Below are 57,671 nucleotides of genomic sequence, written 5' to 3' on the forward strand. Positions count from 1 at the left end.
AATGTAGCAGGATACCTGGTGCTTCTCTTACTCGTTTTGAGAAAGGCAGCGGCAATAAAACGGAGAGGCAACGATGCTTACATCACTTAAAAGTAAAATACCCTTATCGATCAAGCAAAAATTGCAAGGCGTGCTGTCTGCACGACGCATGCAGCTTCCCGACGCGCCACGCTGCTTCGTCTTTTTGGCAGCGGACTATGGAAACATAGGCGATCTTGCGATCACGGCTGCGCAACAAAACTATCTTTCGCGGCACCTGCCCAACCATCAACTCGTATCGGTGCCCATTAGCGATACACGGGCAGTGATTCGCTCGATACGCAAACAAGCGGTCAAGGAAGACGTCGTCACGATCATCGGTGGCGGCAACATGGGGTCTTTGTATCCTGATATCGAAGCGTTGCGACAGCTGGTCATTCGTTCCTTTCCACGCAATCGGGTGGTGTGTTTCCCCCAGACGCTTGATTGGGATGACTCCGAGCAGTCTCAGCGTGCGGTCGACAGAATCGTGCGGGTATATTCGAGGCATCAAAACCTTTATCTACACGCGCGCGAAGCCGTGAGCTTTGAAAAACTCAAAAAGCTGTTTGCCGACCATAAAAAGCCGGCAGTGCGTTTTGTTCCCGATATCGTTCTCAGCGCGACGGCCGTCGATTTCGGGGTCAATAATAGTGTCGAGCCACGTGGAGCGCTGCTTTGTTTGCGAGACGATCGTGAGCGTTCGTTAGGCGATCATCAGCATCAAACGCTTTTGAAAGCTCTCACCGATGCAGGACTGGTGACCGAGGTAACCGATACCCATGCAGGTGGCTCGCGCCTTTCTTCAGAACGCTGTGCCGAATTACTGCAGGGAAAACTCAGTCAGTTTCAAAGTGCGCAGCTTGTGGTAACCGACCGCCTTCATGGCATGATCCTGGCCGCACTGGCGGGAACTCCGTGCCTGGTTTTACCCAACTCCAACCATAAGATTCGTCAAACCTGGACAGACTGGTTGCGTGATGTTCCTCAAGTACGCTTTTTAGAGCTTGGCGAGCTTTCCAATATCGACGGGATCGTTCAAGACGTTCTCGCCATCCCGCGTCGCGAGCCTGCACACCCAGTGATAGAACCCGCACATTATAACGATCTCCGTATGGCGGTTGCTGATTCATGATTTCTGACACCTCTCCACTGGTATCCATTATTGTTCCCGTTTTCAACGTTGAGTTTTATCTCGACGAATGCCTGGATTCGGTTCGTCGCCAAACCTACGGCCGCCTTGAAATCATCGTGGTAGAGGACTGCTCGACCGATGGATCGCTGGCCAAGCTCGATGCCCACCTTGAAGACGACCGCGTACGCGTGATTCAACACGACACGAATTCGGGGTTGTCGGCGGCACGAAATACCGGTATCGAAGCCGCCCAGGGTGAGTTTGTGCTTTTCGTGGATTCGGATGATGCGATCGCACCGGAACTGGTCGAGACATGCCTTGCTCGAGCGATCGAAACTGAGGCTGATGTGGTGATGTTCGATTTTGCTGTTTTCCATGACGGCGAACCGCTGCCGGGGAGCGACGGGCGTATCGATATGCATCAAGCACGCTCGCTTACCGAGGTCGAATACTTCAAACTTCCGCATTTTGCCTGGCTGAAGTTCATTCGAGCTGAGCTTCTGGATGATCCACGGTTACGGTTCCCGGTAGGGCATTACTACGAGGATTGGCCGTTTCATTGGGAACTGGGATTCTTGACCCGAAAAATCGAACGCATTCCCAATCGCTTTTATCAGTACCGGCAGCGCTCGGGTTCGATCACCGCCGCCGGGGATCGCAAGCTTTTGCACATCTTCTCGGCACACCGGCTAATTCTCGACATCGTTGAGCGCCACTCTGCCTCGGTAGGCGTTCGGCAACTACTGGCGACTAAAATTTACCGTGGCATCTGGTTTGTGGTGATGACGATTCAACATGACTTTCTGAAAGAGGCCTTGCTAGCCGCGCGCAATCACCTTGCCAGCACTCGAAAAGCGCGACAAAGCGCATCACCTGCGCCCAGGGTTAAAGTGCTGTTGGCCGCCCTTCGACTGCCTAAGCCTTTCGCCTATAGCTCTATTCGCTCCCTTCGTGCGGCGTTGTCCAGGCTTTCATCTTATCGCCGCAATGCCACGTCGTCTGCCTAGTCACCGAACGGGATATCACTGCTTTATGGCTCAGTACGTATTTATAAAATTTCGAGACCCGGCTGCATCGGGGAGCGCGCTTTCTCGACTTGAGAGCATCTGTGAGATGTTGACGCCCCATTCGCTTCAGGGACGCTGTAACCACATCGTCGCCGAGTGGCCGGGTAGCTCGGGCGGCTATTACGCCATTCAAAATAGCGATAGCGTAACCGATCAAGCTGCCGGGCAACTGACCATCGGGTGGGTAGCCTCTGATGAGGATGAAGAAGCGTCAATAGAGCGTCACAGCGTGCAGGCAGACGGTTCTTACGCGGTTATTCAGGCGAATACTCAGGAAGTATCTTTTTTTACTGATCAGTTCGGCTCTCGCACGCTTTGGTACTACATGGATGACGAAATGCTCGTCGTCTCCACTTCGCAGCGAGCGATCGTTCGATTCAAGGGCGCATTCGCTCCCAATCAAGCGGCCACCGGCTGGTTTCTTTCCTCCGGTTGCCAAGGCCCCTTCGCGGCCTGGGATGAAAAAATCGTACAGGTGAAACCTGGTCTTGAGTATGTTCTGGATGTGAGTCAATGGCAGATCGACGCTCGTCCAAAACCGGGCATTGCGCTGCCACAATCGGGTAAAGAGTCGTCTCAAAACTACCTGGACCAGTTCGAATCCCAGGTGATCGATACGATCAAAAAGATCGTGGGCTCCCATGAATCTGGTGAGGTGTTGTTGCCTTTGTCCGGCGGTTTGGATAGCCGGCTGCTACTGGCGCTTTCACGAGAGGCCGGCGTGGCTTCCAACGTCGAGCTGGTTAACTGGGGCATCGAACAGCGAGACACGGTTTTCGATGACAAACGCGCAGCGCAGCGTATTGCCGATACCTACAGAAAACCGCTTTTGGATCGGTTTCTGCCTACGCAAGGCGGTGACTACGACGATGTGCTGGACAGATTTGTAGAAGCCTCGGAAGGCAGGATTGATCACTTTAATGCCTATACCGATGGCTTCTCCATGTGGGATGAGTTTTATCGCTCGGGTTTTCGTTGTGCGCTACGGGGAGACATTCCTTTTCCGACCGCCATCTATGCCGATCAGCTTTCTGCAAGGCAGCAACTGGGGTTTGCCACGTTCGAGGATTATGCGAACACACGGCATTTTTCAGCGCTCTTCGACCAACGCTCAGCGTCACTTGATGTCGCGTTGTTACCCGGAGAAACGCTGGTTCAATGGCGGGATCGCCTGTATGCCAGCTATCGCATCCCCATGGTGGTTTCGGCATTCACCGATCTAGTGAGTGGCCATGTTGAAAATTACTCTCCCATGATGAGCTGGTCGTTGTTCAAGGCGTACGTTGCGCTTCCCGACCATGCCAAGGGGGATAAAAAACACATTAGAAGGCTTTGGAGAAAGCACGATCATAGCGGCGTGCCGTCGCATGCCGAGGGGTCTCTAGCGTCTCCGGTTTCGTTTTTTCAAAACACAACCGGACGTCGATTCATGAATGACTACCTGACGACGCTTCGCCAGAGTCAGCGCTTTCCCACCCCGGTGCTGGATATGGCATCCGCACCCTCCGAAGAGAACGATCAACAGACCCCCACACGATCAGCTAAATTGTTGCGAACGGGGCGTAGCTGGGTCTCCAGACACTTGCCGCGAAGCCTCAAAGCTTATCTCAAGGCCAAGCGACCTTATAGGCTATCGCCACAAACATTGGCTTACCGTTTGGTTCTCGTGGATAAAATTTTAAACATGTATGAGGCCGACGCAAAACAGGGAGCTGTCCAGCGCCCGAACGCTCAGGAAACCGCTCATTTGGCTCAGGGAAAATCGTGATGGCGTTAGCACGTGTACTGCATGTCGTCGGCCGCATGGACCGTGCGGGGGCAGAAACCATGGTGATGAACCTGTACCGTGAAATCGACCGCAGCCGGTTTCAGTTCGATTTCGTCTACTTCACCGATGAGCGCTGCGATTACGATGACGAAATAGAAGAGCTGGGCGGACGTATTCATCGAATCAACGCGACTAACCCAGTCTCCCGCTTTTGGAAACTCTATCGTTTGCTATGCAGCGGTGTCTGGAAGACGGTCCATTCACATACGCTTTTCAGCAGTGGCCTGCACTTGATGGCTGCTCGTATGGCCGGTGTACCTTGCCGGGTCGCACACTCTCACAATACGCAAGATGCCAATAGCGCAAGCCGGGCTGGCCGGCTGTATCAGCGTGTAGCCAGACGCCTCATTGTCATGTCGGCCACACGTTTCGTCTCCTGTGGCAGGGCGGCCTCGAATTATTTGTTTCCCGGTAGAGAGGACGTGGTGGTTATCCCGAATGCCGTCGATATCGAGCGGTTTTCACAGGCATCCGGTATAGCGGTGCGCAACGAGCTCAAAATTAATAGCGGGGAGATAGTGATCGTGCAGGTGGGACGCTTCATGCCCGTTAAAAATCATGAGCGTTCGATTCTCATTGCGAAGGCACTAAGGCAAAAAGGAGTGGATTTTCAGTTGCTCCTGGTTGGCACTGGACCTGAACAGGACCGTATTCGGGATCTGATCCTTGAACATCGTCTTGAAAGCCACGTACAAGTGCTCGGTTTGCGAACCGATATCCCCGAATTGATGGCGGCTGCAGACGTAATGCTAATGCCATCGCTACACGAAGGCTTCCCAGTAGTATTGGTCGAGGCTCAGGCGGCGGGATTGCCAGCAGTGGTTTCCAATGCTGTCTCGCCAGAAGTGGAATTGGGCATGGACATGGTGCGTTTTGTCGAGCTTGAGGCGGGAGATGCCGATTGGGCGCAGACAATACTGTCCGCGGCGACCGCGGACCATCCTGAAAAGCATGTACGCCACAGGATTTTGGAACAGGCAGGGTTTTCATCCGCGGCGGGTGCGCGCCGGCTCGAACAGGTATATAACGCTGCATGATTGCGTATTTGCTGCTACTGATATTCGTCACTATTAACACCTGCGTATGGCGGCGCGCAGGAAGCTCCGGTGTGCGTCGGCTGGGCCTTTTTTTTACCGGCACCGCACTGGTGTTATTCGCGGGGCTGCGTAATAGGCGAGTCGGTACGGATACCGGTACTTACATACGTCATTTCCACGAAAGCGATAGCTTTGATATCGTTATTGAGCGACAGGATACCGGCTACTACCTGCTGTCCTGGATTGCCAGAACGCTCTCCGAGTCCTACTCGATGCTGCTGGTCCTGATCGCGCTCATCGTTGTCAGTTGTTATCTAACAACTATTACACGCCTGGTGAAGCGTTACGAAACCGGGGTCTACCTTTTCGTAACCTTGGGCACCTACACCTTTTTTTTCAACGGCGCGCGTCAAGGTATTGCCGCAGCGATCTGTTTTCTTGCTATTCCATTTTTACTTGAGCGGCGCCTGTGGCCCTACATAGCGTTGGTGGCATTCGCTGCGCTGTTTCATAGAACCGCTCTGATTGCGTTGCCCCTTTACTGGCTAGCTACGACACAGGTGCGCTGGCAGCGGCTGGCCATTCTCGGATTCACTACCGTGATAGCGGTCGCTTTTTTGAGCGTATTTGTTGGGTTGGCATCGGAGCTTCTTAGTGACCGATTTTCTACCTATGCAGAAGCGGGAGAGGGGGGAGGCGAAGTCACGGTGGCTTTCCTGTTCGGACAAGGTGTCATGCTCTATATCTTTAAGCGCTATGTTCCCGATCCTAACGGATGGTACGCACGGTTGCTCAATATCTACTTGATTGGTCTGGTCCCGACGCTGGCCTCGACCCTGTCGAGCGTTAATCCATCGGGAGTACTGCGACTGCATTTGTATTTTAGCTCTATGTCGATACTTTTATGGCCCATGGTGTTTCAGCAGCTTGGCACCACAACGACGCGCATTCTTTTGGCGATGGGGTTTTTGTGCGTCACCGCTATGTACTTCGTCCTAACGACGTCCACGTTTAGCAATCTTTCTCCTTACTCCTTCAATATGGATATCTTTGCATGGTAGATAAAGCGCTGCCTCCAGTATCGATAGGGCTTCCTTTTTACAATTCAGAGCAGTTTCTGCTCGATGCCATCAAGTCGGTCTTTGCACAGACTCACCAGGAGTGGGAGCTTATCCTCGTCGACGATGGTTCTACCGATAAGTCGCTCGATATCGCTCGTTCTATCGACGATCCGCGCGTTCGTGTCTACTCGGACGGAAAAAATAAAAGGCTGGCAACCAGGCTGAATGAAATCAATTCTTTAGCGAAATACGATATTGTCGCAAGAATGGATGCAGACGATCTCATGGATACGGATCGTATCCGAAAGCAGCTCGAATGTTTAATGGAACACCCTGAGCTTGATCTGGTGGGAACGGGCGTATGTTCATTGACCGATGACGGGGAGCCTGTCGGTATTCGCTGTGTTTCTCCAAACCACCATATAACAGAAAAGGCGCTTTTAGCGGGGCAGGCGGGTATCGTTCATGCATCGATTCTCGGGCGTAAAGAGTGGTTTATGCGAAACCGATATCGTGAAGATCTCCCCAAGTCGCAGGATACCAATCTATGGATACGCTCATTTTCGAAAGATGATTTAAACATCGCTATCATTCCCGAGCCTCTTTATTACTACCGGGAGGATGGCAATGTCACCGCCAATAAGTTATTGCTTGCCTATCAGGTAGGACGTATCTCAATACGTGAAGATGCCAAGGGGCGGTTTACGAACAGGGTGCGTACTAAAGGGCTACTGGCACTGTATGCCAAGTCAAGCGCTGTCACGTTGCTGAACTGGTTGGGAAAGATGGACGTCATTCGGCGCCGGCGAAATCAGCAGGGCATTGAAGCAGCGGAAAAAGCGAAAGTTCTGGGTGAAATTCAGACCGTTCAAGCGTTGCAACTTCCTGTCAGTCAAGCGCACATGGCCGAAAACTCATGAAGCGTCTCTGTTTGGTGGTGACGGACGCGATATCATTTAACGTACTGTATCGTGGACAGCTCGAACATTTGAAGGCAAAAGGCTTTCAGCTCACGCTTTTATGCGGCGGGTCCGCCGATGAAATCGAGCTGCTTCGGCGGCGTGACGTTGGGAAGGTCGTGCCTATCAAAATGGTGCGCCCTCCGCGGATAGGAGCAGATTTAGCCGCTCTGCTTCAACTGCTGTTTCATTTTTTACGCTTTCGTTACGACATGGTTCTCGTGGCCACTCCCAAAGCAATTCTGCTTGGCTCGATAACGGCTTGGTTGACGCGTCAATCTCGACGCGTGGTGTTTTTCAAGGGCCGGGTATATGAGAATTTTTCGGGTTTTTCCCGATCGCTGTATTTAACCTTCGACCGTATCGCCGTATTTTGCGCCCACGAGGTGCTTTTCGTATCGCGCTCCTTGATGGCCGAGTACCGCCATGCGGGTGACTTTTTCACCCGCAAGGGGCGCGTCTTGGGTGGCGGCTCCAGCAACGGTGTGAATGCTGATCATTTTGATCCAGAAAACGTTAGTAATGATAAATTGGAGGAACTAAAAAAATCGCTCGGCATTGAGCCAGATGCGTTCGTTGTACTCACGGTTGGCCGTATTTCGATGGAGAAAGGGCTGGCCGAAATGGAGGCGTTAACAAAACGCGCCGCGCAGTCGACCGAGAATATCCGCTTTGTGATGGTCGGGCCCATCGAGGCGGGCTGTGAGTCAGTGTTAACGCGTATCCAAACCATCGGTAATGTGAGCCATGTAGGATTCACAGACGATGTTTCTGCGTATTTTGCCATCGCGAACGTACATCTGTTTCTTACGCACCGAGAAGGGTTTGGCAATGTCGCTATCGAAGCGGCGGTCATGGGCGTCCCTACGATTGGTTTCGATGTGGTAGGCGTGCGCGATAGCGTTGCAGAGGGCGTAAGCGGAGTGCGTGTTCCTTTTGGTGACGTTGAAACTGTTTGGCAACACATTGAACGCATGCGGCGTAATCCAAAAGAGACCGAGCAAATTTACTCGAACGCACGTCAGTGGGCATTGGAAAACTTCGACCAGAATCACGTTTGGGAGTTGTTCGAACGCTACTGTGCGCGTTGATCCGAGGCCGTCGTTCGGCTGATCAGTGGCTGTGCAAGCGAAAAGGCGTATGGCATCAAATCACTATCTTTAAAGCCGTTTTAAGAGCCGTAACTTTGCTCGATTTCGTTCGGATCGTGTTACGCAGGGCGACGCTTGCAACGAATAGCCGCGTTGGCAAATTATCATCTTCATTTATATATACGTTGGATTTACCAATGAAACGACTATTTGATTTTCTAGTGTCTCTGCTCGCCCTGAGCTTGCTTTCTCCCGTGCTTTTGGTAGTGGCGTTGCTCGTTCGTAGCAAACTTGGTTCCCCCATCCTGTTTCGCCAGATTCGTCCGGGCCTCCATGGAAAACCGTTTGAGATGGTTAAATTCCGTACCATGAAGGATGCATATGATGCTCAAGGTCACCCGCTACCAGATGATCAGCGCCTCACCCGTTTTGGTAATTTTCTACGTGCCACTAGTCTGGACGAGCTGCCGGAGCTTTGGAATGTGCTTAAGGGCGATATGAGTCTGGTCGGTCCTCGGCCGCTTTTAATGGAGTATTTGCCGCTTTACAGCGCCGAGCAATACCGGCGTCATGAAGCGCGACCCGGCGTAACCGGTTGGGCACAGATTAACGGCCGTAACGCTATTTCCTGGGACGACAAGTTCAAGCTGGACGTATGGTATGTAGACAACCACTCTCTTTGGCTCGATTTGAAAATTCTGATGCTTACTGTGAAAAAGGTGCTGGTGAGAGATGGCATCAGCGCAGAAGGTGAAGCGACCATGACCAAATTCACGGGAAGTGGCAAATGAAGCGCTTGGCCGTTTTGGGCGCCAGCGGTCACGGTAAGGTCGTTGCGGAGACGGCGTCTCTATGCGGCTGGCAGCACATACTCTTCTTCGATGATGCCTGGCCGAGCTTGCAAAGTAACGGTCTTTGGCCCGTTATTGGCGATACCCGGGCATTATTGGAGCAGTTGCACGATTTCGATGGCGTCATCGTAGGTATCGGCAATAATCACGTGCGGTTGAAAAAAACGCGAGACCTCAAGGCCCTCGATGCTCCCTTGATAACGCTCGTCCACCCCTCGGCTTATGTCAGTAGCACTGTGGCATTGGGTGCAGGTAGCGTCATATTTGCAGGAGCCGTTATACAAATCGATAGTCGTGTGGGCGAGGCGTGCGTGGTTAACACGCGAGCCAGTATTGATCACGACTGCCTCCTGCACGACGGCTCACACGTGTGCCCTGGCGCTTCATTGGCCGGCGCTGTCACGGTTGGCGAAGCCAGCTGGATAGGCATTGGCGCAAGCGTGATACAGCTGTTGAATATTGGCCATAACGTTACCGTAGGAGCAGGGGCCGTCGTTGTCTCTGAAATTTCAAATGGTCAAACGGTAATTGGCGTGCCTGCGCGACCCGTGATTCGATGAGTCGCTCTGCTCCTTCATTCAATTATTTTAAAATCAGGTGATCGCATGCTAAGTGGCCCTTTTTCTCCATGGCCCTCCTTTTCCGAGGAAGAGTCTCAAGCGGTGCAGCGCGTCCTGCTCTCCAACCGTGTTAACTACTGGACAGGCCAGGAAGGTCGTCAGTTCGAACGTGAGTTCGCTCAGTTTGCCAACTGTGGATACGCGATTGCAGTTTCCAATGGCACGACAGCCCTGGATTTGGCATTAAAGGGATTAAGTATTGGTGAGGGAGAAGGGCGAGGTAAGGATGAGGTAATTACCACATCGCGTACTTTCCTGGCGACGGCTTCCAGTATCGTTACCGCGGGCGCGGTTCCGGTTTTTGCCGACGTGGACCATGATTCACAGAATGTTACCGCGATGTCCATCGCCGAAAAGATCACGCCCAATACACGCGCGATCATCGCCGTTCATTTGGCGGGCTGGCCCTGTGACATGGAGTCCATCATGGCCCTGGCTAACGAGCACGGTTTGCACGTTATCGAGGATTGCGCCCAGGCTCATGGCGCCACGTTCAAAGGCCAGAGCGTCGGTAGCTTTGGCCACGTCGGCTGCTGGTCGTTTTGTCAGGATAAAATCATGACGACCGGTGGTGAAGGCGGCATGGTCACCACCAACGACGAAGCGCTTTGGCGAAAAATGTGGGCCTATAAGGATCATGGGAAAAGTTGGGAAGCGGTTTACGAACGTGAGCACCCGCCCGGCTTTCGTTGGCTACATGAAAGCTTTGGAACCAACTGGCGGCTGCCGGAAATGCAGTCCGCTATCGGCCGTATCCAACTGACCTTCATGCCGGAGTGGAAAGCGGCTCGCCAAGCCAATGCCCAGCGGATCTGGCAAACCGCTAGTGAGTGTGATGGGCTACGCGTGCCTTTGGTGCCCGAGTACATCGAGCACGCCGCCTACAAGTGCTACGTATTCGTCGAACCCTCTCAACTCCAACAGGATTGGGACCGTGATCGCATCATGAATGAAATCGTGGATCGCGGTGTGCCATGTTTTTCCGGTTCCTGCTCTGAAGTCTATTTGGAAAAGGCGTTCGACGGTACAGGCTGGCGGCCTGAAGAACCGCTAACTGTCGCCAAGGAACTGGGGGAAAACAGCTTGATGTTTTTGTGCCACCCTACGTTGACGGAGAGGGAAATTCAAAAAATCTGTGACGCGATTAGCGAAGTAATGAGCCTTGCCACTCAAAAGGGAGCCAACCCATGACTATCCTTGTAACCGGTGGGGCGGGATATATTGGTTCACACACAGCGTTGGCTCTCCTCGAAGCCGGGTACTCTGTCGTCGTACTGGATAATCTTGCCAACGCTTCACGTGAGTCACTCGCTCGAGTAGAAGCGCTCGCCGAAAGGACGCTTACGTTTGTGGAGGGAGATATCCGCGATAGGGGGGTGTTGGATCGCCTCCTGAACGAGCACGAATTTAGCGCAGTCATCCATTTTGCCGGTCTAAAGGCCGTGGGCGAAAGCGTGAGTCAGCCGCTCGGCTATTACGAAAACAACGTTTCCGGAACCGTAACGCTTTGTCAGGCCATGCAGGCCGCGGGTGTTTTTAAGCTTGTATTCAGTTCGTCAGCGACGGTATACGGGGACGAGCATCCCATGCCGCTACATGAAGGGCTTCCTACCGGTAAGCCTACCAATCCGTATGGTCGATCAAAGCTCATGGTTGAAGAAGTCCTTCAGGACCTTGCACACTCTGATACGCGTTGGTCGGTCGCGCGCTTGCGTTATTTCAATCCGGTAGGCGCGCACGAAAGCGGTCAAATAGGCGAAGACCCTCAGGGGATTCCAAACAACTTATTGCCTTATGTTGCCCAGGTCGCGGTTGGGCGCCGCGACTGTTTAGCCGTTTACGGCAATGATTACGCTACTCCGGATGGGACCGGTGTACGCGATTATATTCATGTCATGGACTTGGCAGAGGGGCATCTGTGTGCACTGAACACGTTACTGAATAACAAGAATGATTGCTATACGTGGAACCTGGGGACAGGCCAGGGATATTCGGTGTTGGAAGTTATCGATGCTTTTGAACGCGCATCGGGGGTAACTATTCCTTATCGTATTGAATCCAGACGGCCCGGTGACGTTGCGACTTGCTGGTCGGATCCCACCTTGGCAGAGCGTGAATTGGTATGGAAAGCCAAACGTGATTTAACCACGATGATGGTCGATACCTGGCGCTGGCAGCAGAGAAATCCCCAAGGGTATCGTTAGTGCAGCGGGTTAATAAGCGTCAAGTCTGCGCTTATCATAAAGGAAGTGCCATGTGCTTTTTAATAAGTCAGTGAGTGTGGAAGCTTTTTTGCTTTTATTTTTTAGCACCATGGATCTGCCCGCCAAAAATTACATATCTAATAAGTCAAGGTAGGTCCTGATAACTAGAAGTTTGTTGTGGTAGGCGTGGGTTTTCTAGTATTTCACCACGCGCTCTTTTACTTATGCTTGCATGAGCTTGAATTAGTGTTTTGCCACACTTTTTGAAAAAAAGAGTGAAAGCGTTGGTGATGTGAAATCGAAAGCTCTAAAGAGCTGTAGTGCTCGTGTAGCTGGCGGTTTAGTATTGCCGTATTGGTGAGATATTACTATCTCATTACTCTCATGCTCATTGAAAGGAAGCGTCCGTGCCTAATATTGATAACGTCCATCTGGGGGTCATTGGTCTTGGTTATGTGGGCCTGCCATTGGCCGTCGAGTTTGGTAAAGTCTTACCCACAGTAGGGTTCGATATCAATAAGGGGCGCGTTACTGAGCTGCGCGATGGCATAGACCATACTCTGGAGGTCGAGCCCGCGCTGATGGCGAAAGCCAAACAGCTAAGCTTTGCCAGCGAGCTCGAAGCACTGCGCGCGTGTAACGTCTATATCGTGACCGTGCCCACGCCGATCGATGCCAGCCGTCAGCCCGACCTCACCCCGCTGATTAAAGCCAGCGAAACGATAGGTCAGGTGATTTCCAAAGGCGACGTGGTGATTTACGAAAGCACTGTGTATCCCGGGGCCACGGAAGAGAAGTGTATTCCTGTCGTCGAGCGGGTGTCCGGGTTGGTGTACAACCAGGATTTCTTTGCGGGCTATAGCCCGGAAAGGATCAATCCGGGTGACAAGGAGCACCGCGTTACCACCATTAAAAAAGTCACCTCGGGCTCTACGGCCGAAACCGGAGAGTTCGTCGATGCGCTTTATCGTAAGGTCATCGTGGCTGGAACGCATCTGGCCAGCAGTATTCGGGTCGCTGAGGCCGCCAAGGTGATCGAAAACACGCAGCGCGACATCAATATTGCCTTGATCAACGAGCTAGCGCTGATCTTTAATCGACTGGATATCGATACCGAAGAGGTCTTACAAGCGGCAGGTACGAAGTGGAATTTTCTTCCATTTCGTCCGGGGCTGGTGGGAGGACACTGTATTGGTGTGGATCCCTACTACCTCACGCACAAGGCCCAGCAAGTCGGCTATCATCCGGAAATGATTCTGGCAGGGCGCCGTTTGAACGATGCCATGGGCGCCTATGTAGCGGGTCAGTTGGTCAAGCAAATGATCAAGCGGCGTATTCACGTTGAAGGCTCGCGCGTTCTGGTACTGGGGTTGACCTTTAAAGAGAACTGCCCTGACCTTCGCAACACGCGTGTCGTCGATATTCTAGCCGAGCTGGCCGATTACGGCGTCTGCGTCGATGTGTATGATCCTCAGGTCAGTAAAGCGGAAGCCGAAGCTGAATACGGTATTACTCCCGTCGAGAGCCCCAAGGCGGGTGCTTATGATGCGATGATACTGGCCGTTGCGCACCGGGAGTTTTGTGAGCTGGGCGCGCAGGGTATTCGTGTCTGGGGTAAGCCTGAGCATGTACTTTACGATTTAAAATACGTGCTGCCGAAACATGACGCCGACCTGCGACTGTAAGTCGAGCGCTTCGATGTAAAACGATCTCACCACGTATCAAGGAATGCAATGAGTCGAATTGTATCGCTCCAGGCTGAGCTGAAGGCCACTCCTCGTACCTGGCTTGTGACCGGTTGTGCCGGTTTCATTGGCAGTAATCTAATCGAAGCGCTTTTGAAACTCGATCAACGCGTGGTGGGATTGGATAACTTCGCCACCGGTTTTCAGGCCAATCTGGATGAGGTGCGTTCTCTGGTAAGCGCCGAGCAGTGGGCACGCTTTAGCTTTATCGAAGGAGACATTCGCGATCCCGATACCTGCCGCGCGGCCATGCAGGTCGATGGGCAGTCGGTCGATCACGTATTGCATCAGGCCGCGCTTGGCTCCGTGCCGCGCTCGATTGAGGACCCGATCGCGACCAACGCTGCTAACATCACGGGCCATCTGAACATGCTGGTGGCGGCCAAGGACGCCGAAGTAAGAAGTTTTGTATATGCAGCCTCGAGCTCTACCTATGGCGATCATCCAGCGCTACCCAAGGTGGAAGAGTGCATAGGCAAGCCGCTATCGCCGTATGCTGTCACCAAGGTGGTGAACGAGATGTATGCTGATGTGTTCGCTCGCACCTACAATTTTAAAGCCACCGGTCTGCGCTACTTCAACGTTTTTGGAAAACGGCAAAATCCCAATGGAGCCTATGCAGCGGTCATTCCCAAGTGGGCCGGCGCCATGCTGCAGGATGAAACGCTTTTCATTAACGGCGATGGCGAAACCAGCCGAGATTTCTGCTATATCGCTAACGCCGTGCAGGCCAACCTGCTGGCGGCAACCGCGGAAGACGTAGCGCAGGGCGAGGTGTATAACGTAGCCGTGAGTGGTCGTACAACGCTAAACCAATTGTTCGAATACTTGCGCAACGGGCTGGCTGAGCAGGGTGTCAGTTATACACAAGACCCGACGTATCGGGATTTCCGAGCAGGTGACGTGCGCCATTCTCAAGCGGATATCACCAAGGCAGCTCGCTTGTTGGGCTATGCGCCCAGCCACACCATCGTCGACGGTATTGGCGAAGCCATGCCCTGGTATCTGAACTATTTTCGGCAGTAAAGTGCCATAGCGACTTAAATTGCTTCAAAGTATCGAAGACCATCTGTTTGAAGCTCGCAGCGGTGGGGCCCTTTGAATAGAAAGCGCCAATGAAGGCTGCCATGTACGATTTAATAAAAAGCCTTACGCCGCCGCTTTTAATGCCCTTGCCGATAAGCATGGCCTTGCTGTTCTTGGGGTTAGGGTTGGTTTGGCTAAAACGTTTGTACTCGGGGCGTGCGCTATCTGCTCTGGGGCTGACGGTTCTACTCTTGGCTAGCTGGGCACCGATTGCAGAGCGCTTGTTGGCGCCGATCGAAACGCGCTACCCGGCGCTTTTGGATGTCGCTGACGTAGAGGCGCCTGCTGCGATAGTGGTGCTGGGCGGAGGCTGGCAGCCGCAGGCGCTTGTTTCCAGCGTAGCCAAACTGAGTGAAAGCTCAGCGCTTCGCCTAATGGAAGGCATACGGTTATGGCGTGAATTACAGGATGTGCCGCTAGTCGTGTCAGGGGCCGCCCGTGATACTTCGATAGCGCCAGTAGCTCGGGGTTATCTCGAAGCCGCGCATGCATTGGGCGTGCCACGGCAATCCATACGCGTACTGGATTGGCCAACCGATACCGGCCAGGAAGCCCGAGCGGTTCGTGATTTAGTAGGGGAGGGCGCACCAGTCATACTGGTCACCTCTGCTTCCCATATGCCGCGTGCCATGCGCCACTTTCAAGCGGTAGGGCTTTTACCTGTCGCTGCCCCGACCCATTTTTTAACGCAGTTCGAGTCGCCTCATAGCGTTCGCTACTGGATTCCTTCGGCGAGCCAGCTACACAAAACCGAACGGGCGCTGTACGAGACGCTGGGGCTTTTAATGGTCGATGTTGAGCATTAGCCATCTCTTCCAACGCTAACAAGCTCCCATGTGTTTAAAACTGATGATGCTGCGAAACACTTCCCTGATTTTTTTCGGCACTAGCTTTTTAATCGCTGCGCCGCTGCTCCTACCCAATGGCGGATGGTTAGCGTTGGGCGCGCTAGCCGTTTTAGGTGGTTTTGAATTAGTCAGCGGGCGTTTTAAAAAAGCCACCAGGCTGGCTCGATACCTCGTCCTGTTACCCATTTTTTGTGCGGCAGCCACCCTGCTGGCTTGTGCTGTGCAAGGGTCGCAGACGTGGCAGGACGAATGGCCTCGGCTCCTTGTTTTACTGCTGAGCGTGTTAACGGTTTGTGCCTTGCCCAGGCTTTATGTAAGCGCCGCGAACGTTTTTGTGGCGTTCGCCGTGACCGGAGCCGCTGTGGGTGCGTGGGCATTATGGCAGTTCGCAGGTCAGGGCGTTGAGCGGGCAAGTGGACAGGCGCCTTTTCACGCTATTCTGTTTGGCAACTTTTCGCTCGCGGCGGGGGTTGTCTGTTTGGCTGGGTTGCCCTGGGCATGGCAGCAGCCTAAACGCTGGGGCTGGGTAATGCTAGTAGCAGCAGGAGCGTTGGGAGGGCTTGACGCTTCTCTGCTTTCCGGTACGCGGGGTGGCTGGCTGGCGCTGCCGTTGACAGTGTGGATGCTCTATCGCGCTTATGCCCGGCAGTGGCCCTTGCGCTTGCGCGGGGGGATCTCGGTCGTGATCGCCGTGCTGGTCATTGGGCTTTACGCGCTGCCCCAGACCGGTGTACAGCAGCGGGTGAACAGCGCGATGAGTGAAAGCCTTGATTACCTGAATGGCGAGGCGCACGGATCGATCGGCGTTCGTCTCGAGCTCTATCGAGTCACTCTGCAGTTGATTGCCGAGCGGCCGTGGTCGGGGTATCGCCTACAGGAGTATCGCGATGTCTTGAAAACGCTCAACGAGCAGGGTCGTGTAAGTAGTGGTGTCGCCGAGCACTGGCATGCCCACAACGATATTCTGAACGCCTGGTTACGCTATGGTGCGTTGGGGGGGCTGGCGACATTATTGCTGTACGTGGCGCCGCTTTGGTTTTTTGCGCGGCGGCTACACGGGGGATGCCCGGATCGGGATCCACTAGCGCTAGCAGGCTGTCTACTGGCGCTACTATTTTTTGATTTTGGCTTGAGCTATGCCTTCTTCGCCTATCCGATAGTACTGGCCGCCTATTGGGTTTGGTTGGTGGTGTGCGTGGCAGCCGTTGTAAACCGTCATGCACATTCTAAAGAGCCTTTCAAAACGTCTTTGAAAACAACTGCCGAATAATACGTCATTTTTTTAACCTGGATTGGTTTTGAAAAATAAAGTAATAAATTGCGATTAATGGCTGTTTTTGTGCTACTTAAAAGGCAATGGTTTGACTAGAAAAATCATACGATAATTTATAAAAAATAAAGGCTATAGAAATTATAATACTTGTCGCGTCGGCTTGAACGATCAAGCGCTCTTCGCTGGATGTAATGCTGTTGTCATACTGGGTCCGGTATAAAGAAATGCCCTCCTGATACTTATCTTATCAGCTCGCCTTAATGGGCACGAATAATGTCTACGCTGCATACTTTAATATGCAGGTAACTTGCTGAATTTAAGCCATCAACACATTTATCTGCGTGTGGACAGCATTGATTTTAAACTGCTCAATAGTACAAGGATGTAGGCAAAGGTATGATAAAACTAATCCGAAACAGTACGTAAAACTGCTCCAAACACCTTAGTAAACGGTGAATGCCGTATCGACAGCTCGTGAATTCGAGCGCTCGTTGAGCTGAATTGGAGTCGACTGCTATGTTATCGCGCTTATTGCACCCCTTATTTCGTCTGCCAAGACCTCAAAAACGCCTGATTCAGTTAGTGGTTGATGCCGGGCTGATAACGGTTAGCTTTCTGCTGGCCATGTTCTTGCGGCTAGATGGTTGGTCCTTTGTGTCCAACTCCAACGTCTGGCTGGTCTTACCTGCCATTATTCCTATTAGTCTTTTCATCTTTGCGCGACTGGGATTCTACCGAGCAATCATCCGCTTCATGGACATGCAGGCGGCGACGACCGTTCTAGCCGGCGTATTAGCATCCACGATGGTACTGATCGTGGTCAACTACGTCGCGCTTTTACCTATTCCTCGTTCGGTACCTTTCATTTACGCCATGCTCGCCATGTTGACCATCGGCGGCGTACGAGCGGTATTGAGATCACTCTACTCTCGCGGTCAGGTACGTTACAAAACGCGTGTATTGATTTATGGCGCGGGCAGCTCTGGGCGACAGCTGGTCGTGTCGTTTCGTAGTGGGAACGAATACGAGCCCGTATGCTTCGTGGATGATGACAGCGAAGTACAGCGCTCCACTATCCAAGGGCTCAAGGTTCATCATCCCCGCGCCGTTCAAGGCCTAATCGATGTTTATGGGGTTGAAAAAATTCTGCTGGCGCTGCCCAGCGCGAGCCACGCGCGCCGTCGGGAAATTCTCGAGTCACTGGAAGACGTGACGGTCCCGGTACAAACGGTTCCCGGCATGGCCGATGTGATTACTGGCAAGGCCAAGACCACAGAAATTCGCGATGTGGCCGTCGAGGACCTGCTGGGGCGCGACCCGGTACCGCCCAACCCTGACCTGATTGGTGCCAATATCTCCGACAAGGTGGTACTAGTCACCGGGGCGGGTGGATCGATCGGTAGCGAACTGTGTCGGCAAATTTTACGCCAGCATCCTACCAGGCTGCTGCTTTTGGAAGTGTCTGAATACAACCTGTACTGCGTCGAGCAGGACCTGCGTGGCCTTGCCCAGGAAGAAGGGCTGGAGCATGTAGAGGTACTGGCGTTATTGGGATCGGTGCAGCACACCGAGCGCCTTCAATCCGTCATGACCTACTACCAGGTGCAGACGGTTTACCACGCGGCGGCCTATAAGCACGTGCCCATGGTCGAGCACAACGTGGAAGAGGGGTTGGTCAACAATGCCATTGGCACGCTCAACTGCGCGCGGGCAGCCGTCGCCAGCGGTGTCAGCGACTTTGTGCTGATTTCTACAGACAAGGCCGTGCGGCCGACCAATGTGATGGGGGCGACCAAGCGGCTGGCAGAGCTTGTGTGTCAGGCCATGTCTAGCGCACAAAGTAACACCCGTTTTTGCATGGTACGTTTTGGCAACGTGCTGGGCTCCAGCGGCTCGGTTGTGCCCATGTTCCGTCGTCAAATTGCCGCGGGCGGGCCGGTCACCGTTACTCATCCTGAGATTACGCGTTATTTCATGACCATCCCCGAGGCTGCCCAATTGGTCATCCAGGCCGGAGCAATGGCCAAGGGTGGCGACGTATTCGTGCTGGATATGGGCGAACCCATCAAAATCACCGACCTTGCCACCAAAATGGTGCGTCTGTCCGGATTCGACCCCTACGTGACGGAGCCGAACCAGACGAAACACTCGCTCAATGGCGATATCGAGATTCGCTTTACCGGCTTGCGCCCGGGGGAGAAGCTCTACGAGGAGCTTCTCATTGGCGAGCGCGTGCGAAATACGGCCCACCCGCGCATCATGTCGGCTAACGAAGTATCGCTGTCCCTCGAGGAAACCGAGCGCTTGATGAGCGAACTGATGCGTGCATGCCGGAGCAGTGATTCTCGACGCCTTCAGCAGCTGTTGATCGATGCGCCCTTGGGCTATGCCCCCAACAGCGAGCTGGTGGATCACCTGTGGCAGTGTCCGGTACGCAAGGAGGCCGTTCTGACCGCCATGCACGGTGACTTCGACAGCGGCCCGGCTTTGCACAGCGTCGCTTAAATTTTAACGCGCGAAACGCCGATAGGCTTGAATAGCGCATCGATTTGACCGACAACACCTCAAGAGCCGTTCGTCCTACACGCTGATCTCTTTCAGCGGTAGAAGGCGAACGGCTCTTTTTTATGTTTAAGCGGGCCGGCCAGCGATGGCTGGCAGGGCCCCAAGGTAGCGGTGGGGCGTAGGGAGATAAGACCAGTGTCAGGCCACTGGTTTTATTCACGCGTCTCTCGCGAATATTCTCAATATTTAATCAAGTCTCACTGCCCGTAATACGACCGACTACTCCCAGGCCGGGAACGGATCCGGCAGCGCCTTCCAGGCATCGAACCCTTCCAGCAGCTCTTCTTCGTTCAAAAGACAGTCGTCCAAAGCGGCGCGCATACGAGCTTTATCCATGTGCTGGCCGATGAATACCAGCTCCTGACGCATGTCGCCGAAGGGTTCGACCCATTTTTCCTTGATGAAATCACGATACTCCGGGTCCGTGGGCCAGCGCGACTCGGGGATCGCTTTCCAGAACATGCCGGCGACGCCGTGATGGGCAATGCCGCCGGCCTGGCTCCACTGGCCGGCCCACTGGGGGCGGGTGGCCAGCCAGAAAAAGCCTTTCGAGCGCAGCAGCCCTTCGCCGAACCAGTCCGCGTGCAGCAGCTCAAAAAATTTGCCCGGGTGGAAGGGGCGTCGCGCGTGGTAGGCGAAACTCGAAATGCCGTACTCTTCGGTTTCCGGCACGTGCTCGCCGCGCATCTCCTTGAGCCATCCCGGCGCGCGCTGGGCGCGCTCGAAATCGAAGCGCTGGGTGTCGAGCACCTTGTTCAGCGCCACCTGGCCCTGGCGGATCGGGACGATCTCGGCGTCCGGGTTTAGTGAGGTCAGCACCGCTTTTAGCGATTCAAGCTCACGCTCGCTCATCAGATCAACCTTGCTGACCAGCAACACGTCGCAAAACTCGATCTGATCGACCAGCAGGTCCGCCACGTTACGCTCGTCCTCTTCCCCCAGGTGCTCGCCCGCCTCTTCGAGGCTTTGAGCCTGCTGGTACTGGGTAAGAAAGTTGGCGCCATCGACGACGGTGACCAGCGTATCCAGACGCGCGACGTGAGAGAGGCTCTGGCCCTCTTCGTCCTCGAAGGTGAACGTTTCGGCCACCGGCAGCGGCTCGGAAATACCGGTAGACTCGATTACCAGATAATCGAAGCGCCCCTCGCGGGCAAGCTTGCCTACCTCGACGAGCAGATCCTCGCGCAGCGTGCAGCAGATGCAGCCGTTGCTCATCTCGACGAGCCGCTCATTAGAGCGGTTCAGCGCCACTTCCTCTTCTGATGCCTCGGTAGGGCCGCCACGAACCAGGGCGGCGTCGATGTTGACCTCGCTCATGTCGTTGACGATCACCGCCACGCGGCGGCCTTCGCGATTGGCCAGAATATGGTTGAGTACGGTGGTCTTGCCGGCGCCGAGAAATCCCGAGAGCACGGTAACGGGGAGGGGGTGGAAGTCAGACACGGTCGATCTCTCTACTTTTAATGTTACGTTATAGTATATCAATTAAAAGGGAGTTGAAATATGTTCTGCTCAACGTGATCTGGTCATGGTGCAGTGGAATGCCCCCGCGGGGGCAGGGGGATTAGAAGCGTTTGTACTGGGTCGGACAGTAGCCGCGCTGAATGGCGGGCGAGCGAAGCGCGCGGTGTTTGGTTGCTCGAGCACTAACGCGTCGGCGCCAGAGTTTGAACGAGTCGGGTTTGAGCGCGTGGCGCATGACATCGACGACATCGTGCTCGCCCAAACCGTACAGGCCTTCAATGGCTTCAAACGGGGTACGATCCTCCCAGGCCATTTCGATGACGCGGGAGCGGTCTTCTTCGGGGAGTCGCTTGAAACGTTCGACGGACGCTTTGGCCATGGGGCATACCTTCCAGAATTACGGTGGTCAGGATCACAACTGGTTGTTTGGACATGTTTGTTTGGAACTGCTTGTTGTTTGGAGCTGCTTGCTTGGACACGATCCGCGGTGCTGCGTTCGCCTGGACGCCGGGGGTTACTTTTCGTTTGGCGCCTTTTGATGAAGGCGCGCCGCCAGACTTTCGGTGATATCGAGGATGAGCTTACGATCCTGCTGCTCGAGCGGCGCCAGCAGGTCTTTCATTCGGCTCGCCTGATCGTCGGTTTGAAGGCTCACTTCACCCAGCAACTCGGCGGTCTCGCAGTTGAAAATCGCGGATAGCTGTACCAGACGTATCACGTTGGGAATCACTCGCCCCCGCTCGATACGGGAGACGGCTTCGTTACCGATTCCCAGCCGCTCAGCCACTTCTTCCTGGGTCATCTGGCAGCCTACGCGCCGTTTGGCGATTGCACCGCCGATGTGACTGGCGATATGTTCCCGTTCTTTTTTCGTCACGTTGCCCTCCCAATGATAAAGAATGGTTAAGGACCCACCTGTTGACATGAAGGACTAAGCGAGTTGAGTATCAACTCAAGAGGTTGGTAGACGATAATTAAATTTGTCGAATCAAATCATTGGCGCTGGCTATGTGGGGCGTGCCGAGGCGTGGGCGGTCCTTGCACAAATGCTGCGGTAAAGTCGTCACGTTCAGGGTCAAGAACGGGCGCAAGAAGCCGATATAGCTTCCAATGATGCTGAGTGGGAATGATGTTGCGCGGGAATGTAGGGCGGGTGAGTCGTCAATGAGAACTTTCGTGCCAGCTGCACAGTTAAATTGTTATATTCGTATTAGCCATATGTTGTAAAAAGATAGCACCGCACTGAGGCTGACGGTCCTCACTGTGGGTGAAGAGGCATCGGTATCGACGCCGTTAATGGATCAACTTCAAGGCGTTCAACTTCATGCTCTCAGACTCTGCGCCCAGTATCCTGCAGCAGCTCTCCAGAAGCCTTCTTCGCAGCAGCCGTGAAGAGTTCTTCGAGCAGTTGACCCTCTCGTTGTCAGCGCTTCTGGGCGTCGATCACGTGCTGGTCGCGCGCATCGATGCGCATCAAAGCCTCGTTTCTCCGGTAACGCTCTACTCCAACGGGCAGTGGCTTCCTCAAGCGCCGTTCCCGATCAAGGGAACCGCCTGCAGCCAAGTGAGCCCGAGCAGTGAGTTCTTTGCCGAGGCAGGCATTTGTTCCCGCTTTCCCAATGATACGCAGCTGGCCGCGCTTGATGCCCAGGGGTATCTGGGGGTGCCCATGCTGGATGCCGATGGCAACTGGCTCGGGCTGATCGCGCTGATTCACTCCTCGCCATTGACGCTTCCCGATTTCGCCGTCGATACGCTGAGAATCGCGGCGTCACTTGCAAGTTTCGAACTCTCTCGCCGTTTGGCTGGCGCCAACGCCAATGTGCGTATCGCCGGCCAGCGCCGGGCGCTCAAGCTTTTAAGCGAAGGCGGCGAGGCGGTGTTCAATGCCCAGGATGAAACGGCGCTCATGCAGAGCTGCTGTGATGTGGCCGTCGACACTGGCGGCTACGCCGCTGCCTGGATCAGCCGCCCGGGTCCTCTGGGCCGCGCCGATTCGCTGAGTGTGAGGACGATGGCCGACCGGGACGGCCAGGAGATCGCCTGGTGCAGTCCGCGCCAGCTGATGATCAAGCGCTACAGCCGCGCCTTGACCCAGACCGCATTCGCGACCGGCAAGCCGGTCTTTATCACAAAGCCAGGCCAGACCGGTGGCGTCAACGAAACGGTCGCCTCCACCTTATGCTCTCTGGGGGTTAAAGCATTCATCGCGCTGCCGCTGATGTTTCGCGATACGCCTTTGGGCGTGCTCAGCTGCTACCACGCTCAGGAAACGTGCATTTCCAAAAAAGAGCGTAAGGTCCTGGGCGATCTGGCCAACGATATCGCCTTTGGACTGGACAGCATCGTGCGCCGACAAAACGAGCAGCGCATTCAGCACGCGGTGGCCCACGTGGCCACGGCGGTGTCGGCCAACCACGGCGAGGCGTTTTTGTCTCAGCTCACCGCCCACATGGCGACGGCGCTCGATGCCCAGGTGGGGTTCATCGCTCGGCTCGACGCAATGGAGCCGGGCGTGGCGTCGATGGCGTCGCTCAATATCAGAGGCGAAGAGCAGCCTGGCATTCGCTATCGAATAGCCGGCGTGCCCTGTGAAGACGTTGTCAATCACAAAGAGTGCGTGGTGCTCGAAAATGCCGCCATCCGTATGCCCGCCGAGTCCAACGGCGAGCTCGACTGGGTCAACGGCTATATCGGTCGCCGATTGGACGATGCCCAGGGGCAACCGATCGGCGTTGTCGGCGTCATGTTCGAACAGCCCCTGGAGGACACCCACATCGCTCGCACGGTGCTGCAGATTTTTGCCGCACGGGTCGCCTCGGAGCTTTCGCGTCAGCAGGACGAGAGCCGCATTCGCGAGTTGGCCTACCGCGACGAGGGCACGCGCCTGCCCAACCGGGCGGATTTCATGCAGCGACTGGTGCAGCACGTGGGACAGACACCACCGCGTTCGTTGGCGCTACTGCTGCTGGGCCTTAACCATTTCAAGGAAATCAACGATATCGCCGGCCATTATGTCGGCGATCTGGTGCTTAAAGAGGTCGCCAAGCGGTTCTCGACGGTGCTGAAAGAGCGCCACTATCTGGCAAGGCTGGGCGGCGACGAGTTCGTGGTGCTGTGTCTTGACGCCGGCCAGCATGAAGCGATCGAGATCGCCACCCGGCTTCAGGACTCGCTCGTGGCGCCCGTGGTCGTCGAGCAGCATACGGCGGACGTCAGCGCAAGCGTCGGCGTATCGGTGTGCCCCGACCAGGCGCGCACCGCCCAGGGGCTCCTTCGATACGCCGATATCGCCATGCATCAGGCCAAGCGAGCACCGTCGAGCGCGCGATTGTTCGAGCCGTGGATGGAGCAGGCCATGCGCGAAAAGCTCGACATGGCCAAGCGGCTTGCCATCGCCATCGCACACAAGACACTGACCCTGAACTTCCAGCCCCAGGTGAACCTGCACACCCGCGAGTTGATCGGCGCCGAGGCGCTTTGCCGCTGGCAGGACGAGGTGCTGGGCTTCGTCTCGCCGGGTGATTTCATCCCGCTGGCCGAGGAGCGCGGCATGATGGTCGCGCTCGGGCGCTGTGTCATCGAGAAGGCGTGCCAGCAGCTCGCCCAGTGGAAAGGCCAGGGGCTTTCGCTTTGCGGGCAGCTTGCGATCAACGTGGCGGCGGATCAGTTCGACGACAACGACCTGATCGACACGCTGTTCGAAAACTGCAGCCGCTATCATATTACCCCCTCGATGCTGAGTCTGGAGCTGACCGAAAGCGGCATTATGGTCAACCCGGAAGAGGCCGTGGCGATCACCCGCTACTGCAAGGAGCAGGGCATGGGCCTGGCCATCGACGACTTCGGCACGGGCTACTCCTCGCTTGCCTATCTCAAGCGCTTCGCCGTGGACAAGATCAAGATCGATATCTCCTTCATCCGCGACATGCTGGTCAGCGAAAACGACCGCATTATCGTCGCCACCATCATCGCCATGGCCCATACCCTGGGGCTCGAAACGATCGCCGAAGGGATCGAAAGCCAGGCGCAAATCGAGCCGCTGCTCGAGATGGGCTGCACGCAAGGGCAGGGCTATCTGTTCGACCGGCCGCTCACGGCGTCACAGTTCGCAACGCGCTGGCTTTGAACGCGTACCCAACGTTCGCCCCCTTTAACGCGTCAACTCTCTTTACTCACGTCGGATTTGCCGAAACTTGATAGGCGAAGCGCCTGGTTGGCGCTAAGGTGAACAGAAGAGAGACCACACACGGCGTCGGCGCCCGCCGGCGGGGTCAAGCGCACAGGGGGCAATCATGACCAGGGCTTACCATACCCAGGTAGGGAGTCGTCGCTACGGCTTTTCGAATCTGGCCGAGCTGATGGCCAGGGCCACGCCGGCCCGCTCCGGTGACCGGTTGGCCGGCGTCATGGCCGAAAGTGCCGAAGAGCGCGTGGTCGCCCAGATGGTGCTGGCCGAGCTTCCGCTTTCCACCTTTCTCAACGAAGCGCTGGTGCCCTACGAAGACGATGAGATCACTCGGCTGATCATCGACGACCACGACGCCGCCGCCTTCGCGCCGATCAGCCACCTGACGGTCGGCGATTTTCGCAACTGGCTGTTATCGGATCAGGCCACCCCCGAGGTGCTTGCGCGTGCGCGCGCTGGCATTACCCCGGAAATGGCCGCAGCGGTGAGCAAGCTGATGCGCAACCAGGATCTGATTCTGGTAGCGAAAAAATGCCGCGTCGTCACCGCCTTTCGCAACACCATCGGCTTGCCCAACCGGCTTTCCACTCGCCTGCAGCCCAACCACCCGACCGACGATGTCACCGGGATCGCCGCGAGCATTCTCGACGGGCTTTTGTACGGCAGTGGTGATGCGGTGATCGGCATCAACCCGGCCACCGACAACGTTGCCCAGAGCGTGAAGTTGATGCGCCTGATGGACGAGGTGATCCAGAAGTACGAGATCCCCACCCAGTCCTGCGTACTCACCCACGTGACCAACACGCTGGAGGCGATCGAGCAGGGCGCGCCGGTGGATCTCGTCTTTCAGTCGATCGGCGGCACCGAGGCCACGAACAAGAGCTTCGGCTTCGATCTGGCAACGCTTGCCGAGGCCGAAGCCGCGGCGCAGTCGCTTGACCGCGGCACGGTCGGGCGCAACGTCATGTATTTCGAGACCGGCCAGGGAAGCGCACTTTCCGCCGATGCCCATCATGGCCTCGACCAACAGACCTGCGAGGCGCGCGCCTACGCCGTGGCGCGCAAGTTCAACCCGCTTTTGGTCAATACCGTGGTCGGCTTCATCGGCCCGGAGTACCTGTTCGACGGCAAGGAGATCACTCGCGCCGGGCTCGAGGATCACTTCTGCGGCAAGCTTCTGGGCGTGCCCATGGGGTGCGACGTCTGCTACACCAACCACGCCCAGGCTGACCAGAACGACATGGACAACCTGCTCACGCTTCTGGGCGTGGCCGGCTGCAATTTCGTGATGGGCATTCCGGGCTCGGACGACATCATGCTCAACTACCAGACCACCTCGTTTCACGATGCGCTCTACGCGCGCCGGGCGCTGGGCCTCAAGGCCGCTCCCGAGTTCGAGCAGTGGCTTGCGCGCATGCAGATTTTTGAGGATGTCGATACCCACCGGCTAAATGACCACGTCCCGAAGGCGTTCGCGAAAAGCCTGCGCCGTCTACCCGGGGAGGCGAGCCATGAGCAGTGATCACACGCCAACGCCACGCTCCTTTACGGAGCAGGGCCTCGACGCCGGCGTGGTCGACAACCCCTGGGCGACGCTTCGCGCTTTCACCGATGCGCGCATCGGTCTCGGTCGCGCCGGGGTGAGTCTACCTACCCATAAACTGCTGGAGTTTCAGCTCGCCCACGCCCAGGCCCAGGACGCGGTGCACTGCCCGCTGGACATCGACGCGCTGAAGGCGTCGCTGAAAGAGGCGCTTGATCTCGACGCCGAGCCACTACTGCTGAAAAGCCGGGCGACGGACCGCGCCACCTACCTGCAGCGCCCGGACTACGGCCGCCGGTTGAGCGACGAGGATCGCGAGCGCCTCGAGGCGCAGACGGACAGCACCGAGCCCAGTGATCTTGCCATCGTCATCGTCGACGGCCTCTCGGCGCTGGCGGTACAGCAGAACGGTGCCCCGTTTCTGAAGGCGCTCGACCAGGCGTTGAAGCAGGATACTAACGACTGGCGCCTGGCGCCGGTGACCGTCGTCGAGCAGGGCCGCGTGGCCATCGGCGACGAGATTGGCGCGCTGTTGAACGCCCGCGCGGTGCTGGTGATGATCGGTGAGCGCCCCGGGCTCAGCTCGCCGGACAGCCTCGGGCTCTACATGACCTGGGCGCCGGAGGTGGGGCTTCGAGACGACCGGCGCAACTGTATCTCCAACGTGCGCCCGGCCGGGCTCGAGGCCGACCAGGCGGCGCGTAAACTCCTGCTGCTGCTCAAGGAGGCGCGCGAGCGACAGCTTTCCGGGGTCAAGCTCAAGGACCGAAGCGAGGACGACGTGGTCGAGGGCATAGGCTCGACCCGCAATTTCCTGGTCGCCGACTGAGGCGGCCAGGCGCTTTACACCGCGCGCGACACGGGCTACAACGGGACGTGATCTGACAAGGAGAGCGTCATGTTGACAGGCGAACCCGTGGGCGAGCGCCACCCAAACGCTGGCACGCCGCCGCACCTGGTAGTGTTCACTGGCTCCGGCATCAGCGTCGAAAGCGGTATCAAGACCTTTCGCGCCAGCGATGGCCTCTGGGAGGAGCACCCGGTCGAGCAGGTGGCGACCCCGGAAGGTTTTCGCGCCGACCCCGAACGCGTGCTCGCCTTCTACAACCAGCGCCGAGCGCAGATTCGCCGCGCCCAGCCCAACGCAGCACACAAGGCGCTGGCCACGCTCGAGCAGGACGGCTTTAACGTCTCGATCATCACCCAGAACATCGACGATCTGCACGAGCGGGCGGGCTCGCGCTACGTGCTGCACCTTCACGGCGAAATTTTGAAAGCGCGCTCCAGCGTTGACGCGAGCCTTCGCTACCCGGTGGCCGGCGATATGACCCTGGGCGATCTTTGCGACAAGGGCAGCCAGCTGCGCCCGGACGTGGTCTGGTTCGGTGAGTCGGTACCGCTTTTCGAGCAGGCCTGTGAGCTTGCAAGCCAGGCAGACTTCTTTCTGGTCGTGGGCACCTCACTTGCCGTGATGCCCGCCGCCTCGCTGTTGTCTTATATCGGTGTCGATGCGCCCTGCGCGCTGATCGACCCGGACGCCGATGCGCTGACCCCGCCGGGGGTGCTGGCGATCAACACCACCGCCGGGGAAGGGGTGCCGGCGCTAGTCGAGCGCTGGCGCCGGCAGCGAAGTCTAGCGCTTGACTGAGTTGGCCGGAAGCCGCGATAAAGCAGCACCGCTGTGACAGCGATCAGCTAAAGGTAACAAGGAACCACTACATGAGCGATGACACCACGGACCTCGAGGTGTTGGATCATCAAAACGCCGAGCGCGCGCGCTTTACCCTGGCGCCTTCCCTGACGACGCGCACACTGGCGCCGGCACAAATTCCCGTCATCGACCTGGGCCCGTTGCTCGATCAGAGCGACCCGATGAGCGTCGCCAACGCGATTGGTCAGGCGTGTGAACGCACCGGATTTTTCTATGTGCGCGGGCACGGAATCGACCCCGGGCTCGTCGAGCAGGCGTTTACGATGGCGGCCGGTTTCTTTGCGCGCCCCCTGGCGGAAAAGGAGGCGCTCAATATCGTCGGCTCGGGGCTCTCCTTGCGCGGCTACACGCCACTGTTTGGTGAAAACGTCGACCCAAACAAAAGTCGCGACTTGAAAGAGTGCTTCGATCTGGGGCTCGATGAGGCCGAGGTGTCGCCGTTTCGTGGCCCCAACCGGATGCCGGCCAAACCCGAGGCGTTCAAGGCGGTGTTCGAGCGCTACTACGCCGAGATGCTGACGCTGGGCCATCGCCTGGTGGGGGCCATCGCGCTGAGTCTTGGGCTTTGTGAGGATTACTTCGCGCCGCGCCAGAAACGGCCCATAGCGATTCAGCGACTGCTGCACTACCCAAGCCAGGCCGGCGCGATCGGTGAAGAGGAGATCGGTATCGGCGCCCACACCGACTACGGGCTTTTGACCATCCTCGCGCAGGACGCCGTAGGTGGTCTGCAGATTCGCCATTGCGACGGTACCTGGATCAGCGCGCCGCCCATCGACGGGGCTTTCGTGGTCAATATCGGCGACCTGGTGCAGACCCTCACCAATGACCGCTACGTGTCGACGCTGCACCGGGTGGTCAACACCAGCGGCCGACAGCGTTACTCGCTGCCGTTCTTCTTCGATCTCGATTTTGAGGCCATGGTCGAGGTACTACCAAGCTGTACGAGCGAAAGCGTCCCGCCGCGCTACGCCCCTTACGCCAGTGGCGCGCACAAGTTCGCCCGCTACGCCGCAAGCTACGCCCATCTGCGTGATACTTCCTGCGTGGAAGCCCTGGCCGAGTGAATTCGGCCAGAGCGCACCCGGCGTGCTGGCATCGGTTCAGCGCTGACCCCATGGGAAAACGGCGAGCCCGCTTGCGCTTGGTGCTCGCGGGTTCGTCACGCGAGCGGCGCTGCTTTATACTCTGCGCCCTTTGATCGTTTGGGTGCGCCGATGTCTGCCTCTGATACTCCCTCTGAATTGGCTTCGTCTGCCGAGCATTCGCGCCCGCCACGGCGCGAGTTCAAGGCGCGCGGCAGCTTCGTGATTCGCTGTGAAGGGTGCAACCTGCCCAAACTCAACTGCCTCTGCCCCTACAAGGTGAGTGTGGAGAGTTACGCCCAGGTGTGGCTTTTGACCCACTCGCTCGAGCACTTGAAACCCACCAACACCGGGCGGCTGATTGGGGACGTGCTAAATGAAACCCGCGTTTTCACCTGGGCGCGCACCGCGCTCGACCCTAAGCTTGAAGCGCTACTGAAGGATGCGCGCTACGCGCCGTTTCTGATCTTTCCCGACGACCAACCGGACTACGCCGACCGCGTGGTGGGAATGGACGCGGTGCACGCGGTAAAGGCCTGCGACCGGATACCGGTGTACGTGATTCTCGACGGTACCTGGCGTCAGGCGCGGCGCATGTTTCGTAAAAGCCCTTATCTCGATGGCCTGCCGATACTGCCGCTTCGCACCGAGCGTGAAACCCGCTACCGCCTTAGAAAGCCCGCCTCGAAAGCGCATCTATGCACCGCTGAAGTGGCCACCGAGCTTCTGCGCCAGGGCGGCGATATTGAAGCGGCAAACGTGCTCGACGACTACTTCGACGTGTTCAACGAAAGCTACGCGGCGAGCCGTTTCTATCGCAAAATCGACGAGCCGACGCCCGCCATGGAGCGGCTATTGGCCAAACGGGCGGATATTTAAAGGGTTGAACCGGTTTCAAGCGCTTGTTTGCGCCGGCAGCCAGCGGCGCAGCACCTTGCGTACCCAGTACCAGCGGTTGATCAGCAGCGCCAAAAAGATCAGCGCGCAGCCCGAAAGCTGTAGCGGGGTCATGGTTTCATTGAACCACCAGGCGGCAATCAGCGCGGTCCACACGGCTTCGAGCATCAGGATGACCGAGGCGTGGCTCGGCGTCGTCATGCCCTGGGCCTTGATCTGCAGGAAGTAGCGAAGCGAGCTTGCCAGCACCACGCTTGCCAAAAACCAGCCCAGCACCGGCGTACTCAGCGCCATGGGCTGGCGCTCGAAGATTAGCGAAACCAGCGTCAGCACCGCACCTACCGCCAGAAGCTGCAGCGTGGTCAGCGGAAGGGCCGCCACGTTGCGCACCACTCGCGTGTTGACGTTGATCAAAAGCGCAAAGCAGAGTGCGGCGCACACCATCAAAAGCTGGCTAAGCTCGACGCGAAAGCCTGCGTTGAGTGACAAAAGCCCAAAGCCTGCCAGCGCCACGGGCAGCGCGATCCAGGTCGTGCGCGGGGGCGTGTCGCCAAACAGTATGCCGAGCACCGGCACCATCAAAATCCCCAGGCTCGTGATAAAGGCACTTTCGCCCAGGTGCGAGGAGACGCTTAGCCCCATGATCCAGAAACCGGTCGCCAGGCTGAACAGCAGCCCAACGAACAGGCTTCGCCGCACCCGCCGGGCGGGCAGGCGCGAAAGCGAAGGCCAGGCAAAGCCCAGAAGGATCAGTCCGGCAAGCAGAAAGCGGCTGCCGATGAACAGAAGCGGCGGCATGCCGGCAAGCGCTTCTCTGGAAAAGATCCAGCCGCCGGCGGCCATGAGCGTCACCAGCAGCAGCAAGGCATCCGCCTGCCAGGGCGCACGCTCGATTCTATTCACGCCGCGCTTCCAAACAGCGCCCCGGCGATTCTAAAGCCCGCCACCCAGGTACCCACCGCCGAGCCGAGGGTGGCCAGAATGAACACCAGCAGCGTGCGCGAGACGCGGTTTTTCCACCACCCCTTGAGCGCGGTGACATCGTGTCTGAGCGAGGAGAAGTCGCGCACCTTGGGCTTGCGCATGTAAAGCTCGACCCCGGCGGCCACGAACCCGGCGCCGATGGTCGGGTTGAGCGAGGTCAGCGGGGCGGCGAAGAAGGTGGAGATGATCGTGACCGGGTGAGCCAGCGCCAGAATCGTCGCCCCACCGGAAAGAATACCGTTGATCAAGAACCACTCCAGCACCAGCTGCCAGCCAAGCTCGGTGTTGCGCGAAAAGCCGATCGCGAAGCCCGTAATGACCAGCGCGGTGATCAGCCAGGGCAGTGCCTTCCAGAGCTTCGACGGCGGCGGCGTATGCTCGAGCGCCTCACGCTCGGTGGTCGGGTTCTCCGGCAGCGGCGCCTCCAGGTGCTCGGCGGTGCCTTTCAGGTGCCCGGCGCCGAGTACTACCAGCACGTTCTTGTAGCGCCCGGGTGGGGCTTGCTCGGCAAGGCGTAGCGCCATGTAGCGGTCGCGTTCGCGAATGAGCGGCGTGTAGAGGTTCTCCGACTCATTGGCGAACTCGCTAAAGGTCGCCTCCAGCATGTCGCCCTCCTTGAGCTTCTCGATCTCCTCCTTCGAGACGTCCTGGCGCGACATGACGCTGCCGATCAGCCCGGTGAACAGCGACATGCGCTGCCACCAGGGCACGTTGCGATAGATCCGCTTGAGCGTCACGCCAACGTCGCGGTCGATCATCAAAAGCGGCAGCGCGTGGGTTTGGCTGGCCTCAACCGCGGCGCGCATCTCGGCGCCGGGCTGGATGCCGGACTGCTCGGCGATGCGCTGCTGAAACGCGCCCAGCGCCAGGCTTGCCGCCACCATGCCCGCCTTGCCCTGCTTGAAGACCTGAAAAAGGTCCTGCTCGCCCATGGCGTCCGGGTTGGTCATGCTGTGGTGGCGGGCGTCGCAAAGTTCGATCGCCACGGCGTCGAAGGCGCCGCTGTCGAGAAGCCGCGTCACGTCGTCGGCGCTTTGGGCCGACACGTGGGCGGTGCCCAGTAGCGTATAGCGGGTGCCTTCGATCTCGATGGCCTTCAGCGGGCCGCTGGTCGCGGGCAGCGTCTCGAACTCGCGGCCCATCGGGGGGGGAGCGTCGTGCGTCATGAGTATCTCGCTAACATAAGGTGGCCCCCGGGCGGCGCTAGCGGCGCCAGAATGCGGGAGTGAATAAAACCAGTACGGTAAAGATTTCCAGGCGGCCCAGCAGCATCGCCACGACCAGAATCCATTTGGCGAGGTTGGGCATGTCGCCGTAGTGTTCGCTGGCCTCGCCTAGAGCCGGGCCCAGATTGTTGAGCGCCGAGCCCACGGTGGACCAGGCGGTGATTTGATCCACCCCGGTGGCCATGACGCCGACCAGCATCAAAAAGAACAGCATCACGTAGGCGGAGAAAAAGCCCCACACGGCCTGGGCGATGCTGTCCGGCACGCTGACCTTACCGACCTTCACCGCGATCACCGCGTTGGGGTGGATCAGGCGCATGACCTCGCGCATGCCCTGTTTCAAAATCAGGATGATACGGATCACCTTCATACCGCCGGCCGTGGAGCCGGAGCAGCCGCCGATGAAGGCCGCCACGAACAGCATGAACGGCAGCGCCCCCGGCCAGGCGGAGAAATCCGCCACGGCGAAGCCCGCGGTGGTCGCCACCGATACCACCTCGAACAGCGCATGGCGCAGGCTGTGCAGCGTATCGTAGGTGTCGGTAAACCAGAGCGTGAAAGCGGCGATCAGCACCAGCCCCACCAGAAACAGCATTAAAAAACGCGCCTCCGGGTCCTCGAAGTAGTGCAGCAGGCGTTTTTCGCGCCAGGCGATGAAGTGCAGGCTGAAGCTGAACGCCGAGACCAGCATGAAGACCACGCAGATCAGCTCGATGGCGGGGCTATTGAAGTAGCCGATGCTGGCATCGTGGGTGGAGAAGCCGCCGATCGCCACGGTCGAAAAGCTGTGGCCGAGCGCGTCGAACCAGCTCATGCCCGCCAGCATGTAAGCCACCAGGCACGCCATGGTCAGCGTGGCGTAGATGTACCAGAGCGCCTTGGCGGTTTCGGTGATGCGCGGGGTGAGCTTGGAGTCCTTGAGCGGCCCGGGGATTTCGGTGCGGTAAAGTGCCATGCCGCCGACGCCGAGCGTCGGCAGGATCGCCACCGCCAGCACCACGATCCCCATGCCGCCGAGCCACTGCAGCTGCTGGCGATAGTAGCGAATCGATTCCGGTAGAAAATCGATGCCGGTGATCACCGTCGCCCCCGTGGTGGTGAGCCCGGAAAACGACTCGAACACCGCGTCGGTGAAGTGCAGCGCACTCGGACCGAAGAGCATCAGCGGAATCGAGCCGAAAAACGCCAGCACCGTCCAGAACATCGCTGCGATGATGAACCCGTCGCGAATACGCAGCTCCTTGCGCGCGCGCCGGTTGGGCAGGTACAACAGTAGGCCGGTGATCACGGTAATGGCGATGCCGCTGGCGAAGGCGTACCAGACACCGTCGCGAAACCAGAGCGATATCAGCATCGGGGGCAGCATGGTGAGGCTGAACAGCATCAAGAGCAGCCCTAGAATGCGTAAAATGACCCTCAAACTCATGGAATCCCGCAGCTCCTGGCCAATGTTTGTAATGACATGGGGCGCTTAAAAGAACGTCAAACCGACCTGGAATAGCCGCTCGACGTCGCGAATCCGGCGCTTGTCGATCACGAACAGAATCACGTGATCGCCGCTTTCCACCGTGGCGTCCCCGTGGGCGATGATGACCTCCTTGCCGCGCACCATCGCCCCGATGGTCGTGCCCTCGGGCAGGTCGATGTCGCGCACCGCCCGGCCCACCACTTTCGACGACTGCTTGTCGCCGTGGGCGATCGCCTCGATCGCTTCGGCAGCCCCGCGTCTGAGCGAATGCACGTTGACGATATCGCCCCGGCGCACGTGGGTTAAGAGGCTACCGATGGTCGCCTGCTGCGGTGAGATCGCGATATCGATCTCGCCGCCCTGCACCAGATCCACGTAGGCGGCGTTGTTGATCAGCGTGAGCACCTTCTTGGCCCCCAGCCGCTTGGCCAGCAGCGACGACATGATGTTGACCTCATCGTCGTTGGTCAGCGCGCAGAAGATATCGCAATCCTCGATGTTCTCCTCCTCGAGCAGGCGCTTGCTGGTGGCGCTGCCGTGGAGCACCACGGTACGGTCGAGCCGCTCGGAGAGCGTGGTGCAGCGCTCGAGACTGTGCTCGATGATCTTGACCTGATGGCTGTGCTCCAGATGCTCGGCCAGGCGCTCGCCGATATTGCCGCCCCCGGCGATCACCACCCGGCGAAAGCCGCGCTCGACGCGGCGGAGCTCGCTCATCACCGCGCGGATATCGCGCCGCGCGGCGAGAAAGAACACCTCGTCGTCGGCTTCGATCACCGTATCGCCGCGCGGGATGATCGGCCGGTTACGCCGGTAGATGGCCGCTACGCGGGTGTCGACGTTGGGCATGTGGCGACCCAGAAAGGCGAGGTCCTGGCCCACCAACGGGCCGCCGTAGAACGCCTTGACCGCCACGAGCTGGACGAGCCCACCGGCGAATTCCAGCACCTGCAGCGCCCCCGGGTGTTCGATCAAGCGGCGTACGTGATCGGTGACTACCTGCTCGGGGCTGATCAGCACGTCGATGGGAATCGCTTCGTGGGCAAACAGGCCCTTGCGGGTCAGATAGGGCGTAGCGCGCACCCGGGCGATCTTGGTCGGCGTGCGAAACAGCGTATGCGCCACCTGGCAGGCGATCATGTTGACTTCGTCGGAGTTGGTGACGGCGATCAGCATGTCGGCGTCCTCGCAGCCGGCCTGGCGCAGCACGATGGGGTAGGAGCCGGCGCCGGTGACGGTGCGGATATCGAGACGCGTGTGAAGCTCGCGGAGCTTGGCCGTGTTGGTGTCGACCACGGTGATATCGTTCTCTTCGCGCGCGAGGTGTTCGGCCAGCGTACCGCCGACCTGGCCGGCGCCAAGAATGATGATTTTCATGGTGAATCGAATCCGTTGAAAGCGCCGGCGGTATGGTCAAACAAGAAGGGCGCTGCAATAAAGACGGCGGCCAGTGTAAACCAGCCGCCGTCGAAAAGCAGTGGGGAATTACTCGAGGGTGAAGCCGACCTTGGCGGTCACCTGCCAGTGGGCGACCTGGCCATTTTCAAGATGGGCGCGTGTGTCGACCACTTCGAGCCAGCGCATGTTGTCGATGCTTTTGGACGCCTTGGCCAGCGCTTTTTGCACCGCGTCTTCAATGCTTTTTTCCGAAGAACCGGTAATCTCTACGTGCTTGTAAACATGATCGCTCATGGTCATCTCATCCTTGTCGATAGTTGGCGACGTGGCGCGACGCTCGCGTCACGCCGGTTGCTTTTCCAGCCTGGCATAAAAAAAGCCATCGTGACTGTTTTGTTGCGAAAAGAGCTGCCGACCGTGGCCGCTGGCCGTGCCCCAGGCGACGTCTGTCGGGGTCGTCACGCGGGCGTCCGGGGTGCGCGCCACGAACGCGTCGATCTGTTTCGCGTTCTCCTGAGGAAGCACCGAGCAGGTGGCGTACAACAGCGTGCCGCCCGGGCGTAAAAGCCCCCAGAGATTGTCCAGAATCGCTGCCTGAAGCCTGGCCAGTTGGCCGATATCGCTTTGCCGGCGCAGCTTCTTGATGTCCGGGTGACGGCGAATCACGCCGGTTCCCGAACACGGCGCATCGAGTAAAATAGCATCGAAGAGTGTGCCGCTCCACCAGTCGCGCTCGGCGGCGTCGGCATGAATCAGGTTGGCGCTCAGGTTGAGCCGGCCAAGCGTATCGTCGACCCGCGCCAGGCGCTGGTTGTCGCTATCCAGCGCCGTTAACGCGATGTCGAACTGCTCGAGCAGGTGGGCGGTCTTGCCGCCGGGAGCGGCGCAGGCGTCCAGCACCTGGGCGCCGGGGCGCGGGGCGATCGCCGGGCCCAATAGCGCGGCGCTGAGCTGGGCCGCCTCGTCCTGCACGCTGACATGGCCCTGCTCGAAGCCGGGGAGCTGCGAGACGTCACAGGGCGTTTCCAGCGTGATGGCGTCCGGCGCGTGAAGGCACAGATGCGCCTCGAGCCCCTGGTCCATGAGCCTGGCCAGATACGCTTCGCGGTCGTTGAAGCGCTGGTTCACCCGCAGCGTCATCGGCCCCGGCTCGTTGTTGGCGGCGACCACGTCGCGCCACTGCTCGGGCCAGGCGCTCTTGAGCGCGTTCAAAAGCCAGGCCGGGTGCTCGAGTGCTGCGCTCTCATCGCGGTCGACCTCGGCAACGAGCGTCTCGCTTTCGCGCTGCAGGCGGCGCAGGCAGCCGTTCAACACCCGCGTGGCCCACTCCTTTTTCAAAAGCCTGGCCGCCCCCGCGGTTTCTCCTACCGCCGCGTGGGCGGGAATACGCATGTATAAAAGCTGGTAGATGCCGATCAATAACAGCGCGTTGACGTCCTGGTCGCGCTTTTTGAACGGCTGTTTCAGGAGTTTGCCGGCGATCGCCTCGAGCCGCGGCAGGCGCCGGCAGCTACCATAGCAAAGCTCCTTGAGCAGGCCGCGGTCGCGGGCAATGACGCTGTGCTCGTCGAGCCCGGCAAGCGAGCCCTGCTCGCTGAGAACCGGGGCGAGGGCGCGAGCGGCGGCAGCGCGCACTTCCTGGCCGCTGCCTTCCTGGGGGCGTTTGGCGCTCATGAACTCTCTTCCTGTTGTATCAAGGGTGAGCCCAGGCGGCTGCCGGGCGCAAGCCGTGGGGGGTGGGCGTTGAGCAGCGCGCTGACCGGCAGCAGCTTGCCGCCGGGAAGCTGAACGTGGCTGACGCACAGCACCTCGCGCCCATCGTCGCCGCAGGCAATGCGCAGGTGATCACCGCCGTGGGCGAGCAGCGTGCCCGGCGCGACGCGATCCGCCTCGACGTGAACAGAGGGGCTTTCGCTTGCGCGCGCTTCGGCGCGGGCCATATAAAGGCGCAGGCGCTCGTCGCCAAGCGCGCACCAGGCGACCGGCCAGGGATTGAAGGCGCGAATCTTCTGCGCAAGCGTAGAGGCAGCCTGGCGAAAGTCGAGCTCGGCCTCGGCCTTGCTCAGCTTGGCGGCGTAGGTCACTCCTTCGACCGGCTGAGGCGTGGCGGTCAGCCCGTCTCCCGCCAGGGCGTCGAGGGTCTCGATCAGCGCTTTGGCGCCATCCTCGGCCAGCCGGTCGTGAAGCAGGCCGCCGGTGGTTTGCTCGGTGATCGGCGTTTTGAGCTCGAGCAGCATGTCGCCGGTATCGAGGCCGGCGTCCATCTGCATGATGGTGACGCCGGAGGCGGCGTCGCCGGCTTCGATTGCCCGCTGAATCGGGGCGGCGCCGCGCCAGCGCGGCAAGAGCGAGGCGTGAACGTTGATACAGCCCAGCCGCGGCGTGTCGAGCACCGCTTGCGGTAGCAAGAGTCCGTAGGCGACCACCACCATGATGTCGGCATCGAGTGCGGCCAGCTCGGCCTGGGCGGCGGGGTCCTTCAGGCTTTGCGGCTGGTACACGGGCAGCTCATGTTCGAGCGCCAGGCGTTTGACCGGACTCGGGGTGAGCTTTCGCCCGCGCCCGGCCGGGCGGTCGGGCTGAGTGTAAACGCCCACCACCTGGTGGTCGCTTTTTAGTAAAGCGGCGAGGTGGGATTCGGCGAACTCCGGAGTGCCTGCAAAGACGACGCGCAGTGAGGGCATGGATCTACCTGTTCGAAAGACGGTGGAGAGGGCGGCCGGATAAACGGGCGTGAAAAAGCCGCCTGCTGGCGGCTTTGACGGCGTCTAGGCGTCCTGCATCAGCTTGTGGCGCTTTTGCATTTTCTTCAGGATGCGGTCGCGTTTGAGTGCGGAGAGATAATCGACGAAGAGCACGCCTTCCAGGTGGTCGTACTCGTGCTGGATGCAGTGGGCGAGCAGCCCGTCCGCTTCGAGCTCGAACGCCTCGCCGTGACGATCCAGAGCGTTCAGCTTCACTTTCAAAAAGCGTGGCACGTCGGCGTAGTGCTCGGGAATCGACAGGCACCCTTCGGACATCGGCTCCTTCTCTTCGCCGATCGGCTCATAGCGCGGGTTGATCATGACCAGCGGCGAGTCGCCCGCCTCGGAGACGTCCATCACCACCACGCGGCGGTGAACGTCGATCTGGGTGGCGGCAAGGCCGATGCCGCGGGCGTCGTACATGGTCTCCAGCATGTCGTCGACCAGGCTTCGAACTTCATCGTCAACGGTCTCCACCGGCTTCGCCTTGGTTCTCAGGCGCTCATCGGGGAATTCGAGAATGGGACGTTTGGCCATGGCGTTACAATCACCGTTGTTGAATCTGCGGTTTGAAACGGGGAGTCCCGGCGCTTCAAACGCGGTAGGGTTGAAAAAGGAGCCAAAAAGTCGCGCTCGCGTTGCAATGGGCGAGGGCGACCCTGTGCTTTACTATAAGCCACTATATCACGCTGGCGGTACTTCTGGGCATGCACGCGGGCGTGTCGTTGGCCGCTGCCACTGCTTTAGGATCCGCCATGGTCGTGCACAAAACCTTTCGCCTGGGTGCCCTCGCCGCGCTGCTGCTGAGTGTCGCCGCGTTCGCCAACGCCGCCGAGGGCTGGGAGCGTATTCGAAGCGACGCCCCCGAGCGCTACGTAGTGGTCAAAGGCGACACGCTTTGGGGCATCGCCGCGCGCTTTTTGCAAAACCCCTGGCAGTGGCCGTCGCTTTGGGAAGCCAATCCGCAGATTCGCAATCCGCACTTGATCTACCCCGGCGACACGCTGATTCTGCGCGACTGCGCCGGTGCTCCCTGCTTTGCGCTGGAAACCGGCCAGCCGGTGGTGAAGCTTTCGCCGCGCGTGCGCACCATCGAGCCGCGCGAGGCGGTGTGGGCGCTGCCGATGGACGTGGTCGAGGTGTTTTTGCGCCAGCATCGCTTTCTGGAGGCGGGCCGGGCGCTGGGGGAGCTTGGCTACGTGGTCGGTGGCGAGAATCAGCGCTTTATCAGCGGCGCCGGCGACACGCTCTACGTGCGCGGTGTGCTGCCCACGGGCGTTGCGCTTGGCTTTTATCGTCCCGGCGAGCCCTATCTGTCCGCCAGCGGCGAGGTGTTGGGCCGCGAGCTGGTCTTTATCGGCGAGGCGCGCCTGATCGATCAGCAGGGCGAGATCGCCCGGGTCGAGGCGCTCAGCGCCAGACAGGAAGTGCGTAACGACGACATCGTGATCGCACTCGATGACAGAATCGAGGCGGATTTCCAACCGCGCGCGCCTCAGGCCGAGGTGGCCGGCCATATCATTGCCGCCCCCGGCGGGGTGCGCTTCATCGGCCGGCTGCAGGTCGTCGCCATCGACCTTGGTACCCAGGATGGCCTTCAGCCCGGGCACGTGCTGCGCGTCGATCAGCAGGGCGAACTCATCAACGACCCGCGCACCGGGGAGCTGTTCCAGCTGCCCAATACCGAAGGCGGGCTCCTGATGGTCTTCAAGCCCTACAGCCGCATGAGCTACGCTCTGGTGATGCAGGCCTCCAACGTACTGGCGATAGGCGATGAGGTGCGCACGCCCAGGCCTTGATGAAACGATCGGGACCAACAGCCCGGGGTGAAAAGCTTAAGCTAAAAAGGAGGCGGGTATGGATGCCAACGCGTGGCTAGCCCTGGCCGCGCTGCCCAACATGGGTGCGCACCGGCTCAAGACGCTTTATGATCAGGCGCCCGACTGGCCCCAGGGGTGGCTCGCCGCACTCCCGGCGCCGGCGGCAAGCGCACTCAGGCTCTGGCTCGACCATCCGAATAAAAGCCCGCTTCAGGCGCAGATCGACGCCAGCCGCGGCTGGTGCGAGGCCGGCCCCCACCGCCACGTGCTGTATCCAGGCCACCCGCGCTGGCCTGCGCTTCTCGACGAGCTGCCGGACCCGCCGCCGGTGCTGTGGGCTCTGGGGGATCTCGACGCGCTGATTGGGCCGCGCCTGGCCATGGTGGGTACGCGCAAGCCGACCGCAGAGGGTGGGCGCAACGCTCGGGAGTTTGCCCGGGCGCTTGCCGGTCGCGGCTGGTGCGTGGTTAGCGGCATGGCGCTGGGTGTGGACGGCCTGGCCCAGCAGGCCGCCCTCGATGAAGGCGGCGCCACGGTGGCGGTGCTGGGCTCGGGGGTGGATGTCATCTACCCGGCGAGTCACCGCGCGCTGTATCGAAAGCTCACCCAAACGCCGCGGGCACTGGTGCTCTCCGAACACCCGCCGGGCACCCGGGCGCGGCCGGCATACTTTCCGCGGCGTAATCGCATCGTCACCGGGCTTTCGCTTGGCACGCTGGTCATCGAGGCCACGGAAAAAAGCGGCAGCCTCGTGAGCGCGCGCCTTGCCGTGGAGCAGGGCCGTGAGCTGTTCGCCCTGCCGGGCTCGCTTTATAACGTGCAGGCCGCCGGGTGCCTGTCGCTTCTGAAAAGCGGCGCTATTCTCACCCGCCACGTCGACGATATCCTCGAGGAGCTCGGCCACTGGGCCGGCGCGTACCTGCCAGCGGCCGGGCAGGCCCTTGCGGAACCCATCACATCCGCCCCGGTCCAGATGAGTGACCCGCTTACGCTCGATACGCCGGATACGCTGCTCGCCGCGCTCTCCTCGACTCCCACGCCGATCGATTTGTTGGTGCAGTACACCGACCAGAGCGTAGGCGAGTGCCAGCAAAGGCTTCTCATGCTCGAACTCGAGGGCCGCGTGGCTCAGCAAGCGGGCGGCTGGGTGCGCCTGGGGTAGCGTTGATCAAGCCGGGGTAACCCTCGAGCGTGGTAAGATGGCAATTCGATCCGTGGCAGCGCCGCGCATTCACAGGAGGCCGTGATGACTTCGATGGACAATCTTCAACGCGTGGTCCAGACCCTGCGCCAGGGCGGCGTAATCGCCTGCCCGACCGAGGCGGTATGGGGGCTGAGCTGCGACCCGGACAACGATGAGGCGCTGGCGCACCTGATGCGCCTGAAAGAGCGCGACCCGGCCAAGGGCGTGATTCTGGTCGCCGCCAGCATCCAGCAGTTCGGCCCCTGGCTCGAGTCGCTGCCGCTGGCCCTGCACGCGCCGCTCGCCGCGAGCTGGCCCGGCCCGCACACCTGGCTTGTGCCGGATAACGGGCGCAGCCACGGCCTCGTGCGCGGCGCCCATCAGAGCGTGGCGCTACGGGTGACCGACCACCCCGGTATGAGGGCTCTTTGCGAGGCCTTCGGCGGGCCGCTGGTGTCGACCTCCGCCAACCGCGCCGCCGAGCCGCCGGCCATGAGCGCTGATGAGGTACGCGCCATTTTCGGCGACGAGCTCGATGCCATGCTCGATGGCGAACTCGGTGGCCAGACCCGGCCCAGCACCATTCGCGATCTGGTGACCAACGAGGTGCTGCGCGCCTGACATGAGCCACTTCCTACACGACGCCATGGTGGCCAGGCTCGGCGCGGCGCGAGCCGACGAAAACCCCGGGCCGTTCCCGGAAAATGGCCTCGTGCGCCGTATTCACGGCGACTTTACGCCGATGATGTGCGGCGGCATCAGCGCGCTGCTGTTACAAATGCTGCATCCGCTGGCGCTCGCCGGCGTGTGGGATCACTCCAACTTTCGCCACGACATGGTCGGGCGCCTGCGGCGCACCAGCGACTTCATCGCCACCACCAGCTTCGCCGATTTCGCCCAGGCGGAAGAGGCGATCGCTCGGGTACGCCGGGTCCACGCGAAGGTACGCGGTCACGCCGCCGACGGGCGTGCCTACGCCGCCGCCGACCCGGACCTGCTCACCTGGGTACACGTCGCGGAGATGAGCCGCTTCATGGCCGCGCACCTGGTGTACCGAAACCCGTCGCTCGGCGCGGCGGAGCAGGACCGCTACTTTTTCGAAACCGCCTGCATCGCCGAGGCGCTCGGCGCCCGCCAGGTGCCGGATAGCCGCGAAGCGGTGGCGGCGTATTTAGAGGCCAAGCGAGGCGAGCTGGTGTTTGATGAGCGCACCCGCGACGTGGTGCGGGTTCTTTTGAGCGCGCCGCCGCGCCACCTGATTCTGGGCCCGGCAGGCGCCTTGTTCATGCGCGCCGGTATCGATCTTCTGCCCGAGTGGGGCGCCCGAATGCTGTCGCTCGACATGCCCCGGGTGCAGCGCCGGCTGGTGCGCGCCGGCATCAAAAGCGCGATGCCGATGATCAGTCGCGCGGTGCGAAGCGGCGCCTACCGCCGCGCGCTGGTGCGCTTTCAGCGCCGTGACTGAGCGCCGCCCCTTCACCGCTTCTGCTTTACCCCTTACCATTGACGTCTACCCTGCACGGCTTTGGAGACACTGTGGCCCACGAGCATCTGGACGACGTTAAAACCTACCTGATGAACCTGCAGGACCGGCTCTGCGAGGCGCTGGCCGACACGGACGGGCGCGGCACCTTCAGAGAAGAGAGCTGGCAGCGTGAAGCTGGCGGCGGGGGGCGCTCACGGGTGATCGAAAACGGCGCGCTGTTCGAAAAGGGCGGCGTCAACTACTCCCACGTTTTCGGCGAGACGTTGCCGCCCTCGGCCACCGCCTCGCGCCCGGAGCTTGCCGGGCGCAGTTTTCACGCCGTGGGCGTCTCCTGGGTACTGCATCCGGAGAATCCGCACGTGCCCACCAGTCATGGCAACGTGCGCTTTTTCATCGCCGAAAAGGAGGGCGAGGCGCCAGTGTGGTGGTTTGGCGGCGGGATCGACCTGACGCCGTACTACCCGGTTTTCGAGGACGTCGTGCACTGGCATCGGGTGGCCCAAACGGCCTGCGCGCCTTTCGGTGAGGGCGTCTACCCGCGCTACAAGGCGTGGTGTGACGAGTATTTTTACCTCAAGCATCGCGACGAGACCCGCGGCGTGGGCGGGCTATTTTTCGATGATTTGAACGAGCCGGATTTCGAGACGGCCTTCGCCTTTCAGCGCGCCGTGGGCGACAGCTTCCTGGAAGCTTACCTGCCGATCGCCCGTCGCCGGCGCGACACGCCCTGGGGCGAGCAGGAGCGCGAGTTCCAGCTCTACCGGCGCGGACGCTACGTCGAGTTCAACCTGGTATGGGACCGCGGCACGCTGTTTGGTCTGCAAAGCGGCGGGCGCACCGAGTCCATTCTGATGTCGATGCCGCCGCTGGCGCGCTGGGAGTACGGCTACACGCCGGGCCCGGGAAGCCCGGAGGCGCACCTGGACGACTACCTGACGCCCCGCGACTGGCTGGCCGAAGCCGAAAAGGCGGGAGTGAGCGCATGAGCAGCCGTTACTGCGTGCTGGGCAACCCGGTCAAGCACTCCAAATCGCCGATGATTCACCAGGCCTTCGCTGCGCAGACCGGCAAACCGCTGGCGTACACTGCCGAGCTCGCCCCGCTTGATGGCTTCGAGGCGGCCTGGCGTGCGTTTTGCGAAAGCGGCGGGCGCGGCGCCAACGTCACCGTGCCCTTCAAGCAGCAGGCGTTCGCACTTTGCGATACGCAAAGCCTGCGCGCCCGACGCGCCGGCGCGGTTAATACGCTCAGCCTCGGCCAGAACGGGCGTGTTTTTGGTGATAATACCGACGGCATCGGCCTGCTGCGGGATTTGAAGGCCTGTGAGGTGCCCCTGGCGGGCAAACGCGTGCTGATTCTGGGGGCCGGCGGCGCGGTGCGCGGCGTGCTCGAGCCGCTGCTGAATGAAGCCCCGCGCAAGCTTGTCATCGCCAACCGTACCGGCGCCAGGGCCGAGGCGCTGGCCGCGGACTTTCGCGATCTTGGCACTGTATCTGGCGGCGGTTATGAGGCGCTCTCCGGGTGCTTCGATCTGGTCATCAACGGCACCAGCGCAAGCCTTGCCGGCGAACTGCCCCCGCTGCCCGAAACGCTGTTCGAACCCGATGCGGTCGCCTATGACATGATGTACGCCGCCGCCCCCACGGTCTTTTTACAGTGGGCACAAATGCGCGGGGCGCGCACCATCGACGGGCTCGGCATGTTGGTCGAGCAGGCCGCAGAGGCGTTTTTTATCTGGCAGAACGTGCGCCCGGAAACAGCACCGGTGCAGGCGCTTTTAAGAAAAACGCTGATTGAAGGGTGAGCGCCTGCCCGGTCAGGCGCGTAGGACGCGCCTGACCGGCGAAGGGATTCAAGGAAGGTACTTGAAGAAAGTCCTGCGCGCTCAGGGGCGCGGGCAGTTCGGCGTGCGCCCCTGGCTTCTGGCCTGCTCGTAGAGCGACACGGCCTGGCCCATGGTGGCCTGCAGCCCTTCGATACGCTGGCCCTGGCTTGGGTGGGTCGAAAGCCACACGGGCGGCGCGCCGCCGCTGGACGCCGCCTGCATGTTCTCCCACAGCGTCACGCCTTCCCGCGGGTCGAAACCGGCCTGGGCCATCAGGTTCTGACCGATGGTGTCCGCCTCGCTTTCGTGAGTCCGCGAAAACGGCAGCGCGATGCCGTACTGCGCGCCCATGCCCAGCACGCCCATGAGTTGCTGGCCGCCAGCGGACTGGCCCGCGGCGCTGGAGATCACCGACAGCCCCAGCGAGGTCGCGCTTTCGGTCGAGGCGCGCTCGTTGGCGTGGTTGGCCAGCACGTGGCCGATTTCGTGGCCCACGACCGAGGCGAGCTGGTCCTGGCTGGTAGCGATATCGAGCATGCCGGTGTTCACCCCCATGTAGCCGCCGGGTAGGGCGAAGGCGTTGGGCTGCTCGGACTCGAACACGCGCACCTGCCAGTCCATGCTCCGCTGGCGCTCCGGCAGCACGTCGACGATGGCATTGGTGATGCACTGCACGTAGCGCAGGCTCGCCTGATCACCCATCGGCACGTCCTGCTGATACTGGGAAAACGCCTGCTGGCCCATCTGATTCAGCTCGGCATCCGATAACAGCAATAGCTGCGAGCGGCCAGTGGGCGAGGTGCTACAGGCGGCGAGCGAAGCGCACAGCGCGGTAACGGCGAAAGGGCGAAGCCAGCGCATAAAAATTCCTTGTCGGCAAAAGCCATATGAAGGTGAATGATCCGTTTCAAAACGACCCGTTTCGAGTAGTTTTATCATAACGCAGCGATCGGGCAAATGCGGGCGGCGAATTCGCCAGACTGCACGCTTAGGGCCGCGCCGCCAACGCTGGCGTGCGTGAGCTAGCGTATTTGAGAGAGCTGACCGTCGGGGCCGACGTTGAAGCGCAGCGTCGGTGTCAGTACCCCGGCGGGCAGCGTCACGCCCAGCCCACTCAGGCTTCCCGGCGTGATCGCAAGCTCGCTTCCCTGGGGCAGCGAGCCGCGGGCAGCCAGTTCACGGGCCATGTCGATCATCGGGCGCAGGCGCTGCGGGTCGCTGGCGAGCACGTCGAGCGACAGCGGCAGGCGAAGGTTCGGCCCCGCGCCCGGCGTCAGCGACACGGTTTCACCGTAGCGCCCGGTGACCGGGTCCGCCCCGGGCATATCGAGGGCCCAGTTGAAGCCCGCCATGTTCACCGCCGGCATGCCGCGCGGCAGATCCAACCCGAGTGCGAGGGTGGCCTGAATCGGCAGGCTTCCTGAGCGCACGCTCGAGGCCAGCATGGCGGGAAGGCTTGCGGTATCGAGCCCGCGGTTCAAATCGAACGAACCGACCCGCACGTTCTCGACGGTGGCCGAGGTCACCGACAGGCGAAAAGCGTTGAAGGCGGTTTGCGGCATGGCTATGCAACTGGCGAGCAGGGTGGTAAAACCGAAAAATATTAACAAGCGCCAGCGGTGTATGAGATAGAGCATTGACGTCTCCTTGTAAATGACAAATGAGTTAGGGACAGCCGATAGAAACTTCAATACTTGGATTTTAAGCAATTGCTACGTCAATAGGTAAGCTTTTTTTACATGAAGCATAGAGAGTTGTTAACGATTCCTCACTTTTGAAAACAGTATCTACAATAAAGCGGCACATAATAATTTTTAAACTAGATGCGCCGCTACTATATGAGTCTGTTTTTATTGTTATTAAACTAAGCGGCTTCTCTAGCTGTAGAAATAGCTCGCTCTACTGCATCAATTAACTTTGAGGCTGGGGTTAATATATTTTCAAGTTCTCTGAAGGTTATATTAGAACCGGAGCTATGAGCGACATCGTGCCTGTTTGAAATAGCATTACTGTATAAGGTGACTTCTCTGTCATCTAAGTTGCTGTTTAAGTGGTTTTTAGCACTACTACCAAAATTCCCCACAAAGTTGGCAATTTCTGTTTTGCCTACACTGCGTAAAACTTTTTTTCCTGTAGCTACTGCAAAAGCTTTTAGCTCTTCATCAGACGCCTCTTCTGCCCTATTCTCAAGTATTAAATATAATTCTTGTTGTATTTCTGCACACATAATAACAAGAATATGTTGAGTTAAATAGGCTTCTATTTCTGTTCCCCATGAATTACTTTCCTCAAGATGAGAACGACAGTTGTCAACGGCAAGACGCGTCCTTAGAAGTCTTGTTGTCATTTTGATCACTCCGATAAAATACTATAGGCCCTCGAAAAGCGAGCATGCAAAGTTGATTCATCACTAGTGCTTATGGAGGCTAGTCGTATAAAATCTTCATCATTAACTAAAGTATTGTATCTTTCATCAATATCGCTAGGTACGCGCTCTAAACGCATGATTCCAACAAATATTGAATCCATTGCTGCATAGTTTATTCTGCCGCGAAGATGGAAGGGTCTATTTGGAAGATGGTCTAATATTATATCACAAGTAGAGTTAAATTTTTCAGTAAGAATGTCTAGCTCACTATCTAGATGGTCACTCGAGAGTCTTTTTTTTGAGGCCATGAATCTGTTCATGAAACCTTTCATGGGTTTAGAGTATGACTCCCAGTCTTCATATAATGCAAGGATTCGAAGGATGAGTTCTACGTCTCTTAGTCGTTTGTCAATCTTATCTTTCGCAATTATGGCTCTCCATTTATGGTTCTCATTAAGTTGTTCAAGTTTATCGAAAACTTTTCCATAATATACACACTTCCTTATTTCCATAGGGTTAAGGTTTATTCCGCCTGTATTGAGTCTTTCAAAAATATGATAAATGCTCGAGTCATCAGCGGGGTCTAGTTGTTGAACAACTGTAGCTCTTAGAACAGTGTCGTCAAGTTGGAAGCGATCAGGTTCATCTAGTTCCAGGTAAGTTTTACCCTCCCATTTTGGAAGAACATTTTTCAATCTAAATATTTTTTCATCAAACTCGTTTCTAAAAAAGCGGATCGCAGATAGTATTCTTTGCTGCCCATCAATTACTGCCAGTTTGTTGGTTGATCTATCCTTATATAAAAATACGCCAGGAACTGGTAAGCCTAACAAAAAAGATTCGATCAGCTTGCTGGCTTTTACTTGATCCCAAACATAGTTTCTTTGAAAGTCTGGAATGGTAAGCTGTCTTTTATTCCATTTATCTTCGTATCCTTTAAGAGTTATATCCGCAGGGTACGATGATATACGATAATTAATAACATCCTGCTCATTCTCTTCAAGCTCTTCGGTTTGATCGAAATCCCATTCTTCTGTCATATTGTATGTCCTGTTTTTTAAGATTTTTGGTTGAGATATAGCTTTTGAGTATTAATTTTAATGAGAATATTAAAACTCTTTTGTGTTTCGGCTTTGGGTATATTCTTATGGTTCTATATATTTCTTCCTGAATGCTAGTGTGTCATGTGTTTAGTCAAAGAGCTTGTTTGCACTTTAATGTGGTTTTTAACAAAGCAGCTTGCTATTTACATTTAAAATACAGCTGGCTCTCATTATAGAAATTACAGGATTATCAGAACAATGCCAATGTCAAAATTTAGATTAAGATAGGCACAAAGAATGTAGGACTATGTAAGAGAGCTCGGCAACCATACTATGCTCAAAAGCGCGAGTATAAAAATAGAATTCACTCTGTCAACTGCTTCAAAAAGTACGAAGATTGAAAACGCCCGCTGAGCATGCTCAGCGGGGCGCTCTATTAGCTTGGACTTACGACTAACGGCGTTTCTGACGTGCCTCTTTCGTGCGCCCCAGCTCGCGCTTTTTTGCCTTTTCCTTGTCGCTGGCGCCGGCCATATTGTCATACGGGTTGTCGCCGGAGCGGAACTCGAAGCGCATCGGTGTGCCGCGCACCTTGAGTACCTTGCGGAAGGTATTGGTCAGGTAGCGCCGGTACGCTTCCGGTAGCGAGCTCGTCTGGTTGCCGTGGACCACGATGATCGGCGGGTTGCTGCCGCCCTGGTGGGCCATGCGCAGCTTGATGCGCCGGCCGTTGATCATGGGCGGCGGGTGCTGGCTGACGGCATCCTGCAAGAGCGTGGTCAGGCGGTTGGTCGACCAGTGGGCGTTGGCGGCGTCGAACGCGCGCTCGATCGAGGGGTAGAGATCGCCCACGGCGGTGCCGTGCAGCGCCGAGATGAAGTGCATCTCGGCGTAGTCGGCAAAGCCCAGCCGGCGCTTGATCTGGCTGCGCATCGTCTCCCGGGCTTCATGCTCGAGCCCGTCCCACTTGTTCACCGCCAGCACCAGCGCCCGGCCGGTGGTCAGCACGTAGTCCAACAGGTGCAAGTCCTGCTCGACCAGCCCGCTTCGCGCATCCAGCACCATGATGGCGACGTGGCACTCCTTGATCGCGTCCAGCGTCTTGATGATCGAGAACTTCTCGGCGATCTCGCTGACGTTCTTGCGCCGCCGCACGCCGGCCGTATCGACCAGCACGTAGGGCTTGCCGCGACGCTCGAAGGGAATCTCGATGGCGTCACGCGTGGTGCCCGCCTCGTCGAATACCACCACGCGCTCCTCGCCGAGCAGCCGGTTGACCAGCGTGGATTTACCCACGTTGGGTCGACCGATGACGCCGATGCGAATGCCCTTGGTGCCGGTGTCGGCGGGAATGTCGGCGTCGCGCTCGGGAAACGGCGCGAGCACGATGTCGATCAACTGCGAGACGTTGCGCCCGTGGGCGGCGGCGATCGGCCAGGGATCACCGATGCCCAAGCCCCAGAAATCGCCCATGGCTGAGTGCTCTTCGAGCCCGTCGGTCTTGTTGACCACCAGCCAGGTCTTTTTCTGATTGACCCGCAGGTGGTTGGCGATCGCCTCGTCGGCGACGTTGAGCCCGGCGCGGCCGTCGACCAGAAACAGCACGATGTCGGCTTCGTCGATGGCGGCCAGCGACTGCTCGGCCATCGCCGCGTCGATACCTTCCTCGTCACCGCTGATACCGCCGGTGTCGATGACGGTGTAGGCCTTGTTGCCCAGCAGGCCGTTGCCGTACTTGCGATCACGGGTGAGGCCGGGAAAGTCGGCCACCAGCGCGTCGCGAGAGCGCGTCAGGCGGTTGAACAGGGTCGATTTGCCCACGTTGGGCCGACCGACCAATGCAATGACGGGTGTCATGGAGCGATTTCCAACGTTTGCAGCCGGCCATTGTTGGCCTGTACATGGAGGGTGCTGCCTTCGCTGACCGGGCGCAGGGTAATACCGGATTTATGCACCCGCGTGCGGCCAACGATCGAACCTTCGCGGGCGTCGATCAGGTGTACGTAGCCTTCGAAATCGCCGACGGCCAGGCGGCCATCGACGAAGGCGGGGGCGGTCAGCTGACGATCTTCGAGCGCCGAGTTGCGCCAGATCTCCTGGCCGCTGTTGGCATCGAGGGCCACGATCTGGCTGTCGTCAGTGACGACGAACAGAGCATTGCCAACCAGCACCGGCGTGTGACGGCTTGAGAGATTGGTTTCCCACAGCACGCCGCCCTGGGTGGCCTCGAGCGCCACGACGCGGCCGTTGTAGCTGGTCACGAACAGGCGGCCGTCCTGGCTGAGTACCGGCTGACCGGCCAGATCGACCAGCCGCTCGACTTCGCTGCGCCCGCGGGGCGTGGCGATCTGCTGATCCCAAAGCGGCTGGCCGCTGCGGTTATCCAGCGTCGTCAAACGGCCGTTGGCAGAGCCGACGAAGGTGACCGGCTCGATCACCATGGGCGTGCCGGTGCCGCGTAGGGTCAGCGCCGGCTGGTTGCTGGTATAGACCCAGCGCTCCTGGCCGGTGGCGCGGTCGAGCGCGGTGACCTGGCCGTCCACGCTCTGCACGATCAGAAGCTGCGGGTTAGCTTGGGGGGCGGCCAGCACTTCGCTGGAAACCCGCGAGCGCCAGTTGATGCTGCCATCGCTTTGATCGATCGAGATCACTTCGCCGTTGCGCGTGCCCAGATAGAGCTGGCCGGCAATGGCGTTCAGGGCGCTGGAAAGCGGCGTGTCGAGCTCGATACGCCACTGGCGGTTGCCGTTGGTCGCATTCAGCGCCATGACCACGCCCTGGGCGTCGGCGGCGAACACGGTATTGCCTTCGCGGGCGGGCGCGATCGGGTAGCGGGCGCGGCCCAGGCCGTCACCGACGTTTTGGTGCCACACGTTCGACACCGTCGTGGTCTCGTTGAAACTGGTCAGCGGGGTCGGCGCGTTGGTGGGTTCACCCTTGCTCGCGCAGCCGGCCAGAAGTGCCAACGCTGCCGCGCCGAGGGCGGTGCGCAGCAGCGTTTTGGAAATCAACGGTTGGGAAAGGCTGATCGTCATTAGGAGGTCGCCTCCTCGGCGCCAAGGTCGTCTAGCTTAAACTGTATGCCGTAAAGTGACTGGCTCTGCCCGTCGGCGGCCAGCGCCTCTTGCCACGCCTTGCGCGCGTTGTCGCGATCGCCAAGGGCGGCGTAGGCATCGCCGCGAACGTCGAGCCGCTGAGCGGCCAGGGCGTCGACGATCGGCTCGTCCAAAAGCTCTAGCGCCTGCTCCGGGTTGCCCTGGGCAATCTCGATACGCGCCAGGCGAAGCCAGGCCAGGCTCTTAACGTAATCGCGCGAGGCACCGTCGGCGGCGCGCTCGAGCGCCTCCCGGGCGCCATCGAGATCGTTCTGACCCACCGCCAGGCGCGCTTCGAGCAGCAAACCGAGCTCGGCGTAGAGCGTGCTGCCGTAGTCGTCGTTGAGCTCATTGACCAGCTGTTTGGCGCTATCGAGCTGCTCGGCGCCTTGCTCTGGCAGGTTGGCGATGGTCAGAAGCTGCTGGTAGCGCACGGACGCCGCCGCTGCCTGGCCTTCCTGGTAGTCTTGCCAGGCGTGCCAGCCGAACACACCGGCCGCGGCGATCACTGCCCCCGCGATCAGCGAGGTGCCGTTCTCTTTCCACCAGCGCTTGATCACATCAAGCTGCTCTTCTTCGCTTCTCAGCTCCGCCACGGGCGGTCTCCTTGTTCGGGCATGGCGGGCCCCGGGACAAGCCTCGGGAACCGCCACAATTGATCGGGTTAGCGGATGATCAGCTCATCAAGCGTTGCAACAAGCGCTGCCTGCGCGACGCTTTGCTGCTCGCGATCGTCGCGCAAGAACTTGAGCGTGACCGCCTGGTTGGCCACTTCGTCTTCACCCAGTAGCAGGGCGATGGCCGCGTCGCTCTTGTCGGCCTTCTTCATGCGGCTTTTGAAGCTGCCGCCGCCGCAGTGTAGCTGCAGCTTCAGCGCGGGAAGCTCGGCTCTGAGCGTTTCGGCCAGCGTCAGCGCGGCGGTGGTGGCGGTGTCGTCCATTGCCATCAGGTAGACTTCGCTTTTGCCGAGCGCCTCATCCGGGACGAGATCGAGGGTGTCGAGCAGCAGAATCAACCGTTCGATGCCCATGGCGAAGCCCACCGCCGGGGTGGGCTTGCCGCCGAGCTGCTCGACCAGGCCGTCGTAGCGCCCGCCGGCGCATACCGTGCCCTGGCTTCCAAGCGCGGTGGTGGTCCACTCGAACACCGTGCGCGAGTAGTAGTCGAGCCCACGAACGAGGCGCGGGTTGACCACGTAGCCGATACCGGCGGCGTCGAGCATGGCTTTCAGCGACTCGAAGTGCTCGATGGAGGCCTCGTCCAGGTGATCCAAAAGCTGCGGCGCGGCATCGAGCATCTCGGCCATGGCCGGATTCTTGGAATCCAGAATGCGCAGCGGATTGCTTTCAAGGCGACGCACGGAGTCCTCGTCGAGAAGCTCGAAATGCTCGTTGAAGTAGGCCACCAGCGTATCGCGATAGGCCGCGCGCGCCTCGAGCGAGCCGAGTGAATTGAGTTCGAGGGTCACGTGCTCGAAAAGCCCCAGCTCCTTCCAGAGCCGGGCCGAGAGCAGAATCACCTCGGCGTCGATGTCCGGGCCTTCGAAGCCGTAGGCTTCCACGCCGACCTGGTGGAACTGGCGGTAGCGGCCCTTCTGCGGGCGCTCGTGGCGAAACATCGGCCCCTGGTACCAGAGCCGCTGGGTCTGGTTGTAGAGCAGGCCATGCTCCATGGCCGCGCGTACGCAGCTTGCGGTGCCCTCCGGGCGCAGCGTCAGGCTATCGCCGTTTCGGTCCTCGAAGGTGTACATCTCTTTTTCGACGATATCGGTCACTTCGCCAATCGAGCGGGCGAAGAGTGCCGTTTGCTCGACGATGGGCATGCGGATTTCATCGAAGGCGTAGCGCTGCATGATCTGGCGCACTTTCGCTTCGAAAAACTGCCAGCGGGGGCTGTCGCTGGGCAGTAGATCGTTCATCCCGCGGATCGCCTGGATCTTTTTGGTACCGGACTTGCTCAATGAAAACTCCTTGTAAGCACGAAAAGCCAGGCTTCCCGTCTTGCGCGACGTTATACGCTCTTGGTGATAACGGCGTCTTGCTGCTGCTGTTTGAGGCGAACCTTTTCGCGGATCAGGGCTTCCAGGTCGTCGACCAGGTGCTCGTTGCGAAGCTTGCTCGCGGGCTTGCCGTCGATGTAGACCAGATTCGCCGGTGAGCCGCCGGTCAGGCCGATATCGGTCTCCTTGGCTTCGCCCGGGCCGTTGACCACGCAGCCGATCACCGAGACGTCGAGCGGCGTCATGACGTCTTCCAAACGCTCTTCGAGCTGGTTCATGGTGTCGATGACGTCGAAGTTCTGGCGCGAGCAGCTCGGGCAGGCGATGAAGTTGATGCCCTTGGCACGCAGCTTCAGGCTCTTGAGCATGTCGAAACCGACCTTGATCTCCTCGACCGGGTCGGCGGCCAGCGACACGCGAATGGTGTCACCGATGCCGTCCATCAACAGCATCCCGAGGCCGATCGAGGACTTCACCGTGCCCGAGCGCAGCCCGCCCGCTTCGGTGATCCCCAGGTGCAGCGGCTGCTCGATGCGCGCGGCGAGATCACGGTAGGCGGCGACCGCCATGAACACGTCCGAGGCCTTGACGCTGACCTTGAATTCCTGGAAGTCGAGCCGGTCGAGGTAGTCGATATGGCGCATGGCGGATTCCACCAGCGCCGCCGGGGTCGGCTCGCCGTACTTCTTCTGCAGATCCTTTTCGAGCGAGCCTGCGTTGACGCCGATGCGAATCGGAATGCCGTGATCGCGGGCGGCGTTGACCACCGCCTTGACGCGGTCCTCGCGGCCAATGTTGCCCGGGTTGATGCGCAGGCAATCAACGCCGAGTTCGGCCACGCGCAGCGCGATCTTGTAGTCGAAGTGGATGTCCGCGACCAGCGGCACGTCAACGCGTTGCTTGATGCGCCCGAACGCCTCGGCGGCGTCCATGTCCGGCACCGAGACGCGCACGATATCGGCACCGGCCTTTTCCAACTGCTGGATCTGGCCGACGGTGGCGTCGACATCCAGCGTGTTGGTGTTGGTCATGCTCTGTACGGCGATGGGGGCATCGCCGCCGACCGCGACCTTGCCGACGTGAATCTGACGGGAAGGGCGGCGCTTGATTGGAGAAGGGGCGTGCATGGGACGGATCACTCTCCTAGAGTAAAGCGGGCAACGTTATTGGCACCGGCGCGCTGAGCGAGATCGACGGATTCGCCCATGTAGTCAAGCGTCACGCCGGTCGCGTTACCAATGGTGAGTCGAAAAGGCGGCTCGCCTTCAACCGTTGCCGTGGTGCCCGGCGTTTGCAGGCCCACGAACACGCGCTGGTTGTTGGCATCGAAAATTTCGGTCCAGGACTGCTCGGCGAAGCTCAGCTCGAGCGTATTGGCATCGCCCTGGTTTTGCGCCTCGACCAGCGCAAGCGCGGCGTCGATGGCGGTCTCGGAAAGTTCTACCGGCTCGGGCTCGGCGGCGGCCTCCAGCGCGGCGCTGTCGTTGACGTCGGTGCCACCGGCCTGGCCGGTGGCCGCATCAGAGGGGGCCGGGGCGGAGACCGGCGTATCGGGCAGCGCTGCGTTCTGATTGGCGGCGTCGAGCTGGCTCTGCTCTTCGGCGGAGGGGGCCGCTCCCATACTCGGCGGCTCGCTGCCGCCGCGGCTTTGCCACCACATCACCGTCACGCCGATCAACCCGGCGATCACCAATAGCGTGACCAGCTTGAAAAGCCAGGCGCCGACGCGTGAAGGCGGGCGCGAGGTCGTGACCGGCGCCACCTTGCGCTCGGCCTCGGCAGTGCCAAAGCGTGCCTTGTAGGCGTCGAGCACCAGGTGTTCGTCCATGCCCAGATACTTGGCGTAGGCGCGCAGATAGCCGCGGCGATAAGCGGCCACGGGAATTTCGTCGTACTGGTCGCGCTCCAGGCCTTCGACCACGGCCGGGCGCAAATTGAGCGCCCGGGCGGCGTCGGAGAGCGCCACGCCGAGCTGTTCACGCTGACGGCTCAAGAGCTCGCCGGGTGAGGCGGTGGTGGTCGCGGTATTCTCGTGTAAATGCATGTCGCTCATGGCTGAGCATCCTTCAATAATTAGGTGATCAGGGGGCGCTTGCGGCCATCGACTGACGCTGATACTCGGCGGCGGCCTGTTCGTCGCCCCGAGCGCGGGCAACAGAGGCGGCCAACGTCAGCGCCTGTCGGTCCGGGCCTGCCAGCTGCAGATAACTTTGCAGCGGCGCCCAGGCGCGCTCGAAATTGCCCTGAGAAACTTCCAGTTCGGCTAACATCAAATACCCGCGCGGACTCCGCGGGTCGATACTCTGGGCGCGCACGAAGCGCTCGCGCGCGCGGCTGACATCGTCGAGCGCCATGTAGCACTGCCCCAGGTTGGTGAAAAGCTGGGCGCGGTTGGCGTACTGGGCATCGGTCGATGCGATTTCCAGCTGTTCGCAGGCCTGACGGTACTGGCCCTGCTGATACAAGAACGCCGCGTAGTTGTTACGCGCGCGAGTAAAGGAGGGGGCGGCGCTGACGGCCTCTTCAAAATAGCGGGTGGCCAGCTGAGTTTCGCCCTGCTGCTGATACACAAGCGCCATGCCTTGAAGCGCCTCGGCGTGGCGGGGGTCGATTTCGATGGCGCGGTCGAGCGCGTTGAGCGCCCGGGACAGGTTGCCGCGCTCCAGATAGGCCACGCCCAGCTGGCTGTAAGCGTCGGCGGCGTCCTGACCGGTTTGCGACGAGGGGCTGGGGCCTTGCGTAGCGCACCCGGCGAGTATCATGCTGCCCATTATAATGGACAGCGCCGGTACTCGAAGGAAGGTGGTGCGCCTACCGTAGCCAATCATGGTCGCCCTCGTGAGTGAATATTAACCCGCCGCCATGGGCGCCGGTCCTCGATAAAACGGCGGCTTTCGCCGGGCCCGGGCAGTAATTGCGTCATTATGCCGGGTTAAAACAGGGTTCATCAAAGCGCTGTGTGAAACGGAAGTCAAGGCGCGTTAGTCGGCGTCGAGCTGGACCGACTGAATGTAGCGTGCGCTGCGCTTGGTGCGGTCTTTCACGCGACCCACCAGCTGCCCACAGGCGGCATCGATGTCGTCGCCGCGGGTCATGCGCACGGTGGCGTTGTAGCCAAGATCATAAAGCCACTGCTGAAAGCGCATGACCTGGTTACGAGACGGCTTCTCGTAGCCGGAATTCGGGAACGGATTGAACGGGATCAGGTTGATCTTGCAAGCGAGCTCTTTCAAAAGCGCGGCGAGCTGCTCGGCGTGCTCCTGCTGATCGTTCACATCCTTGATCAGGGTGTACTCGATGGTGACCTGCCGGTTCTCCGGGCACTTGGCGAGATACCGATGGCAGGCGTCCAGAAGCGAGCGGATGTTGTACTTGCGGTTGATCGGCACCAGTTCGTTTCGAAGCTCGTCGGTCGCTGCGTGCAGCGAAATCGCCAGGCTTACGTCGATCTCGTCGCCGAGTTTGTCGAGCATCGGGACCACGCCGGAGGTCGAGAGCGTTACCCGGCGCTTGGAAAGCCCGTAACCGCTGTCGTCGAGCATCAGCTTCATCGCCGGCACGACGTTGTCGAAGTTCAAAAGCGGCTCGCCCATGCCCATCATGACCACGTTGGTCACCGGACGATTGGCGGTATCGCGGCGCGGGCCGACGCTTCTCTGGGCGACCCACACTTGGCCGATGATCTCGGCGGCGGTGAGGTTGCGCTGAAAGCCCTGCTTGCCCGTGGAGCAGAAGCTGCAGTCCAGCGAACAGCCCACCTGCGACGACACGCAGAGCGTGCGCCGCTTGCCGTTTTCCGCCGGGATCAAGACCGTTTCCACGTAGCTGCCGTCTTCCACCTCGAGTACCCACTTGCGGGTACCGTCCGAGGAGGTGCCTTCGTAGACCACCGCCGGCCCGCGGATTTCCGCCACCTTGGCGAGCTTTTCACGCAGCGCCTTGGAGAGGTTGGTCATCGCGGAAAAGTCATCGATGCCTTCCTGGTGAATCCACTTCATCAGCTGGGCGGCGCGAAATTTCTTCTCGCCGATGGAGAGGAAAAACGCCTCCATCTGCGCGCGCGAAAGCCCCAGCAGGTTTTCCCGTGCCGGGGCGGTCGAGTCGCTTGGCGTGGATTGAGTGGCGGCGTTCGCCTCGGGCGTGTGTTGGGCTACGGTGGTGGTCATGGCTCAGCGCTTGGAAAGGGCGGGGGCGAGCCCCCGCGAAAATGGCCAGCAACGCGGTTCGAGTCGGCGCTCTTAGCGCGGGCAGATCTCGTCGTTGCCGAAGAAGTAGGCGATCTCGCGCTCGGCACTCTCGGCAGAGTCGGAGCCGTGAACGGCGTTGGCATCGATGGTTTCAGCGAAATCGGCGCGGATGGTGCCGGCTTCGGCTTCTTTCGGGTTGGTCGCGCCCATCAGGTCACGGTTTTTGGCGATCGCGCCTTCACCTTCGAGTACCTGTACCACGACCGGCCCGGAGGTCATGAAGCCGACCAGATCCTTGAAGAACGGGCGCTCCTTGTGCTCGGCGTAGAAACCGCCGGCTTTCTCCTCACTAAGGTGCTGCATTTTGGCGGCTACGACCTTGAGGCCGGCCTTTTCGAAACGGGCGATGATCTCGCCGATCGCGTTCTTGGCAACGGCGTCGGGCTTGATGATGGACAGAGTGCGTTCAGTCGCCATGGTGTAACTCCTTTGGGGGTCTAAAACAGAAAGTGCCGCTTCTTGCGAAGCGGCGCACAAGGTGATCAAAAGCCGGTACGGCGCCCGCCCG

Annotated in this window: 53 protein-coding genes (1 of these 53 cut by a window edge); 29 read left to right on the forward strand and 24 right to left on the reverse strand. The window is 59.3% G+C overall.

What is annotated here, in order from left to right; translation table 11 throughout:
* The 17 genes from RN346_RS03185 to RN346_RS03265 all read left to right on the forward strand — a co-directional run.
* Positions 1-90: the end of a lipopolysaccharide biosynthesis protein gene (locus RN346_RS03185; protein WP_263585017.1), read on the forward strand. The gene continues 1,239 nt to the left of window position 1, outside the view; 90 of the gene's 1,329 nt are visible here — the last part of the coding sequence; its start codon lies off the left edge, out of view; it ends in the stop codon at positions 88-90.
* Entirely contained in the window at positions 74-1,153 is a 1,080-nt protein-coding gene (locus RN346_RS03190) for a polysaccharide pyruvyl transferase family protein (RefSeq protein WP_311962090.1), read from the forward strand. Before RN346_RS03185 ends, RN346_RS03190 begins: the two co-directional genes overlap by 17 nt.
* The gene (locus RN346_RS03195; RefSeq protein ID WP_311960167.1) at positions 1,150-2,160 is read left to right on the forward strand and encodes a glycosyltransferase family 2 protein; all 1,011 of its coding nucleotides are present in this window, start codon (positions 1,150-1,152) and stop codon (positions 2,158-2,160) included. The genes RN346_RS03190 and RN346_RS03195 overlap by 4 nt, the downstream gene beginning before the upstream one ends.
* A 25-nt stretch (positions 2,161-2,185) precedes the next feature.
* Positions 2,186-3,988 carry a hypothetical protein gene (locus tag RN346_RS03200; protein WP_311962091.1) on the forward strand — a complete coding sequence of 601 codons (1,803 nt, stop codon included), beginning with the start codon at positions 2,186-2,188 and terminating at the stop codon, positions 3,986-3,988.
* Positions 3,988-5,085, forward strand: coding sequence for a glycosyltransferase family 1 protein (locus tag RN346_RS03205; protein WP_311960168.1), 1,098 nt, complete (start codon positions 3,988-3,990; stop codon positions 5,083-5,085). The genes RN346_RS03200 and RN346_RS03205 overlap by 1 nt, the downstream gene beginning before the upstream one ends.
* A complete protein-coding gene (locus RN346_RS03210; RefSeq protein ID WP_263585012.1) occupies positions 5,082-6,146 on the forward strand; it encodes an EpsG family protein in 1,065 nt (354 codons plus the stop codon). The genes RN346_RS03205 and RN346_RS03210 overlap by 4 nt, the downstream gene beginning before the upstream one ends.
* Positions 6,140-7,066 carry a glycosyltransferase gene (locus RN346_RS03215; RefSeq protein WP_311962092.1) on the forward strand — a complete coding sequence of 309 codons (927 nt, stop codon included), beginning with the start codon at positions 6,140-6,142 and terminating at the stop codon, positions 7,064-7,066. Before RN346_RS03210 ends, RN346_RS03215 begins: the two co-directional genes overlap by 7 nt.
* Positions 7,063-8,196: a glycosyltransferase gene (locus tag RN346_RS03220; RefSeq protein WP_311962093.1), complete on the forward strand. Its 1,134-nt coding sequence runs from the start codon at positions 7,063-7,065 to the stop codon at positions 8,194-8,196. The genes RN346_RS03215 and RN346_RS03220 overlap by 4 nt, the downstream gene beginning before the upstream one ends.
* A 197-nt stretch (positions 8,197-8,393) precedes the next feature.
* On the forward strand, positions 8,394-8,987 hold the full coding sequence (locus tag RN346_RS03225) for a sugar transferase (RefSeq protein WP_311962094.1): 594 nt from the start codon (positions 8,394-8,396) through the stop codon (positions 8,985-8,987).
* Positions 8,984-9,607 carry an acetyltransferase gene (locus RN346_RS03230; protein WP_263585008.1) on the forward strand — a complete coding sequence of 208 codons (624 nt, stop codon included), beginning with the start codon at positions 8,984-8,986 and terminating at the stop codon, positions 9,605-9,607. The genes RN346_RS03225 and RN346_RS03230 overlap by 4 nt, the downstream gene beginning before the upstream one ends.
* 45 nt (positions 9,608-9,652) lie before the next feature.
* Positions 9,653-10,858, forward strand: a complete 1,206-nt coding sequence (locus RN346_RS03235) for a DegT/DnrJ/EryC1/StrS aminotransferase family protein (protein WP_311962095.1) — start codon at positions 9,653-9,655, stop codon at positions 10,856-10,858.
* Positions 10,855-11,871, forward strand: a complete 1,017-nt coding sequence (gene galE / locus RN346_RS03240; RefSeq protein WP_311962096.1) for a UDP-glucose 4-epimerase GalE — start codon at positions 10,855-10,857, stop codon at positions 11,869-11,871. The genes RN346_RS03235 and galE overlap by 4 nt, the downstream gene beginning before the upstream one ends.
* A gap of 407 nt (positions 11,872-12,278) precedes the next feature.
* Positions 12,279-13,556: a Vi polysaccharide biosynthesis UDP-N-acetylglucosamine C-6 dehydrogenase TviB gene (gene tviB / locus RN346_RS03245; RefSeq protein ID WP_311960173.1), complete on the forward strand. Its 1,278-nt coding sequence runs from the start codon at positions 12,279-12,281 to the stop codon at positions 13,554-13,556.
* Positions 13,557-13,604: 48 nt separating this feature from the next.
* Positions 13,605-14,642 carry an NAD-dependent epimerase/dehydratase family protein gene (locus RN346_RS03250; protein WP_311962097.1) on the forward strand — a complete coding sequence of 346 codons (1,038 nt, stop codon included), beginning with the start codon at positions 13,605-13,607 and terminating at the stop codon, positions 14,640-14,642.
* Between the two features lie 89 nt (positions 14,643-14,731).
* Positions 14,732-15,508 (forward strand): ElyC/SanA/YdcF family protein, encoded by a 777-nt coding sequence (locus RN346_RS03255; protein ID WP_263585003.1) that lies wholly within the window; start codon positions 14,732-14,734, stop codon positions 15,506-15,508.
* Between the two features lie 28 nt (positions 15,509-15,536).
* A complete protein-coding gene (locus RN346_RS03260) occupies positions 15,537-16,820 on the forward strand; it encodes an O-antigen ligase family protein (RefSeq protein ID WP_311962098.1) in 1,284 nt (427 codons plus the stop codon).
* 519 nt (positions 16,821-17,339) lie between these two features.
* Positions 17,340-19,328 carry a nucleoside-diphosphate sugar epimerase/dehydratase gene (locus RN346_RS03265; protein WP_311962099.1) on the forward strand — a complete coding sequence of 663 codons (1,989 nt, stop codon included), beginning with the start codon at positions 17,340-17,342 and terminating at the stop codon, positions 19,326-19,328.
* 279 nt (positions 19,329-19,607) lie between these two features.
* Here the strand turns inward: RN346_RS03265 and zigA are convergent, their stop codons facing one another.
* From zigA to RN346_RS03280, 3 genes are all read right to left on the reverse strand, one after another.
* Positions 19,608-20,831, reverse strand: a complete 1,224-nt coding sequence (gene zigA, locus RN346_RS03270; protein WP_311962100.1) for a zinc metallochaperone GTPase ZigA — start codon at positions 20,829-20,831, stop codon at positions 19,608-19,610.
* 121 nt (positions 20,832-20,952) lie between these two features.
* Positions 20,953-21,231 (reverse strand): TIGR03643 family protein, encoded by a 279-nt coding sequence (locus RN346_RS03275; protein WP_311962101.1) that lies wholly within the window; start codon positions 21,229-21,231, stop codon positions 20,953-20,955.
* A gap of 135 nt (positions 21,232-21,366) precedes the next feature.
* A complete protein-coding gene (locus tag RN346_RS03280; RefSeq protein WP_263584998.1) occupies positions 21,367-21,729 on the reverse strand; it encodes a helix-turn-helix domain-containing protein in 363 nt (120 codons plus the stop codon).
* A 447-nt stretch (positions 21,730-22,176) separates the two neighbouring features.
* Between RN346_RS03280 and RN346_RS03285 the strand changes: the two genes are divergently transcribed.
* The 6 genes from RN346_RS03285 to RN346_RS03310 all read left to right on the forward strand — a co-directional run bounded on the left by RN346_RS03285 (position 22,177) and on the right by RN346_RS03310 (position 30,259).
* Complete coding sequence (locus RN346_RS03285; RefSeq protein WP_311962102.1) at positions 22,177-24,981, forward strand: EAL domain-containing protein; 2,805 nt, start codon at positions 22,177-22,179, stop codon at positions 24,979-24,981.
* Between the two features lie 166 nt (positions 24,982-25,147).
* A complete protein-coding gene (locus tag RN346_RS03290) occupies positions 25,148-26,563 on the forward strand; it encodes an ethanolamine ammonia-lyase subunit EutB (protein ID WP_311960181.1) in 1,416 nt (471 codons plus the stop codon).
* Positions 26,553-27,413 carry an ethanolamine ammonia-lyase subunit EutC gene (gene eutC / locus RN346_RS03295; protein WP_311962103.1) on the forward strand — a complete coding sequence of 287 codons (861 nt, stop codon included), beginning with the start codon at positions 26,553-26,555 and terminating at the stop codon, positions 27,411-27,413. The genes RN346_RS03290 and eutC overlap by 11 nt, the downstream gene beginning before the upstream one ends.
* A 69-nt stretch (positions 27,414-27,482) precedes the next feature.
* The gene (locus tag RN346_RS03300) at positions 27,483-28,232 is read left to right on the forward strand and encodes an NAD-dependent deacylase (protein ID WP_311962104.1); all 750 of its coding nucleotides are present in this window, start codon (positions 27,483-27,485) and stop codon (positions 28,230-28,232) included.
* A 71-nt stretch (positions 28,233-28,303) separates the two neighbouring features.
* Positions 28,304-29,362 carry an isopenicillin N synthase family oxygenase gene (locus tag RN346_RS03305; RefSeq protein WP_263584993.1) on the forward strand — a complete coding sequence of 353 codons (1,059 nt, stop codon included), beginning with the start codon at positions 28,304-28,306 and terminating at the stop codon, positions 29,360-29,362.
* A 150-nt stretch (positions 29,363-29,512) separates the two neighbouring features.
* Positions 29,513-30,259 (forward strand): DTW domain-containing protein, encoded by a 747-nt coding sequence (locus RN346_RS03310; RefSeq protein ID WP_311962105.1) that lies wholly within the window; start codon positions 29,513-29,515, stop codon positions 30,257-30,259.
* 15 nt (positions 30,260-30,274) lie between these two features.
* On the opposite strand, the gene RN346_RS03315 is transcribed toward RN346_RS03310, so the two are convergent.
* The 8 genes from RN346_RS03315 to def all read right to left on the reverse strand — a co-directional run bounded on the left by RN346_RS03315 (position 30,275) and on the right by def (position 38,634).
* Complete coding sequence (locus tag RN346_RS03315; protein ID WP_311962106.1) at positions 30,275-31,180, reverse strand: DMT family transporter; 906 nt, start codon at positions 31,178-31,180, stop codon at positions 30,275-30,277.
* On the reverse strand, positions 31,177-32,427 hold the full coding sequence (locus RN346_RS03320; protein WP_311962107.1) for a TraB/GumN family protein: 1,251 nt from the start codon (positions 32,425-32,427) through the stop codon (positions 31,177-31,179). Before RN346_RS03320 ends, RN346_RS03315 begins: the two co-directional genes overlap by 4 nt.
* 37 nt (positions 32,428-32,464) lie before the next feature.
* Positions 32,465-33,913, reverse strand: coding sequence for a TrkH family potassium uptake protein (locus RN346_RS03325; protein ID WP_263584989.1), 1,449 nt, complete (start codon positions 33,911-33,913; stop codon positions 32,465-32,467).
* A gap of 45 nt (positions 33,914-33,958) precedes the next feature.
* Entirely contained in the window at positions 33,959-35,332 is a 1,374-nt protein-coding gene (gene trkA / locus RN346_RS03330; protein WP_263584988.1) for a Trk system potassium transporter TrkA, read from the reverse strand.
* Positions 35,333-35,440: 108 nt separating this feature from the next.
* Positions 35,441-35,647: a dodecin gene (locus RN346_RS03335; RefSeq protein ID WP_252106752.1), complete on the reverse strand. Its 207-nt coding sequence runs from the start codon at positions 35,645-35,647 to the stop codon at positions 35,441-35,443.
* 48 nt (positions 35,648-35,695) lie between these two features.
* Positions 35,696-37,027, reverse strand: a complete 1,332-nt coding sequence (rsmB, locus tag RN346_RS03340) for a 16S rRNA (cytosine(967)-C(5))-methyltransferase RsmB (protein WP_311962108.1) — start codon at positions 37,025-37,027, stop codon at positions 35,696-35,698.
* Positions 37,024-38,037 carry a methionyl-tRNA formyltransferase gene (fmt, locus tag RN346_RS03345; protein WP_311962109.1) on the reverse strand — a complete coding sequence of 338 codons (1,014 nt, stop codon included), beginning with the start codon at positions 38,035-38,037 and terminating at the stop codon, positions 37,024-37,026. Before fmt ends, rsmB begins: the two co-directional genes overlap by 4 nt.
* A gap of 84 nt (positions 38,038-38,121) precedes the next feature.
* Entirely contained in the window at positions 38,122-38,634 is a 513-nt protein-coding gene (def, locus tag RN346_RS03350; protein ID WP_263584985.1) for a peptide deformylase, read from the reverse strand.
* Between the two features lie 218 nt (positions 38,635-38,852).
* Here def and RN346_RS03355 point away from each other — a divergent pair, with 218 nt between their 5' ends.
* The 6 genes from RN346_RS03355 to aroE all read left to right on the forward strand — a co-directional run bounded on the left by RN346_RS03355 (position 38,853) and on the right by aroE (position 44,390).
* The gene (locus tag RN346_RS03355) at positions 38,853-39,896 is read left to right on the forward strand and encodes a LysM peptidoglycan-binding domain-containing protein (RefSeq protein ID WP_263584984.1); all 1,044 of its coding nucleotides are present in this window, start codon (positions 38,853-38,855) and stop codon (positions 39,894-39,896) included.
* A 58-nt stretch (positions 39,897-39,954) separates the two neighbouring features.
* Positions 39,955-41,079: a DNA-processing protein DprA gene (gene dprA, locus RN346_RS03360; protein ID WP_311962110.1), complete on the forward strand. Its 1,125-nt coding sequence runs from the start codon at positions 39,955-39,957 to the stop codon at positions 41,077-41,079.
* 84 nt (positions 41,080-41,163) lie between these two features.
* Positions 41,164-41,721, forward strand: coding sequence for an L-threonylcarbamoyladenylate synthase (locus tag RN346_RS03365; RefSeq protein ID WP_263584982.1), 558 nt, complete (start codon positions 41,164-41,166; stop codon positions 41,719-41,721).
* Between the two features lies 1 nt (position 41,722).
* Positions 41,723-42,565 carry an oxygenase MpaB family protein gene (locus tag RN346_RS03370; RefSeq protein ID WP_311962111.1) on the forward strand — a complete coding sequence of 281 codons (843 nt, stop codon included), beginning with the start codon at positions 41,723-41,725 and terminating at the stop codon, positions 42,563-42,565.
* A 71-nt stretch (positions 42,566-42,636) separates the two neighbouring features.
* Positions 42,637-43,572 (forward strand): oxygen-dependent coproporphyrinogen oxidase, encoded by a 936-nt coding sequence (hemF, locus tag RN346_RS03375; RefSeq protein ID WP_311962112.1) that lies wholly within the window; start codon positions 42,637-42,639, stop codon positions 43,570-43,572.
* Positions 43,569-44,390, forward strand: coding sequence for a shikimate dehydrogenase (aroE, locus tag RN346_RS03380; RefSeq protein WP_311962113.1), 822 nt, complete (start codon positions 43,569-43,571; stop codon positions 44,388-44,390). The genes hemF and aroE overlap by 4 nt, the downstream gene beginning before the upstream one ends.
* 81 nt (positions 44,391-44,471) lie before the next feature.
* On the opposite strand, the gene RN346_RS03385 is transcribed toward aroE, so the two are convergent.
* From RN346_RS03385 to ndk, 13 genes are all read right to left on the reverse strand, one after another.
* Positions 44,472-45,272: a M48 family metallopeptidase gene (locus RN346_RS03385; protein ID WP_311960194.1), complete on the reverse strand. Its 801-nt coding sequence runs from the start codon at positions 45,270-45,272 to the stop codon at positions 44,472-44,474.
* Positions 45,273-45,433: 161 nt separating this feature from the next.
* Entirely contained in the window at positions 45,434-46,048 is a 615-nt protein-coding gene (locus RN346_RS03390; RefSeq protein ID WP_311962114.1) for a hypothetical protein, read from the reverse strand.
* 227 nt (positions 46,049-46,275) lie between these two features.
* Positions 46,276-46,758, reverse strand: a complete 483-nt coding sequence (locus tag RN346_RS03395; RefSeq protein WP_311962115.1) for a HEPN domain-containing protein — start codon at positions 46,756-46,758, stop codon at positions 46,276-46,278.
* Positions 46,759-46,763: 5 nt separating this feature from the next.
* On the reverse strand, positions 46,764-47,819 hold the full coding sequence (locus RN346_RS03400) for a DUF262 domain-containing protein (RefSeq protein ID WP_311962116.1): 1,056 nt from the start codon (positions 47,817-47,819) through the stop codon (positions 46,764-46,766).
* A 456-nt stretch (positions 47,820-48,275) separates the two neighbouring features.
* Complete coding sequence (gene der / locus RN346_RS03405; protein WP_263584976.1) at positions 48,276-49,679, reverse strand: ribosome biogenesis GTPase Der; 1,404 nt, start codon at positions 49,677-49,679, stop codon at positions 48,276-48,278.
* Positions 49,676-50,857, reverse strand: a complete 1,182-nt coding sequence (gene bamB, locus RN346_RS03410) for an outer membrane protein assembly factor BamB (protein ID WP_311962117.1) — start codon at positions 50,855-50,857, stop codon at positions 49,676-49,678. Before bamB ends, der begins: the two co-directional genes overlap by 4 nt.
* Positions 50,857-51,513: a tetratricopeptide repeat protein gene (locus RN346_RS03415; protein WP_311962118.1), complete on the reverse strand. Its 657-nt coding sequence runs from the start codon at positions 51,511-51,513 to the stop codon at positions 50,857-50,859. The genes bamB and RN346_RS03415 overlap by 1 nt, the downstream gene beginning before the upstream one ends.
* Before the next feature lie 68 nt (positions 51,514-51,581).
* Positions 51,582-52,877, reverse strand: coding sequence for a histidine--tRNA ligase (gene hisS, locus RN346_RS03420; RefSeq protein ID WP_311962119.1), 1,296 nt, complete (start codon positions 52,875-52,877; stop codon positions 51,582-51,584).
* A gap of 50 nt (positions 52,878-52,927) precedes the next feature.
* On the reverse strand, positions 52,928-54,043 hold the full coding sequence (gene ispG / locus RN346_RS03425; protein WP_263584972.1) for a flavodoxin-dependent (E)-4-hydroxy-3-methylbut-2-enyl-diphosphate synthase: 1,116 nt from the start codon (positions 54,041-54,043) through the stop codon (positions 52,928-52,930).
* An 8-nt stretch (positions 54,044-54,051) separates the two neighbouring features.
* A complete protein-coding gene (locus RN346_RS03430; RefSeq protein WP_263584971.1) occupies positions 54,052-54,969 on the reverse strand; it encodes a RodZ domain-containing protein in 918 nt (305 codons plus the stop codon).
* A gap of 28 nt (positions 54,970-54,997) precedes the next feature.
* Positions 54,998-55,744 (reverse strand): type IV pilus biogenesis/stability protein PilW, encoded by a 747-nt coding sequence (pilW, locus tag RN346_RS03435; protein ID WP_263584970.1) that lies wholly within the window; start codon positions 55,742-55,744, stop codon positions 54,998-55,000.
* A gap of 153 nt (positions 55,745-55,897) precedes the next feature.
* The gene (gene rlmN / locus RN346_RS03440; protein WP_263584969.1) at positions 55,898-57,082 is read right to left on the reverse strand and encodes a 23S rRNA (adenine(2503)-C(2))-methyltransferase RlmN; all 1,185 of its coding nucleotides are present in this window, start codon (positions 57,080-57,082) and stop codon (positions 55,898-55,900) included.
* 72 nt (positions 57,083-57,154) lie between these two features.
* Entirely contained in the window at positions 57,155-57,580 is a 426-nt protein-coding gene (gene ndk, locus RN346_RS03445; protein WP_263584968.1) for a nucleoside-diphosphate kinase, read from the reverse strand.
* Positions 57,581-57,671: the final 91 nt, after the last annotated feature.

The sequence above is a fragment of the Halomonas sp. PAMB 3232 genome (genome assembly GCF_031954225.1).
In the GTDB taxonomy this organism is placed as follows: Bacteria; Pseudomonadota; Gammaproteobacteria; order Pseudomonadales; family Halomonadaceae; genus Vreelandella.

Coding starts and splice junctions, on each gene's coding strand:
- RN346_RS03190 (WP_311962090.1), top strand. CDS start 74: ATGCTTACATCACTTAAAAGTAAAATACCCTTATCGATCAAGCAAAAA.
- RN346_RS03195 (WP_311960167.1), top strand. CDS start 1,150: ATGATTTCTGACACCTCTCCACTGGTATCCATTATTGTTCCCGTTTTC.
- RN346_RS03200 (WP_311962091.1), top strand. CDS start 2,186: ATGGCTCAGTACGTATTTATAAAATTTCGAGACCCGGCTGCATCGGGG.
- RN346_RS03205 (WP_311960168.1), top strand. CDS start 3,988: ATGGCGTTAGCACGTGTACTGCATGTCGTCGGCCGCATGGACCGTGCG.
- RN346_RS03210 (WP_263585012.1), top strand. CDS start 5,082: ATGATTGCGTATTTGCTGCTACTGATATTCGTCACTATTAACACCTGC.
- RN346_RS03215 (WP_311962092.1), top strand. CDS start 6,140: ATGGTAGATAAAGCGCTGCCTCCAGTATCGATAGGGCTTCCTTTTTAC.
- RN346_RS03220 (WP_311962093.1), top strand. CDS start 7,063: ATGAAGCGTCTCTGTTTGGTGGTGACGGACGCGATATCATTTAACGTA.
- RN346_RS03225 (WP_311962094.1), top strand. CDS start 8,394: ATGAAACGACTATTTGATTTTCTAGTGTCTCTGCTCGCCCTGAGCTTG.
- RN346_RS03230 (WP_263585008.1), top strand. CDS start 8,984: ATGAAGCGCTTGGCCGTTTTGGGCGCCAGCGGTCACGGTAAGGTCGTT.
- RN346_RS03235 (WP_311962095.1), top strand. CDS start 9,653: ATGCTAAGTGGCCCTTTTTCTCCATGGCCCTCCTTTTCCGAGGAAGAG.
- galE (WP_311962096.1), top strand. CDS start 10,855: ATGACTATCCTTGTAACCGGTGGGGCGGGATATATTGGTTCACACACA.
- RN346_RS03250 (WP_311962097.1), top strand. CDS start 13,605: ATGAGTCGAATTGTATCGCTCCAGGCTGAGCTGAAGGCCACTCCTCGT.
- RN346_RS03255 (WP_263585003.1), top strand. CDS start 14,732: ATGAAGGCTGCCATGTACGATTTAATAAAAAGCCTTACGCCGCCGCTT.
- RN346_RS03260 (WP_311962098.1), top strand. CDS start 15,537: ATGTGTTTAAAACTGATGATGCTGCGAAACACTTCCCTGATTTTTTTC.
- RN346_RS03265 (WP_311962099.1), top strand. CDS start 17,340: ATGTTATCGCGCTTATTGCACCCCTTATTTCGTCTGCCAAGACCTCAA.
- RN346_RS03275 (WP_311962101.1), bottom strand. CDS start 21,231: ATGGCCAAAGCGTCCGTCGAACGTTTCAAGCGACTCCCCGAAGAAGAC.
- RN346_RS03285 (WP_311962102.1), top strand. CDS start 22,177: ATGCTCTCAGACTCTGCGCCCAGTATCCTGCAGCAGCTCTCCAGAAGC.
- RN346_RS03290 (WP_311960181.1), top strand. CDS start 25,148: ATGACCAGGGCTTACCATACCCAGGTAGGGAGTCGTCGCTACGGCTTT.
- eutC (WP_311962103.1), top strand. CDS start 26,553: ATGAGCAGTGATCACACGCCAACGCCACGCTCCTTTACGGAGCAGGGC.
- RN346_RS03300 (WP_311962104.1), top strand. CDS start 27,483: ATGTTGACAGGCGAACCCGTGGGCGAGCGCCACCCAAACGCTGGCACG.
- RN346_RS03305 (WP_263584993.1), top strand. CDS start 28,304: ATGAGCGATGACACCACGGACCTCGAGGTGTTGGATCATCAAAACGCC.
- RN346_RS03310 (WP_311962105.1), top strand. CDS start 29,513: ATGTCTGCCTCTGATACTCCCTCTGAATTGGCTTCGTCTGCCGAGCAT.
- RN346_RS03320 (WP_311962107.1), bottom strand. CDS start 32,427: ATGACGCACGACGCTCCCCCCCCGATGGGCCGCGAGTTCGAGACGCTG.
- RN346_RS03325 (WP_263584989.1), bottom strand. CDS start 33,913: ATGAGTTTGAGGGTCATTTTACGCATTCTAGGGCTGCTCTTGATGCTG.
- trkA (WP_263584988.1), bottom strand. CDS start 35,332: ATGAAAATCATCATTCTTGGCGCCGGCCAGGTCGGCGGTACGCTGGCC.
- RN346_RS03335 (WP_252106752.1), bottom strand. CDS start 35,647: ATGAGCGATCATGTTTACAAGCACGTAGAGATTACCGGTTCTTCGGAA.
- rsmB (WP_311962108.1), bottom strand. CDS start 37,027: ATGAGCGCCAAACGCCCCCAGGAAGGCAGCGGCCAGGAAGTGCGCGCT.
- fmt (WP_311962109.1), bottom strand. CDS start 38,037: ATGCCCTCACTGCGCGTCGTCTTTGCAGGCACTCCGGAGTTCGCCGAA.
- def (WP_263584985.1), bottom strand. CDS start 38,634: ATGGCCAAACGTCCCATTCTCGAATTCCCCGATGAGCGCCTGAGAACC.
- RN346_RS03355 (WP_263584984.1), top strand. CDS start 38,853: ATGGTCGTGCACAAAACCTTTCGCCTGGGTGCCCTCGCCGCGCTGCTG.
- dprA (WP_311962110.1), top strand. CDS start 39,955: ATGGATGCCAACGCGTGGCTAGCCCTGGCCGCGCTGCCCAACATGGGT.
- RN346_RS03365 (WP_263584982.1), top strand. CDS start 41,164: ATGACTTCGATGGACAATCTTCAACGCGTGGTCCAGACCCTGCGCCAG.
- RN346_RS03370 (WP_311962111.1), top strand. CDS start 41,723: ATGAGCCACTTCCTACACGACGCCATGGTGGCCAGGCTCGGCGCGGCG.
- aroE (WP_311962113.1), top strand. CDS start 43,569: ATGAGCAGCCGTTACTGCGTGCTGGGCAACCCGGTCAAGCACTCCAAA.
- RN346_RS03385 (WP_311960194.1), bottom strand. CDS start 45,272: ATGCGCTGGCTTCGCCCTTTCGCCGTTACCGCGCTGTGCGCTTCGCTC.
- RN346_RS03390 (WP_311962114.1), bottom strand. CDS start 46,048: ATGCTCTATCTCATACACCGCTGGCGCTTGTTAATATTTTTCGGTTTT.
- RN346_RS03395 (WP_311962115.1), bottom strand. CDS start 46,758: ATGACAACAAGACTTCTAAGGACGCGTCTTGCCGTTGACAACTGTCGT.
- RN346_RS03400 (WP_311962116.1), bottom strand. CDS start 47,819: ATGACAGAAGAATGGGATTTCGATCAAACCGAAGAGCTTGAAGAGAAT.
- der (WP_263584976.1), bottom strand. CDS start 49,679: ATGACACCCGTCATTGCATTGGTCGGTCGGCCCAACGTGGGCAAATCG.
- bamB (WP_311962117.1), bottom strand. CDS start 50,857: ATGACGATCAGCCTTTCCCAACCGTTGATTTCCAAAACGCTGCTGCGC.
- ispG (WP_263584972.1), bottom strand. CDS start 54,043: ATGCACGCCCCTTCTCCAATCAAGCGCCGCCCTTCCCGTCAGATTCAC.
- RN346_RS03430 (WP_263584971.1), bottom strand. CDS start 54,969: ATGAGCGACATGCATTTACACGAGAATACCGCGACCACCACCGCCTCA.
- pilW (WP_263584970.1), bottom strand. CDS start 55,744: ATGATTGGCTACGGTAGGCGCACCACCTTCCTTCGAGTACCGGCGCTG.
- rlmN (WP_263584969.1), bottom strand. CDS start 57,082: ATGACCACCACCGTAGCCCAACACACGCCCGAGGCGAACGCCGCCACT.
- ndk (WP_263584968.1), bottom strand. CDS start 57,580: ATGGCGACTGAACGCACTCTGTCCATCATCAAGCCCGACGCCGTTGCC.